Genomic DNA, 57,671 nt, shown 5'->3' on the forward strand with positions numbered 1-57,671 from the left:
CTCCAGAGATGAAAGTGGGGGAGGAGAGTTTGAGAAAGATGAAGAAGAATCTCCTATCTCTGTAATTGCTGAATACATTAAGAGAGAAAAAAATAGTCAAGGTAATCCAATTTGTCAGCAATTTATAAAAGGATTTGGAATTAGTTCAGATAGAACTGTAGTTAAAGAATGTAATTATTTGTCTTCTTGAGGCTCTTGAGAAAAACAAAGTAAAACAGATAAACAACTTTCTGTTTTATTGTTGGTAAATCAAGAAAAAATCAAAACTTCTTTAAGAAAGTTTGGTTTGTTTATAGATTCTTTGCCTTCTAGTAAGGCAATTACTTGAAATACAAATGATAACTTGACTTGCTTCAAACAAAATGATGAAGCAATAAGTAATCATGAAAAATTTTTGATTGCCTGTCATTGGCAATAAATAAATAATGGCTCCAGCATTAAAGCTGTTAGCTTTAATGTTTGGAACTACTAGTACAGCTGCCGCAGGCAGCTATGGACTAGTTAGCTATTTCAAAAATCCTCAAAAAATTTCTATAGATCGTGAAAAACAAAAACCTACAGGAAATGATCTTTTGCAAATTAATCCTGAAGGATCTAACAACAATTCAACTGATTTATTGAAAAAACAAGAAAATTCAGATTTACCTGAGCAGCATGAAAGAACAACTCAAGAATCTGGAAATTTAGGAGAAAAAACTAAAGAGTCAGGGGATCAAGAAGGATTAAAAATATCTTCCCCTGACTCAAAACATAAAGAACAAGTACCAGTAGGAGTAGAAGAAAGAGGAAAGTCAGAAATTACTTCTATTCCTATACAAGTTAGATCTTTAGTGACTTCAAATACTGGATCTAGAGATCAGAGATGAGAACACTACATCTCAAGAAGTGAATTGCAAGAAAAGTTGGAACCCTTTTTTGGAGATGATGAAGATTCTCATTCAGATCTTTTTGTAGCTGAATTTATTAAGTGACAAAAAGAAAAAGGGGGGTTAGCATTATGCCAAAAATTGATTAGAGATGCATTAGGTAATGTGAAGAAAATAGAAGCTGAAAAATGTTCCAATTTATCAATTTGAAATTGATGAGAAAGTAATGTCAATGGTCAACAAAATAAAAACCTTTCAGCATTATTATTTGCTGATCAAGAAAAAATTACAACATCTTTGAAAAGTTTTGGGATATATGACCAAGAACTCCTAGTAAATAAGAGAACATCATGAAATTTAGAAAGTTTGACATGCATGAAAGAAGATGACATTTCATTAAGCGAAAATGACAGATTTTTAATTTCTTGTCACAGTTATTAAAAAAGTGAAAAATTAGGAATTAAATTTGACTCCCTTAATTAAAGGCTCAATAATGACAGCTTCTTTGGTAGGAGTTACTTCTGGCGGATTAGGAGCAAGCTATTTAATAAATAACAATTTTTTTTCTTTGAGTCAAAAAGAAAAACCAGAAGAATTTCCGAGCGCTGAAGTTATTTATCAACTATATGATGGAGATGCAGATGTTAATTGTGCTTTCTGAACTTTTAAAGATGTCAAAAAGCAAGAGAACAAAGAAAAAATAGATCCTAAATGTAAAGAATTAATTGATCAATTTTGAAAAGAAAAAGATGGAAGAAAGCCATCTTTTTGAATGAAATCTCACAAAGATAAAGCTTCTGAAACTTTAGAAGTTTACTTTTCAAATTTGAAAAGTAAGTTTGATTCCTTAGGTAAAGAAAGTGAAGAGGAATGAGGAGATGAACATAGAACTTGTATCAAAAAAACTGAAAATGAAGAAATTATTGTTTTTTGTCACAATAAGAACTCAAGCAATTAGTTAAAAAATTGAATACAGCATTAAAGTTGTTAACTTTAATGTTTGGCACTACTAGTACAGCTGCCGCAGGCAGCTATGGACTAGTTAGTGTTTTCAAAAAACCAGATAAAACTAGTTCAATAGTCACTCATTCTTCTTTAAGTAAAGGGATAGCAAATGTTTCTGATTACAACAAAGGAACTTCCTCATCTTCTTTTTTGTCCGCCATTCCATCCACAACACAAGAATTAGAAACAAATAAATTTTCAAAAGACCCTATTGAAAGTAATTCTGACTCCCAAGAAATACAGAGGAAAGTGCACGAAAAATCTCTTTCAGTTAAGTCGAAAAGATCATTAGAAATTTCTGGAGAAGAATCTGTAGATAATGAGCAGTGAAAACACTATATATCTGTTGGAGAAGAAACAGAAAAAAACAGTTATTCAATGGAAGATGAAGGCTCTGAAGAAGTACCCCATATTGCAGAATTCATTAAGAGAGAAAAAAGACAAAGTTGAGATTCTCCAACTTGTCAAAAGCTAGATAGAAAGTCAGGAAATAAAGTTAACAAGTTTTGCCAAGATTTATCCATTTGAAGTATTTGACAAAGAAAAGATAAGGAGGTTAAAGATAAAAATCTTTCAATATTATTGTTTGCTGAGCGAGAGAAAATTACAACTTCTCTCAAAAAATTTGAAATATTTGATGAGAATTTATCAACAAGTAGAAGTACTACTTGAAATACTGATAGCTTAGCTTGTTTTAAACAATATGACAGTGCAGTAAGCAATAATGATGGATTCTTAATTGCATGTGAATTTTTCTCATAGTTCAGGTTTTTTTAGTAATCTATTAATTTGTCTTTTTTAAAGCTAGGAACTTACATCCTAGCTTTAATGGTGGGTACTACTAGTACAGCTGCAGCGGGAAGCTATGGATTAGTTAGTTACTTTAAACCAAAACCTAAAAATGAACAAATTTCCAGCAATAGTGACACATTAAAAACTTCTAAAAGTCCTTCTGCTGAAAATCCACATCTTCAAGATCCTTCGAACGATTTAAGAGAATCTGGAAGTTCTAGTGTGAGCGAAAATAGAGAAAATGATTTGACTTTAACTTCTAATGAAAGAACTTTAGAAAGAGATAAAGTTGGAACTCAACAAATTACAACTGTCTCCGGAGCTCAAGATAATAAAAGAATGAATGTTGAGGTTACAACAACAAATGATGTTTCAATTTCAGAAAATAAAAAATTAAGAGTTCTTGAAGAGAAAGTTCCTCCGAAAGAGGAAGAAGAATTAGAAGAATCTTCGGAGAATTTACAAGACTGAAAATTCTATATTTCTAGAGATGAGGAAAAAGATAATTTAGGTTTTTCGCAAGATGAAGAAGATTCTGCAGATATTTTTTTAGCTGAATTTATAAAAGTGGAGGAAATTCCTAAAGATACAGAATGTCAAAGATTAATTAGAGGAGATGGAAATTCTTTAGGAAGACTTCAAAAGATTGACTGTAGTTCATCTTTTTCACTTTGAAATTTGTGAAAAAGTAAATATGAAAGTAATAAAAATTCCTTAGTGTTATTGAGTGCCGATAAGTGAAAAATTAAGACAATTTTGAAAAAGTTTGAATTATTTGATCAATCTTTATCAGCCTCTAAATCTAGCTGAAATAAAGATTCTTGGGAATGTCGAAAATTAAAAGACAATTCTGAAGATGATGACAAATTTTTAATTAAATGCGATAAGTAAAAATTGTTTAAATGTTTAGTTCAATAGGAGCTAAATTAGTAATTTTGGTTGGCTCCACAATAACTCTTGCAGGTACAGGTTTAGGAGTTGTATCTTTGACATCCAAAAAATCAAAATTTATGGATCCAAAATTTATTGGAGAAAAAGTTTTGATTTTTAAGGATGGAAAAAGAGTTTGTCAATTTATAAAAGAAGACAACAGAAATGATCCTTTTGAGGAATGTTCTACAAATTGATCATTAAAAAATAAAGAATCTAAAAATAGTTTTCAAATAAGAATTAGAGAGGAAGAAGTGAAAAGATTATCTGCAGAAACTGAACAACCTGAAGAATGGATTGTTGTTTTCGCCAATGATGCGAAGCCAAGGGATGCGAAAATATTAACTAAAGAAGAAAATAAAAAGAAATGTGAAACTAAAAAAGAAGAAAATGAAGGTTATAAGTGAATTGAAATTCAATGCGAGATTGAAGAAATATCTCCTCAAATAACAGGAAAATAAATTAATAGAACATGTCTGCATTAGTTAAAGCAGCAGTTATTTTCACTTCTTTTGTCGGAACTACAGCTGGAGGCCTAGGAGTGAATTATTTAATTAACACAAATTTAGATTTTTTAAGAGCCACCAAGAAAAGCTGATTTTGAAATTATTTATTTCTCAATGAGTGATAAAAAAGTTAATTGTGATTTCTTAGATATTGAGAAAAAAGAAGTTAAGAAAAATTTAGAACAAGAATGTAAAAAATTTATCGATACTTTCTGGAAAGATGAGAGTGGGAAAAAACCTGCATTATGAATTAGAGCCGATAAGGGAAAAATCAAAGAAGCCTTGAAAAATTATTCTTGAAATTTTGAAAATAATTTAGAAACTGATGAACCCAAAAATTGAGAAGATTCTAAAAATAACCTAACTTGTAATAAAAAATTAGAAAACCAAAAAGTAATTGTGATGTGCCATCACAAAACTTAAATTCATAAAAATTTAATTTACCCCCTCTCTAAATTAAGCTATTAATTAACTAGATAAATAAGAAATAATTAGTAACTAATTTGTCTTATTTATTCAAAACATTATTTCTGTCCTTATCTCTGGGCGGGACAGCCGCAGGAGGAAGTTATGGTATAGGTTACTTAATTAATGGAAAGGGAGGTGGAAAAAGTAGAACATTAGTTAGAAGAAGTGCAGAAAATAGAGGAACTGATTCTCATTCCTCTCCTTCAGAAAAAGGAGAATCAGGACCTCAAACAACTAGAAATGATAATCATGAAGCAAGTTCTCGGGCAAGTAGTGTTTCTACGGGAACAGAAGATTCTGGAGCAACAAATAGTGGAACTCATTCAGCTCAAACCCAATCAAATCTTGGGGGGGGCAATAATTTGCGAAGCGAAGAAAGTATTTCTACTTCTATTTCCTTGAATAGAGAGAAGCAAGTGGATGCTGAATTAATTTACAATCAATATTTTTCTGGAGATGGTGAATGTTATCAACTGACTTTTAAAAATGGAAATAAAGAGAATAAGAAAGTTAGCTCCAGTTCTTGCAAAGACTTAAAAAGTATTTTTTGAAATACAAAAGATAATCAAAATCCAGTATTTTGATTAAGAACTACTCAAAATAAAATTCAAGAAATTTTGAAAGAATATCAATCTCTTTTTGGAGAAGAAAATATTGAAAAATTGATTTCCGGAAATAATCAAAATTTCAAAAATAGATCTTTGAAGTGTGAGAAAGAAATTCAAAGTGATCAAGATGTAGTTGTGAGTTGTCATGGTATAGTTGGTTCAAATAATTTAGATGGAGGAGATGATGACGAAGATGAAGAAGATTAATATTTTCTTCTAAAAATAATCAAATAGATTTATGGTAAGAAAGTTTTTCATTCCAATAGTTCTTGCTGGGGCAGGAACTTCTGTAGGGGCGGGATATGGTCTATCTAGATATTGAAATAGTGAGCAACAACAATTAGAGGAAAATTATGGAAAAAATGCGAAAGTATTTGCACAATTTATCAGAAAAACTAATGACAATGTTGAAAGTTTTGATTTATTTTGTGAAAAATGAGTAAGTAGTGATGAAGGAGATAGAAGAGCTATTATTCCTGAATTTGAATGTCAAAAATCTTTTCAACAATTACCTTTGAGAGGAGAAAAAGTTCGTGTGGAGAAATGATTAGAAGTTGAAAAGAATAGATTTAAAGATATTCTTCAACAATATTTTTCTCCTCTTTCTGAGGAAAATGAATCTTTAGTTAATGAAAATTTTGAAGGAGAGTGAAATCATGGCTCTTTAATTTGTGAAAATAGTAAGTCTAATGAAGGACAAAAAGTAATTGTTTCTTGTTATGATGCTCAAGAATTTATAAGAGAAAAACAAATTAATTGAGAGTCTTAGTCTTTCTTTGAGAGGAAAATTTAGTTAATTAATGAATCCGGCAATAGCTGTTCTATCGATAGTTGCTGGGATTGGGGGAGCTGCTGCCGCAGGAAGTTATGGATTTATGAGTTATTATGACAATTACATTAAACAACCTAGAAAGACACATGAAGAGAGATTTGGGGAATGATATAAAAGTTTTTTGCAAAAAAATTCTTCTTCATCTGCAAATATTGAATTCATTATTAAAGGCAATAATGGAAAAGAACATTATTGCAAAAAAGTAGAAAATGGTCAAGAAAGAAATATGACAAAAGAAGAGTGTGATGGAATAGTTAAACAAAAAAGTTGAAATGAAAATAATAATGTTCAGCCACAAGTGTGGCTGAGAACAGATATAGATAATATGGAGGAGGCATTCCAAAGATATTTCCCTGGAGGAAGTAGTTTAGGAGCAGATTATCCCTCAAAACAAGAAATTAATTTTTATGGTTTAACTTGCTTTAAAGACTCATTGCCTTCAGATAGAAAAATTGAAATGAGTTGTTCTCATAAAGGAACTAGATATATTTGAGGACAATATTGACAAAGAAGAAACTAGTTGTCTGTGATTACAGTATTAAAGAAATTTGTTGCTCCAATAGCTTTGGTCGGGACAAGTTCATCATTAGGTGCTGGCGGATATGGAATTTCGAATTACTTGAATGATGTATCTAGACAAAGTAGGCAGGATGAGATATATGGAGAGAATTCGAAAGTATTTTCTAGATACATCAAGAAAACTGAAGAGAGTGAAAATAGCTTTAATTTATTGTGCGAAAAATTAATAACTAGTGAGATTGGGGATAGAAAAGAAGATTTTCCTATCCCAGAATGTCATAAGAAATTTCAAGATCTTGTTTCGAAAAATAAAAAGTTAGAAATCTGAATGGAATCAGATAAAGAAAGATTTTCAGAATCTTTTAGTCAATATTTTGACAATCTTTCGGAAGAATCAGAATTATTATTTATGAATAATGAAAATTATTTAGGAAATTGAAAATATCAAAACTTGGACTGTAATAATGAGCAAATTTCTGAAAAAATAATTGTTAGTTGTTCAAACAATTCTTATTAGCTTTTAATTAGAAAAAAGCCCTAGATGGTAGGGCTTTCTAAGATAATGTTTCCTGTTTTGGGTTTCTTTGCAACTATAGTTGGTGGAGGCTATGTTGCCAATTATTTAGGTTTTTTACCTAAACAAAATTATTTGGATTTCAGTCACTGAAAAGAATCAAATACATTTGCAAACTATATTGAAAAAGTAAATGGAGAAAGCAGTAATTTTTCTTGCACCAAATGATTTACGCAAGAAGAAAAAAGTAAAAGTGAAAAAATAAGTGAAAATGATTGTCAAAAATTAATTAAAAGTCTTTCTCCCTTTAAGGAAAATTCTCAATTAGAAAGACTTTTAATAGTTAATAAAGGTAAATTGAAAGAAGTTTTTTCTGAATATTTCTTAACTATTCCTGAGATGGTTGATTTATTGCTAAACGGAAATTATGAAGGTAATTGAATGTACAGAGATTTAACTTGCAAAAAAGAAGAAAAATTTGAAAAATCAATAATTAGTTGTTTTAAAAAACAGCAAAACAATACTTAATAAGAAGGAATTAATTCCTTCTTATTTTTAGGGGAATTCTGAGAAATGAATTTCTAAAAATATTCAGAAATCCTTTAAAGTTAATGAAAGCTCAGTAGTAGAAAAATGTTGAAAGGTTGCAACATTATTTGGTCTTTAATTGTTGCAGCAGGAGGTTTAACTGCTGCCGGAAGTTATTATTTTAGGAAAGGAAATTCTGGGAGTGAAACTTCTTTAGAGTCAGCAGATGAAGAAACATTGGATCCTCTCCCCTCTTCATCTGCTGATTACATAATTAGGGGAAGTAATCTGGAAAGAAATTTTTGTGGAAAATTAATAAACGGTCAGGAAGAAGATATGTCTAGGGAAGAATGTAAAAGAATAGTTAAGGGAAATTGAGAGAAAGAAGAACAACCTGAAATGTGATTGAGAGTTAAAGAAAAGCATTCAAAAGAAGCTATGGAACATTTTTTCCCAGATAATGAAAAAGCTAGGAAAGCTTCTTTTGGAGAAAGATGAGATGCTTTAGGTTTAACTTGCGAAAAGAAAAGTTCTTCTGAAGAAAGAATAGAAATAAGTTGTTATATTCCTGATTCTTTTAAGTCTCTCATCAGAAAAACGGATAGATAGTAACATATGGTTTCTGTATTAAAAAAAGTTGCAATCCCATTTGCTGTAACTGCGGCCAGTTCATCTTTGGGAGTTGGAGGTTATGGAATAACAACTTATTTAAATGAAGCAGCTGAACAAAAACAATTAGATGAAAAATATGGAGAAAATTCCAAAATATTTGCTAGCTATATAAAGAAAACAGAAGAAACAGATAGTAATTACAAATTACTATGTCAAAAATGAATAACAAATATTAATAGCGAGAAGATGGATGTAATTCCTGAAATAGAATGCAACAATAAGTTTCAGGAACTACTAAAAGAAAATAGACAGTTAGAAGAATGATTGGAAACTGATTACAACAAATTTGATGGTGTTTTTGGTCAATATTTTGATCCTCTTCCGGAAGATATAGAGCAAACTATGAATAAAGATTATGAGGGAAATTGAAAAAGAAATAATTTGACTTGCAATAATAAGAAAAATTCCGGAAAAGTAATTGTTGCTTGTTTTAAGGAAGATCCTAGAATAGCAACTACAACTTAATTATTTTTTCTCTCCCCCCCCGAGGGGGGGGGAGATTTCAATAATTTAAAGTTGGTCTATAAAATATATGTAATTTTGCTTATGTGAAACTTAAAAAATTTTGAAATAAATGAAACATTAGTTAGCTTGGGGGGGGCAAAAGGAACAGAATGTAAAAAATATAGTCGGAGGAAATCCTCCGACTAATAAATAAGTATTAGAAAATGATAGGTCTAGTTAGTCCTTTAAAGGCATTAGCCACAACAATTTCTTTGAGCGGAGTTGTTGCTGGAGGTTATGGAGTTAGTTATTTGTTGAAAGATGAGGGAGCGAAATTAATTCCGGAAGAAAAAAGAAAGGTAGGTCCAACTGAGACAAGAAGAACTATTAAGGAAGAAGAATTTAGGGGAGGTAAAGGAAGTAAGGATTATTCTCCTAGCGTTGCATTGCCAATAATTCAACAAAAGAAGTTTGCAGCGGAAGAAATTTATAAACAAGATGATGGAAAAACAATTTGTAAAAATCTGATTCTTTCTGGGAATAGTGTGAGTTTTGAAATAGTAGAGCAAGATTTTTGTGATCAGAAAGTTAAAGAATTGTGAAATAGTGACTCGCAAAGACAACCAAAACTATGAATAAGAGCTGATGAAAAGGGTGTAATTGAAAAAGATTTGAAACAACACAGCATTACATTAACAGATAGTTCTGCAATGAATAAGGGATGAAAATGTCAAGATATTCGGCAAGATAATGGAGAGAAATGAATTGTTAGTTGCGAAAAAGAAGTTAGGGAACAATCAGATGAAGAGGAAATCCTTTAATTTAAAACACTAAACATTTAATTTTTGTTACCTTTAACAAAAGTTTTGGTAACAATGATTTCTGCTGGTGGAGTTGTTGGAGGTGGATATGGAATTAGTTATTTTTTCGGAAATGAGGTAATTAATGTAGTGGAGAAAATAAAACCTTATTTAGAAACGAGAAGACTAAAGACTTTAGATACTTTATCGAGAGGAGATGTTAAAAATACCATTACTCCAATTATTCAACCTCAAGCAAAAAGAGAAAAAGAATTTTCTGCTGAAGAAATTTATAAGAATGGAGATGGAAGTTCAGTTTGTAAGAACTTAACTCTACAAGGAAATAGTGAAATTTTGGATCAATTAGAGGTAGAACAATGTAATCAAAGAATTAGAGAGTTGTGAAATGATTCTCAAAAACAACCAAAACTATGAATAAGGGCTAAAGAAGAAGATGCAGTAAACAAAGCTTTAAAACATTACAACATCAAATTAGAAAACACTTCTGTCATGAATCAGGGCTGAACTTGTCAAAAATTTAGAGATGAATCTGAACAAACAATAATTATTAATTGCGAACAAGGGGCAAGAAGAGAGGAGTCAGAAGATGTTAATTAGAAACATTAATTTTTAAGAATTCCAATTGCTTTCCGCAACTAAATTAGTATTATTGGCAATTCCTTTAGGAGGAATTGCTTCCGCAGGAGGTTTGGGATTAGGCTACATTATTCAAGATGAAAAATTAAATCCTTTTAAAAAAGAAATAAAGGAGAAAAAAGATGTTTCTCCCTCTCCACTTAAGGATAAAGAAAAGGATTTGAAATTTTCTATAGAAGTAATTTATAACGGAGGAATGTATGGGGATAGCCCTATTTGTAAGGGTTGAGAAGGAGATGCTTCAGGAAGAAAAGAACCAAAAATATTGGAAGGTAATGATTGCCAAAAATTAATCAAATCAACTTGAGAAGAAAGTTCTGGAAAACTTCTAGAACAATTGATAAGAGCAGATCAAAAAAATGTAGCATCATACTTTAAAAGATTTTTTTCTCTGCCAGACAATAAGAGAGATTTACTAGATAAAAATAAGAAAGAAAAATGATCTCATAGTGGATGAGAATGCACTAATAAAGAGGATAAAAATAATACAGAAAAAGTAATTATTGAATGTAACAACACTAAACAAATAGTTGTTAGTTTTGGACCAAATTCTTCCGATTTGACTAGTTAAAAGGTTTATGGAAATTTCAAAATATCATTTATCAAAATAAAAGATTTACAAATATTTATTAATTAATGAGTCTTTTAGGAGCTACCAAAATATCAGCTATAGCTTTTTCAATAGTTGGTCTCACTTCTGGAGGAGTTTTTGGATTAAGTTATTTTTTGCAAAGCGAAGATTTAAACCCTCTTAAATGAAAAAGTTCATGATTGAAAAATAGTGTGATAGGTCCAATAAAACAAGCTTCAGAATTTAGTTCTGAGTCTATAGGAATTGGAAAAAGTAGAACAAATGGAGGTTATTTTTGTAGAGGATGAATAAAAGAAACTGGAGGAGTAGTAATGCTAAAAGATAAAGATTGTGAAGAAAAAGTAAAAAGTCTATGGAAGGGAAATGTTGAAAATCAACCCCAAATGTGATTTAGATCTGATAGAGAAACATCTGCTAAGTTTTTTGAAGATAAAGGATTTATTGAAATCGGTAGAGAAAGAAGAGATAATCCAATAATTAGAGAAAAAGAGGGGAGCTGGAATTCAGCTAATGGTTGAGAATGTAAACATTGAGAAAATAAAGAGAATGAAGGAAAAATAGTTGTTATTTGTGATTAATATATGGGACTTTTAGGTGCAGTAAAAATAGTTTCAATAGCACTTTCAATAGTTGGATCTACTGTCGGAGGTGGAGCAGGATTTAGTCATTTTTTAAGAAATAAAAATGCTATTGAAACTAGAAAGAAAAGAAGTTTAGAGAGACAAGAAAGAGAAAAGCAAAGATCTTTATTTAAAGAAAGGAAAGAAAAAGCTTCTCAAGAAATACCAATGAGTGAAGTTCTTGCTCTAAATAAAGGATTTAGAGCCGAATCTATTTTCAAGGGAATGGATGGACAAAGTTATGTTTGCAGAAGATGAAATAAAAATATTGAACAAGAACCTGAAAAGTGAGATGGAGATGAATGTCAAGCAAAAATTAAAGAAATTTCGGGAGAAAATTCAGAGAATAAATTTGAAAAATGATTTCGATCAGATTTAGAAACAGCTATTTCATTTTTTGCTAAAAACTTTAGACTCTTTCAAAATAAATATCAAGAATTAAGAAATAAGAAAGAAGGTAGATGGGAAATTAAAGATATGTTCTGCAATTACAAAGAAGATGAAAAAGATTCCAGAAAAGTAATAGTTATTTGTGAAAATAAGAAAACTTAATGAGTTTTCTAGGTGCATCCAAAATAGTTGCATTAGCTCTTTCAATAATAGGCTCTACTGTTAGTGGAGGAGCAGGTTTTAGTTACGTTCTAAAAAATAAAAACAATAGTGAAATAAGAAAAAAGAGAAATTTAGAGAGACAGGAAAGAGAAAGATTAAGAGCTTTGATGGAAGAAGAAAGAGCTAAAGCGAAAAAAGAAGTTACATTGAATGAAATTGCTGATCTAAATTCCGGATTAAAGGCAGAAGCATTTTTAAAGGGAATGACTGATGGAACTTATCGTTGTTGACAATGAACAAAAAGTATTCATGAAAATCCAGAAGTTTTAGGAGAACAACAATGTCAACAAAAAATTCAAGAAGCTTTGGGAGAAGATTCTGAAAATAAGCCTGAAAAGTGATTTAGATCAAATTTAGAAACAGCTATTGCATTTTTTGAAAAACATTTCAAACCAGTGATAAATAAATATCATGTCTCTAGAGAAAAGAAAGAGGGAGGTTGAGAAACTAAAGATTTGAAATGTAAATATACAGAAGATACTCAAGATAAAAGAAAAGTTGTTGTTAGATGTGATAAGAAAAATTCTTGATTTTTGAGTTAAAAATAAGAATTTTTTGATTAATAAATAATGAAAAATAAGAAAACACAATAATGAGTTTTCTTGTTGGGGCAACTAAAATAGCTGTGTTGGCTCTTTCAATAATGGGAACTACCGCCACTGTCGGTATTGGTTTAAGTTATACCTTAAAAAGTAAGATTTCCGAAAAAGCTAGGGAAAAGAGAATTGCAGAAAGAAATGAAAGGGTAGAATCCGAGAAAAAAGCTAAATTATTGCAACAACAGAGAAGAATAGAAGCTCCATTAGTTAACAAAACATTTAAGTCTGAAACAATTTTCAAAAAAATAGAAGGAAATGGAAGTCAGTGTTGAGAATGAAAAGATGGAATTAAGGGAGTTCATACAGCTTTAGAAGAAGAAGCATGTAAGAAAAAAGTTCAAGAAATTTGAGGAGAAAATTCTGTAACACAACCAGAAAAATGATTTAAGTCAGATCCAGAATCAGCTATTAGCTTTTTTGTAGAGAATTTATCTCTAACTTGGGATAAATATTCCTTATTGAGAAGTGAAGAAAAAGATAATTGAGAAACTGGTACATTTTTATGTAGTCATAAAAAAGATAAAGATGATAAAGAGTTAATAGTCATTAGCTGTAATAAAAAATCTAGTTCTTATTACAGAAGGAGATAAGTTTATGAGGTTTTGGACTTCTCGAGAAGTCCAAAATTTTTTAAAAAATTAATAAATTATTTTTCTTAATTTGTTAAAAAGTTATTTAAATTAAAGAGCTAAAAAATAGTCATGAGTTTTTTTGGTGCAACCAAAATAGCTTTATTAGCTATTTCAATAATAGGATCTACTGCCGGAGTAGGTGGTAGTTTAAGTTACAAACTGAAAAACAAGTTATCTGAGCAGGCCAGAATTAAAAGAAGTCAAGATAAAAAACAAAGAGTTGAGGCTGAAAAGCAAGCCCAAACATTACGCCAAAAGAGAAAAGAAGAGGATCCAATTGAGCATAAAGTATTTAAGGCAGAAGCAATTTCTAAAGGAGTTAAGAATGGAAATTATCTTTGCTGAGAGTGAGAAAAAGGAATTCATGAAGATAAAACCACTCTAGATAATGGAAAATGTAAAGAAAAAGTTCAAAAAATTTGAGGAGAAAATTCAGACAAACAACCAGAAAAATGATTTAGATCTAATCCAGATTCAGCAATTGTGTTTCTCAACAATTCCTTATCTTTGTCCCAAAATAAGTTTTCTATTCTGAAAAGTAAAGATAATAATTTGTGAGAAACTGGTGGATTTTGATGTAAACACAAGGAAGATAAAGAAAATGAAGGCATGATAATTGTAGGGTGTGATAAAGAAAGTTGAAAACTTTCACAATGAGAATAAGATAATATGCTTTTAGGCTCTAAGAGCCTAATATTATCTTCATTTCTAGGTTTGGGTGTTGCTTCCGTCGGAGGCCTTGGAATTAATTATTTATTGGAGAATAGGAATCCAAGTTCCCCTAAAAAATTAAAAAATTCTATTTTTGGAAATAAGATAGTAAGTTCATCTTCCGAAGAAATTTCTTCAGATATAAAAGAAATTAAAGATCCCGTTATAGTTTCTGAGGCTCATGGAACTGAAAAGTCCGAAAATCTAACTCTTAAAGGAGATATTCACGACCCTGAAAAAAGTGATAACAAAGAAGATACTTCTTCTACTGTAGAGCAATTAAAAAGTTCAATGGAAGAATTTGACGCAACAGTTATTCAGAAAAAACAAAATACAGATGATTCTGTAAGTTGTTATTTTTGAAAATTTAATGAAAATAATGAAATTATTAACAACTTTGATTTTTCTGGAAAATCTTGTCAAAAATTAGCTAATGAAATTTTTGGAGAACAATTAAAAGAAAAAGTTCCGAGAATATGAATTAAATCAAAACAAGATAAAGTTGAAGAAATATTAAGTAAATATGTTGAAGGTATATTTAGTGAGAGAACAATTGAAAAAGAACAAAAGTGAAAACATAATGGCTGAAGTTGTGAGAATCAAATATTTTCAGGAGAAAATTTAGAAAAAATAATTGTTAGTTGTGAGTTTACTCAACAAACATAACTAGTAAAAAATAATGGGACTATTTAGTGCAGCAAAGATAGCTGCACTAGCTATCTCAATAATTGGTTCTACTTCAGTTGGAGGTATGGGATTAAGTTACACATTAAAAAACAGAAATCTGAGCCACTATAGAGAAAAAAGGAAATTAGAAAAGGAAAAACGAAGACAACTTGAAGAAGAAGCTAAAAAGAGAATCAATCTTTCTAGACAAGAAGTGCAGCACAAAACAATGATGAAAGAATTAGGTTTTAAAGCTGAAGCTATTTTCAAAGGAATGTCTGAAAATAGCTATTTTTGTTGAGAATGAACAAGAAGTATTTATGAGCAATATAAGTCTTTAGATAGTGATAATTGTCAGAAAAAAGTAAAGAAAAGGTGGGGAGAAGATGTTTCAAAATATCCAGAGAAGTGATTTAGATCTGATCCGGAATCAGCTATTAGATTCTTTTCTGAATATTTATTCTTAACTGGAGATAAGCATCACTTACTTAAGAGTGATTCAGAAAAGAAATGAACAACGAAAGAATGAGAATGTAGTCACAAAAAGGATGGTGAATATGTTGGAGTAATTGTTGCAAGTTGTTATAAAGAAAAAAGCATTCATTAAATTAGTAAAAAATAGTTATGAGTTTTTTAGGAGCATTTAAGATAGCTGCAATAGCTCTTTCAATTATGGGATCTACCGCGGGGGGGCTATGGATTCAGTTATTTTGCAAAAAATAAAAGATTAGAGCTACTTAAACAAAAAAGACTAGAAAAACAAGAACAGAAAAAACAAGAAGCTTTAGAAAGACAAAAACAAAAATCTTTTAGAGATAAGGCTAAGGAAGAAGTTCCAGCCAAAAAATTTGAATTCAGAGCTGAAGCTATTTCTAAGAGCATCAATAATGGAGGATCCTATACTTGTTGGGAATGGGATTATAAGAATTATGGAGATCCTAAAGCTCTAGAAACAAATTCATGTCAAGAAAAAGCTAAAAAAATTTTGGGAGATAATTTTGAAAGTAGTCCAGATAAATGATTCAGATCAGACTGAGATTCCGCAATAACTTTGCTTTCCAAAAATTTAGCTTTACCGAGAGAAGAACATAATTCTCTTTGAAGAAATAAAGAAGGTCAATGAGAAACTACAAATTTGAAATGCAATTACAAAGAAGAAAATGGTGAAGAAAGAATAGTTGTTAATTGCCAAAACAAAGCTAAACAAGTAAATTACTACTCATACTAGAAACTAAGTTTCCGGAGTTTCCTCCGGAAATTAATTTCTTTTAATACAGCTTTAGTTTTGTTCTTAAAATATATGTAATTTTGTCTATGAGAAAGGTGTTTTAGGCATTTATGTTGATTAGTTTTCCAAAATTATTGTTTACAACAATTTCTTTAAGTGGAGTTGTTGCTGGGGGTTATGGAATAAGTTACATTTATGGAAGTAATGGGAGAATAGTCGATAAAACCAGAACTATCTACGATAGTTCTGATCATACTAAGGTGGCCAGTTATTATTCAACAGGAGATTCTTCTGCAACTCCTTCCGAAAAAAGAAGAGTTGAGAAGAAATTCTATGCTGAAGGAATTTATAGGCAAAAAGATGGTACTTTGAGCTGTAAAAATTTAGTTCTTTCTGGAAATAGTGTTAATTTTGAAGAAGTAGGGGAAACTGAATGTAAACAAAAATCAGAACAATTAAAAATACAAGATTCCGAAGATCAATTATCAAAAGTATGAATAAAAGCTAAAGATGATGAAGCTGTAAGGAAAGCTTTAAATAGCTATAGTATTTCTTTTGACATTAAGGCTGGAGAAAGTCAAAAAGAAGATAGAGAATGAATTTGCAATAGAAATGAAGAAAATCAAGAAGTTTCTGAAAAAACTATAGTTATTAGTTGCAATAAAAAACCTCAAATTGAGGTTTCAGAAGATATTTCAAACTAAATGTTTTTGTTATTAATAAATAAAATATTTGTAATTTTTCCTTCATAGATTTTTAATATGAAATTTTTTAAATTTCTGTTTTTGTGCGGGGGGGGCATTGAAAATTTTTTAAATTACAAAAAGGTTGTAGAGTTTTTAAAAGTCGGAGTAAATCTCCGACTTAAGAAAAGTTAAGTAGTGAGTTTATTTTTTAATGCTTTAAAAATTTCTGCAGTAGGTCTTTCTATAGGTGGAGCCACTGCGGGGGGGGCTTAGGGTTAAGTTATGTATTTCAAAATGAAATCCTGAATTCTTTTAAAAGTAAGTGAATAAAAAATTATGAAAAACCAAAAAAATTATTAAATGAGGAAGTTGAGTTCCCTCCCAATAAAAACCTATTAGAAGATTCTCCAATTAAGAAATTGGAATTACTTGCAGAGTACATAAATAAAGGAAGAACAAATGATGGATATTCTTGTGAAGAATGAAATAATGGACAAAATGGAAGATCTGTGATTCTAGAAAAATCTAAATGCAGAGAAAAAATTAGAAAAATTTGGAAAGAAAATTTTGATAGTCAACCCCAAATTTGATTTAGGGCCGATGGACAAACAGCAGCTTTATTTTTTGAGAGAAAGTTATCTTTACCTAAAAATAAGCATTATTTATTAAAGACTAAAAATCAAGGTAATTGGGAGGCTAATGGTTGATCTTGTGAACATAAAGAAGATTCAGAAGATCCTAAAAAGATAGTTGTAAGTTGTGAATAATTTTTTAAATAATCTAACTAAATAATGAGTTTTATTGGAACGGCCAAAGCCGCAACAATAGTTCTTACATTAGGGATTGGGGCTGCCGGAGGCGGACTCGGTTTAGGTTATGCTGCCCAAAATAATAGTTTTGGTGTTTTTAGAGAAAGACATGAAAAAGAGCCAGTTGTTGTTCCTGCAGATCCAATAAATAATGCTGAAAAGGATAGTTCAAACCCAAATCAAAAAGATTTAAAAAGTAAAGCTTCCGAACCAAAAATAAGTTTTGATGCAGAAGTTATTTATGGGAAGTCACATGGAAATATATGTAAAGGGTGAGCAGGAAAAGTTGTTGGAGATCCAAAAATAATGGATGACGCAGAATGTCAGAAAAAAATACAAAGTAATTGACCTGAAGAAAATTCTTCTCAACAACCAGGAATTTGATTAAAAGCTAGCGAAGAGAATGCTGTTTTATTTTTTGTTAAATATTGAGGACTTTCAAAAGAAAAACAACAACTTCTAAAGAAAGATAATCAGGAAAAATGAACATCTTTGAGTTGAGAGTGTACCAATAAAAAAGATTTAGAAGATGGAGAAAAAATAATTGTGAGTTGCAACAGTACAGTAACTCAAAGTAACTTGAGAAAGTAGTATGCATTTAACTCTTAAAGCTTTTACTTTACCTTTAACTGTAGGTTTTGCTGGCTTAGCAGCTGGCGGAGGATTTAGTTTAGGTTATTTGAACAATAATTCTGAATTGAAAAATTCAGAAAATATACCAAAAGAAGAATCTTTTGGTGAAAAGGTTGCAGAAATTATTTATAGAACAAAATCTTCTGAAAAAGAAATAAGTTGTTTCAACTTATTCACTAAAGAAGAACAACAAGAATTAATCAAGAAAGATGTTTCTTCAGAGATTAATTGCAATGAAAGATTCAAAGGTATTTGGGGAGAAATTTACAATGATCGACCAAAAGTTTGAATGAAAGTGAAAGAAAAACAAATGGACAAAGTTTTAGATATGTTTATTGCCGGAGCTAACGGCAATAAACAAGCTTGAGGAGAAGTTAAAAATAGACAAAATTGGGAGCGTTATGACTGAATGTGCCACAAAAAAGAATCTTCTGAAACAAATTCAGAAGAAATTGCTTTAGATTGTGAAGAAACTCACACAATAATGAGATTTGATAATTCATATTCCGAAAAATAATGAGTATTTTCGGAATAACTAAATTAGCAACAATAACTATTGTTGTAGGGGCTAGTGCCGCTGGAGGAGGTTATGGCTTAGGGCATTTTTTAAACAATAAAAATAATGAAAGTAATTTAGTTCAAGATTCTTTTCTGGGGAAACAAATTGGAGAAATAATTAAAAAAGAAAAAACTGAAAATGGAAAAATAAGTTGTTTCAACTTATTTATTGATGAAGAGGAGCAAGAAAAAGAATTAGATAAAAAATTTATCACCAAAGAAATTAATTGCAACGGAGAAGAAAAAGTTGTTTGGAGTAATCCAAAAGGGAATAATCCTAAAGTTTGGATGAAAGTTAAAGAAGAACATTTAGATAATGTTTTGGATATTTACATTACCGGAAGAAATGAAAATAACAAAAAAACTTGACAAGAAGTTAGAGAACTTTCTTATTGAGAAAGATATTCTTGAATGTGCCACAAAAAAGATTCTTCTCAGTTGCGTTCTGGTCTTGAAGGAATAATTTTGGATTGCGAAGAAACCCCCACAATATTTTCACTAGAAAATTTGACTTCTAGTTAGTTATGAGTCTTGTAGCTGCAACTAAAGTTGCATCAATAACTCTTGCGTTGGGAGCTAGCGCTGCCGGAGGCGGACTCGGTTTAGGTTATGTTTTTCAAAATAATGATTTAGGGATTTTTAAGAAAGAAAAATCTGTCGGAAAAGGGGAGGCTTCTACGAAAGATTCAAAAATAAAAGAAAATTCTGATGCTTCTTCTCTAGCATTAGAAAAAACTAAAAAACCAGAAGTTGATTTAAGTTTGGCAACAGAAGTAATTTATAAGGGAGAAACATTTATGGGAGGCCCTGCTTGTCAAATATGACCTAAAGAAGTTGTAGGAAATTCTGAGCCAATAAATTCTGAGGAGTGCGACGCTAAAGTTGAAAAACTTTGACCAAAAGGTGGTTTAGAACAACAACCTGAAATTTGATTAAGGGCCAGCGAGACTAATGCTTTCAAATTTTTTAAAAGAATACTTGGAATTTCGGAAAGAAATAAAGATTTTTTAAAGAGAAGGGGAGACAATAAATGAACTTACAGCAATAGAAATTGCGTGAATAAACAAGATACAGAATTTCCAGAAAAAATAGTTGTAAATTGTAACCCCACAACACCTTTAAATCCTTTAACTAGATAACGTGCCGTTAAATTTGAAAGGTTGATATCTACCTTTCGCAGTAGGATTTACAGGAGTTGCTGCGGGAGGAGGTTTTAGTTTGGCAAGACTTTTGTCTAGTAAATATGAAGGGAAATCTTATAGAAAAAATTCAATGAATTCTCTTGTTGTAGTTCCAGCAACAAAAAATAATGTAGATAATATAAATTTGGCTCCGAAAAGTTCCGAAGATGCAACTTCAGAAAAGTCAAAACAATTATCTTCTTTCTTCCGCAAAAAAGATGATTCAGGAGAAAAGTTAAAAGATTTTTCTGAAGTAGTTCCTAGTTTTGAAGATTTAATTAAACAAATAAGAGAAAGAAAGGGGCCAATATTTTCATTAGGTCCTGAAAAAGTAATTGCTGAATTTGTTTATAGAGATTTAAAAAATGGAATCCCTCTAACTTGTGAACAGTGATTTTCTTCAAGTTGACATGATAGAGAGGTTTTGGGAGATAATGATTGCAATAATTTATTAATTAAAGAGGTTTTGGGAGATAATGGAGGTTCGGGAAATCAATCAATAAAGTGATTTAGGGCTGGTCAGGATGATTTTGAAGATATCTTCAATTATTCATTTCCAAAGAATTTAAGAAAAGGTAATTTTGAAATTGAAAATCAAAATTGAAAGCTAGGTGAAGAATGAGATTGCGTAACTAATTGAGACAAATCTGGAAGAGTAGTTATAAGTTGTCATAAAAATCAAGAAAAAATAGAATTTGGTGAAAAGCAATAGTATATTGTTCTTTGGTTTAAAAAGTATTGTTCTCCCAGTGTTACTGGGAGTTAGTGGAATTGCTGTAGTGGGAGGTTATGGGGCAGCAAATTATTTCAATGTTTTTGGAATTAAAAAAGAAAGAGAAATAGCGCCTATTGAATACATATTGAAAGAAAAAGATCAAAGTAAAGATTCAACTTGCTTTGAATGATGAGGTAATGGAAATGAAAGAAATATGGATAAAAATGTTTGTCAACAAATTATTCAAGAAAAATGAAATAATCAAAAAGATCAACAACCAGATTTCTGGTTGAGATCAGAAAATAAAGATATTGTTGGGGCTCTGTCCAACTTAATTAATGAGGAGGGGAAAGGAAATGAGTCAATAAGTGTAGAATTATTTTTGCCAATTCAAAATACTGAATTAACCTCTAAATCAATGAATTGTTTTAAAAAGCCAATAAAAGATGGAAAGATTGAGGTTAGTTGCACTTTCACTGAAAATGCAAAAAGACATTAATATAGATAATTAATTTAGTATGGTGTTAGGAATTAAGAGTTTGATATTCCCATTAGTTTTGGGAATGAGTGGTGTAGTTGCTGCCGGAGGTTATGGAATATCAAATTATTTAAGTAGTGGTTCCGAACTTGGGGGGGGGCAGTAAGCATGATGAAAAGTTACGAGAAAATAACAATTTAGGAATTGGAGGAAGGGGAGTCCCTCCCCTTAAGTCAACTAAAAACAATTTACCAGTTTCTGTTGAATATATCCTGAAGGGAACAGAAAGAAATAATCCTTCCTGTCTGCAATGAATTAATGGAGAGGAATCAATTATGGATCCTCAAATTTGTGACAGCATAATTCATGAAAAGTGAAGTAGTAATTACTATAAACAACCAGATATGTGAGTAAGAGCTGATGAAAAAGATGTAGTGAAAGCTCTCTCTAGTCACTTCAATTATGAAGGGTGATATGGAGTTCTAATAGAAGAAGAAAGATTCTCTCAAGAATCTTGAAATGCTTTCTCTTTGTCATGTACTAGAAAGAATGTGGAAAATGGTAAAGTTGAAGTTACCTGCTTTCACAGTGACAAAGTAATAAGAAAATAATATGCCTATAGTTTTTAAAAGTTTTGTAATCCCAGCATTGCTGGGAGTTACTGGGGTTGTCGCTGTAGGAAGTTATGGATTATCAAGTCATTTAGGTAAAAAAGTTGAATCAAAAAGAGATTTAGGTATTGTTTATTCACGAGAAGGAATGAGAGAGGAAATTCCTTCTATAGAAGAAAAACAACAAGAATTAATTTCTGTTGAGTACATATTGAAGGGAAAGAGTTGGGAGGATCCCAATTCTTGTTTAAAGAAGATTAATGGAAAAGAAGAGTTTATGAGTAAGTCATATTGTGACAAAATAATTGATCAAAAATGAAGAGGTAACTATAAAGAACAACCTGATATGTGATTAAGAATTAAAGAAGGGGAGGTGGTAGAAACTTTACTAAGTTTCTTCAATGGAGACAACACAAAAGAAGATGCTTTCTTAATAGATAAAGAAAGATTTGAAAAAGAATCTTGGGATGCTTTTTCGTTATCCTGCAAGAAATCTTCTGCAGAAAATGGTAAGGTTGAAGTTTCTTGTTACCACAAAGAAAACGTAACAAGAAGATAGTATGCCATTAGCCTTAAAAGGTCTTCTGTTTCCTGTAGCATTAGTTTTTACCGGCACAGCTGCCGGAGGAGGACTTTATTTAACTAATTCTTTCAAAAAATGTCTCCTCAGAAGAAATTAAGCCATATGAGGAGAGAAGGGAAACAAATAATGATGGGGGTTTAGGTAGTCAGGAAGATTCTCATAAACGGAAAGTAGAACATAATGATAGCGATTCTTCCTCCCCAGAATCTTCCACTTTAAGTTCCCTGACAGATTCCAGGGGAGGGGAAGAATCACAACAATCTACAGATCAAGTATCTGCTTCACCTTCAGTCACCGAAAATACTCCGCCATCTTCAGAGACATTAGTTTCTCCCAGAGAAAATTCAAAAACATTTGTTGAATATATTTACAGAGATGAAAAGAATAATAAAAAACTTACATGTGAGAATTGATTATCTCCCGACGGGAGAAATGTAGAAATATTGACAGAAGAGGAATGTAAAAAGCTATTAATTAAAGAAATTTGAGAAGGGCAACAAGATAAAGAGGAACAAGATGTATTGTGATTCAAAACAGATAAAAATAATTTTTGAAATGTTTTTGAAGAAGTTTTTATTCCTTTTTCTTCAGTAAAAGAAATTAAAAAAGAGAATGAAATAGAGTGAACGTTTAGAGATAATTGAGAATGCTCAATGAAAAAGGAAGATGAAAAAAATTTAACTTCTGCAGGATGCTTTAGAAATGAATTTAGAAATTTTTTAAGAAATTCTGAAGTTAGTTCTTCTACCAACTCTCCTAAGAGTTAATAAGTAAATAAATATGCCTTTTGGCTTAAAAAGTATGTTAATTCCTGCAGTCTTTGGATTTACTGGGATTGCTGCAGGTGGAGGATTTAGCTTAGCTAGTTTCTTAAATAAAGAAACTATTTCAAAAGAAAGACAAATAAGTTCTACAACTGAAAGAGTTAAAAATCCTAGTGTTGGAGAGATTTCTTCTCCAAAAAATCCATTAGAAAATAAAGAATTAAGTTCTAATTCTGACGAAACATCTTCGAAAGAAAATAATCCCCAAAAATCTCAATTAAATTCAGAAAATTCTGGATTTGATGGCAAAGTATTTATTGAGTGAAGAAAAGGAAATGATGAAAATCCTAAAAAAGTAATTTCTAAACCCATTAAAGGTAATGATTCTGAAGTAGTTGCTAAATATGTATATAAAGATCCGACAACAACTTTTTGTGATAAGTGAGTTGTTGTCGGGGAACAAGCAGAAAGGACTCTTGTCGATTCAGGTTGTCAAGAATTTTTAAAAGAAGCATTAGAAGTTTCTTCAGGTCATGATGAAGAACAAATAATTTGACTCAAAACAAGTCAAGACAACTATGAAGTAATTTTGGAGGATGCTTTTCCTACTGAATGAATAGTAGGAGACTCAAAAATTAAAAGTCCCGAAATAGGAGAACAAGAAGAATGAACATTTAGAGGATTGTGAACTTGTAGGGCTGAACTAAAAGAAAACAAAGAAGTAAATGTAATTTGCTATAAAAATTCTCCTGAAATTCAAGAAGAAACAGAAGATGTTGGGGTTATTGAATCATTCGATCATGAAGATGAATTTAATAGAATGGCAGAACAAATAAAAAACAGAACTTAGAAAACATTTAGAGGCAAAAAGCCTCTAAGTTTCTAAAAAAATTTTTTAATACAATTTAGGCAATTTTCTAAATAATTAATATGCCAATTACTTTAAAAAGTTTTGTAATTCCCGCAATTCTTGGATTCACTGGTATTGCTTCTGTCGGAGGTATTGGTTTGAATTATGTTCTGAAAGAAGAAGAAAATAATCACGATAAAAGTAGTAGAGAAATAGGTAATAATCTTGTAAAAAGTGACAAACCCTTCACTAATGAAGAAAATCGAGATCAAGGGGATTCAAATATTCTTCTAGAAACTACAGAACAATCTATAGATTTCAGTCCAACTATTGTTCAGAAATTAATTTCTGATCAACAAAAAGAAGAAATAATGAATGCCGCCTTAAAAGAAGGTAGTGAACCATTTGCTAGATATGTTTATAGAGATTTAGAGGATTCAAAACCTCTGACATGTGAAACTATATTTTCAGAAAATATTGAAGAAAAAGAATCTAAACAAGATGAATCATGTAAAAAGTTTTTGTTAGATGTAGTTTTTGGAGATCAAAAAGAACATGAAAATGAATCATTAATGTGATTAAGAGTTAGTCAAGATAACTTTGAAAAATTTTTAAAAAATATTTTCATCAGTGGAGAAGAAAAACAATACATTAGTAAATGAAGAGGAATGACATATAGAAAATAAATGATCTTGTTGGAAGAATTTAGAAGAAAATTCCAATTTTGTAATTTTCAAATGCCTTAAAGATGAAAAAATAATTTAAAAATATGACATTACCAGTTAAAGCCCTTTTAATACCTTTAACTCTGGGAGCAGGAGGATTAGTTGCCGGTGGAGGAGTTGGATTAGTTAATTTATTCTCAAGTCGAGAGAGTTTTGATTCCGGAGAAAATAAGGATTTTTCTTCTGTCACTAAAATCGATTCCACGTCTAATCAATCATCTCCTTTAGTACAGAAAGAACATAATCATCTTTCAGAAATTCCTAAAGATTTAGGAAAGCAAAGAGAAGATGCATTGACAGAAGCCCTAAAAGAAAGTAATGAGCCTTTCGCTCATTATGTTCATAAGGAATTAGGGAAAGAAAAAGATATTTTGACTTGCATTAGATTATTTTCAGAAGAAATAACAGATAAAGAAGAATTTAAAGAAGAAGAATGTCAAAACTTCTTAGTTAAAGAAGTTTTTGAAGGAACAAATCATACGGGAGAATCCGTAATGTGATTAAGAACAAATCAAGAAAATTTTGAAAGTATTTTTGAAAAATTTTTTGATTCTCAATATATAAAAGGAGATCCTAAAGTTAAGGGAGAAGAACAAGAATGAAAATTTAAAGATGTTTGAGGTTGCTGAACAGTTCCTAAAAATGATTTAGTTATTATTAGATGTTTAAAAAATAATTAAAAAGGTATGTCTTTAGGATTTAAAGGTATAGTAATTCCTCTAACACTTGGCGTTGGAGGAATAATTGCCGGAGGAGGAATAGGATTATCAATTTCAAATCATTTAGTAAATAAGGGAGCGTCTTCAGAATTTTTCATTAGAGATGATGGGGAGTCAAGAGTAGTTGCTGAATATGTTTTCAGGGATAAGAAAAGTAATATATCACTTATTTGTGATAAATGAGTTCTTTCAAATGGGAAAATTGAAAGAACATTAGAAAAAGATAAATGTCAAAACTTCATGAAAGAATCTTTGAATGGATCAGAAGATAAAAATCAACCAATAATTTGATTGAAAGTTGAAGAAGAATTATCTAGAAAGATTTTTGATGAAGTATTTCCAAAAAATAAAAGAGATGAAGATCCTTTAGTTGGAAATATTCTTCAAAAAGAAAAGCTTTGAGGTTTCGATAACAAATGACTTTGTTGAACTAATTCAGATAGTTCTGAAAAAATTACTTCAACCTGTCACAAAGATGAAGAATCAAAAGATTCTGAAAAATATAGAGAAGTAAGGAATTATTTTGATAATGAAGTAGACTTTCTTGATTTTTTAGAAGATTACAGAAGAGGTAAATATCCTCCCTCTTCAGAAAATAGCAAATAAAAATTAAAAAGTGTTTTTAAAAAATAGTCTGTACATGTTAATCCCCTTATTTGTGGGAGCATTTTCCTTGACTGCTCTTTTATTGCAAGATAATTCTTTAACTAATGTTTTCGAATCTACTATTTCTCTAGTTCGCGGGGGGGGCACTCAACAAATTTTTTAAAGTCTTTCGGAATTGGAAAAGAAGATTTAAGTTTTTCTGAATCTTCAATTTCCTCCAATAAAAGTGAGAGTCAACCTTTAAATAATCTCTCTTTAAAAGAAAATTCGATTAATGTAGAAGATAGTTCAGTTCCCCTTTTTGGGAACGAACTTAATTTAGGGGGAGAATCAAAAGAAGTAATTAGCGAAATTTATTCAGAATCTAAAAAGAATGTAAGAGCGAAAGAAATAGAAGTTAAATCTGCTCAAAAATTAGAAGAATCTCAGAAGACATTAACTCCTTTTAGCGAAAACTTCAATTCAGCCTTGAGTGTATTTAAAAAATGACAAAAAGAAAAAGAGAAAATTTCCAAAGAACCTCAAGCAAGATCCACAAATTCTAGAGGAAGAAGGGATGTTGAGCCACAAATTTCAGAAAAATTAAACCTTGAGCAAAGAAAAGCCTTATTCAATTTTTATAAGGAATTTTGTGTAATAAAAAGTAAACAATCTGAATATTCTGAAGATTTACAAAAGACAGAAAAAGGTGAAGATATTGTGGGCGGGAAAGAAAGAGTTTTTATTTCTAAAGATGAGGTTGTTTGAGCTCTAAATCAAATTGGATGAAATGCAAATGAGAAAGTTACTTTTGGAAAATGACTTAAATTAGAAAATCTTCAGAATGGAGAAAAAGATCCTTTTTCTATATTGTTAGAAGCCGAATATTTAAAAAAAATTAGAGAAAAATTAAAAACTTGAGGAGAAAAAATAGAAGTTTTTAAAAAGAGTCAAAGAAGTTCACAATTATCTAGTTGAGGTGGTAGAAATTATCAAAGATATTTTGAACCTAACTTAAGTATTCTTACAGGAGTTGGTGATAGTCTAGAAGAAGAAATGACTTTAGAAATAGCTAAAAGATTAATTGAGCAAATGCCTCTTTCTGAAATTTCTAAATTTACTTAATAAAAAACAAATAGGGCCACTGAGCCCTATTCATTGAATAGAAAATTTAAAAAGGAAAAAGACAAAAATAAGTAATAAATTTTTTGATTACAAAAAGAGTTGTTCCCTATACCTTAATTCCATTTCTTTTTGGAGTTCCTCCAGTGTCTTTCCTTTTCTTAAAGAAAGAAAATCCCTTTAATTTATCTTCTATATCCTCCCTATTGGGAGGATATTCTTCTACTCCCTTATCTTCTTTAAATTCTTATGGAACTGGAAAAAATGAATTAGGAATTTCAAATTCTTCAATTTCTTCTGTTACTAACACAAACCATTTAATTAATGGTTTGAGAGTAGCTGATGGAGTAACAATATCTGTGGAAGAAGGTCAATCACTTTCTTTAGATGGAAAAGAATTTTTGATGTTTTCATCAGAACCTAAAAACACTATTAATAGTGTTTATGGAGAAGTAGAAAGAAATGTAAAAACTAAAAATATAGAGGAAAAATCTTCTTCTTCCTTAAAAGAAGCTCAAGGAAAATTAACTGAATTTAATGAAAATTTTGAGGCAGCAGTTACTGCCACAAAAATTTGAGAGGAATTAAAAATAAAAAATCAAGCTCTTCCTGAATCTAAAAGAGAAAAATTTAATGGAAAAACAAAAGGTTCTATAAAACTTCAAGTACCTTTAAGTTTTGAACAAAGAAAAGCCTTGTTTCATTTTTATAAAGAGTTTTGCGGAATTAAAGATAAGCAACAAGAATACTCTTCTGAATTAAGGAGAACTGAAAGATCTAGAAGATTTTCTAGAAGTACCAAAAGAGGAACTTGTTCTGAAGGAAATGTTGTTGAATCTCTAGAAAAAATTGGATGAAATAAAGAAGGAAGAGTTACTTTTGGAAGTTGACTTTATTTGAGAAATGATCAGACAGAGAAAGATCCTTTCTCTTTATTGCTAGAAGAAGAATATTTAAAGAAAACTAGAAAAGAAGTAGCAGATTGGGTAGTAAAGATAAGTAAATTTAAGAAAGGTATTTCTGAAAGCGAACTTTCTTATTGATCTAGAAGGAATAGAAATTACAGAAAATATGCTGAGCAAGCACAAAACCTTTTGGCAGGAGAACAAGAAGGAATAGAAAATGAAATGTCTATGGAAATAGCTAAAGGATTAATTGATCAGATGCCTCAAGATGAGATACTAAAAATAATTGGAAAACCAACTTCTTTACCTATTATTCAATAGTTAATTTATTTTTAGGCTCTTTAATTTATCCATATAATAAAAGGGGAAAAAATTTCAATAAATGTTACTTAAACAAGTACTTTATGTTTTAATTCCTGTTTTAGGGGCTTCAGCCCCTGTAACAGTATTTTTACTAAAGGATAGTAATTTAGCAAATAATTTATCTTCTGTTTTTTCTGCGGGGGGGGCATAACTAAACAATTTTCTTTTGAAAATATTGGTAAAAAAGAATTAACAAGCAATAATTTTGGTTATTCAACCACAACAACAGGACTTAATGTGAATGAATTCAAAAATATCTCTGAAAGTTTAGAAATTAATTCTGAAGGTGTGCAAAAGCACACCTTATTACTAGATAATGGACTTAATTCAGAAGCAGATGGAAGAGTGATTCATCAAATTATGAAAGAAGTTAGAAAAGACTTTAATGCCAGAACTATTCAAGGAAACTCCCAAGGAAATCTAAAGGAAGCTAAGGAAAAAGTTAATATTCATAACCAAAATTACGAAAAAGTTAAGAAAACAATTGAAGAATGGAAAAAGAAACAACCTTCTTTTAAAGAAAGTGTTGGAAAATTCAAGGAAAAATGGTGAGAAGGAGTAAATAATCAAGAAATCAAAACTTTTTCCAAGGAGGAAAGAGAAGCTTTATTTCTTTTTTATGAAAAATACACAGAATTAAGAGAAAAGAAGATGGGCTACTCAAAACAATTGAAGGAAGTTGAAGAAGGGAAGGATCCTAATAGCCTGAATGCCGGAACTTTAAGTTCCGAGAGAAATGTTTTAGAAGCTCTTAAAAAAATTAATTGAAAAGAAGAAAATATTATCGAAAAAATTAAAGAGTTTCTTTCAAAAGAGAAGAAGGAAGATAATCCTCTTGAAGCTCTTCTAAAAGAAAAAGATTATTTAACAGAAACACAATTGAGATCTGAAGAGTGAGAAAAAAGATTACGAGAATTTGATCAAAGACATGATCTTCTGAGACAATTATGAGGAAAAAGATCTTTAAGTAGAGAAAGAATAGATCATTCAGTAAGTATTCTTAGAAAAACTATGACAGCTGTAGAAAGTGAAGTTGTGTTAATGATAGCGGAAAGATTAATAAATGAAATGACAACAGGAGATATTAAAGTTGAAGAAATTACTGAATTAAGTAAATAAATATAAAGAATAGATAAGGGCCATTGGCCCTTATTTCATTCCTTAAAAAAGAGGTCTCAAATGATTTATATAATGAAAGGGGAAATTAGGGTATTTAAGGTATGTTATGGAGACACGGGATCTATGTTTTAGTCCCTGTATTAGGGGCTTCAGCCCCTATAACTGCATTACTTTTACAAGATAGTAATTTAGTAAATACTTTAGTTACTTCCCTTTCCTCTGCGGGGGGGGCATAACTAAAAATCTAGAGTTTGGAGGTACATCCCAAAAAGGACTAGTAGATAATTTAGAAAATGTTTCCTCCCTAAAAGTGGGAGGAATGGAAAACATCAACAAACAAAATGAAAATTTAGAAATACTTTCTATCGAAAGTCAAGATTCCATATTATTTTTTGAAAAAGAAATAGATTCTTTTTCTAATAGTGTTACTGTTCAACAACTTTATAAAGAAGTAAAGAAAGATTCTGAGACTAGAAAGATTGAAGGTGAATCTAAGAGAAATTTAGAAGAGGCAAAAGAAAAAGTAAGTAATCATTCTTCAAACTTTCAAAAAGTTAAAGAGGATATTAAAAAGTGAGAAGAAAAAAATAAATCCCAAGTTTTAGAAAGTAGTAGTCCTGAAACATCAAGATCTAAAAGGCAAACACAACAAGTTCAAGAGGAAGTAAATATACTTCCTCAAGATGAAAGACAAGCTTTATTCTGCTTTTACAAGAAATTTTCTGAATTGAGAGATAAAAAGAAAGGACTTTCTAAACAATTACAAAATGTTGAGGAAGGAAGAAATTCTGAAGAGCTTGAATCTCAAGCTCTTAGTTCAAAAAGCGGAATATTAGAAGCTTTAGAAAAAATTGGGTGAAAAGAGCAAAATATGGATAAATTAGGTAAATACCTTAGAGGTGAAATAAAAGATGATGGAGATCCTATTGCAATACTTTTAGGTAATTTTGAACTTTTGCAAACATTAAGAGATAAATCTAATGAGTGAAAGAAAAAGACAGAAGATTTTATAAGGGGACAAAGAAGCAGAAGAAGAGTTGGGTGAAGCGATCCAAGACATGATGAACTTCTTAATTCTTCTCTAGATATTTTTAAGAAACAAGCAGGATCAGTTGAGGGTGAAGTTGTAATGAAAATAGCTTCTAGACTTATGGGTGAAATGTCAACTGAAGATTTAGAGGGAATTTTGTCAGAAAAACAAGAATAATTTTTCTGAAATTAGGAATAGGAAAATATGTTGTAATTCCACTATTTTTAGTCGGAACTCCTTCTCTTTCTTTATTGGCTTTTCAGAGAGAAAGTCCTTTTAATTTTTCTTCTTTCATATCTTCTTTCGGACTAGGAAAATCTAATTATTTCTCTAATTCATTCGGAAATAAAAAAGAAGAACTAGGAATTTCTAGTTCATCAATTTCTTCATTAGAAAATAACAAGCAATTAGTAAATAATCTTGAAATTTCTAATAATTCAATATCTGTAGAAGAGAGTTTCTCCCAATTGGGAGAAAATGAATTATTAGTTAATTCAGATCCTGAAAAAGTTATTCAAAGTGTTTTTAGTGAAGTAAATAGAAATTCTAGAACTAAGCAAATAGAAGAAAAATCTTCTTCTACTTTGAAAGAAGTTCAAAGTAAGTTAACTGAATTTAATAAGACTTTTGAGGAAGCAGTTTTGTCAGTAAAAGATTGAGAAGAGGCAAAAGTAAAAAATGATAATTTACCTATTTCTCACAGAGATTCAACTGTGAGAAAAAAAGATCAAAAACAGATTACTGTTGAACAAAGAAAAGCTCTTTTTAATTTCTATAAAGAGTTTTGCGGGATAAAAGATAAACAATTTGAATATTCTGGAGAATTAAGTCAAGCTGCAGGTAATTTGAATTTTTCAGAATCTAGTAATAAAAAATTTTGCTCTATAGAAGTAGTTAATTCTCTAGAGCAAATTGGTTGAAATAGAGAGGGAATAATTACTTTTGGTGATTGACTTTATTTAAAAGAAAAGGGAAATGATCCCTTTTCTATATTGTTAGAGTCAGAAAAACTTAAAAAATTTAGAGATGAAGTTGTTCGATGAACAGAAAGTTTGGAAAGATTTAAAAAAAGTCAATTGTCAAGAAATAGGAGTGGTTGAGGTGACTGAATGAAAGGAAGAACAGATCCTTCTTTAGGAATATTTGAAAAAGAAATAGATGATCTTCTATTTGAAATGTCTATGGAAATATCAAATAGATTATTAGAACAGATGTCAATAATTGAGTTAATGAAATCTGGAAATTGACCTCCCGTTATTAAATAGTTAGTAAATTACCTTCCTTTTTGGAAGGGTAATTTGTTGATTCATATAATAAAAGGGGAAAAATTTTCGTTATATGTTGTTGAGACAAGGACTTTATGTTTTAGTTCCTATTTTGGGGGCTTCAGCCCCTGTAACAGCTTTTTTATTAAAAGACAGTAGTTTAGTGAGTAAGGTGATTGCTCCTCTCGCTGGGGGGGGGGCAGTCACTCAACATTAACTTTTAGTGGTCCTGAAAAGAGAGAATTAGTTAATAGTTTTGGCTATTCATCTCCGACAACAGGAATTAATGTAGTTGAATTTAGAAATAATTCTGATAGTTTAGAAATTAGTTCTAGTGGTGTGCATGAGCACACCATATTACTAGAAGATGCTTTGAATTCAGACAAAGATGGAAAAGTTATTCACCAAATAATGAAAGAAGTTAAGAAAGACTTTGATGCTAGAACAATTCAAGGTAATTCTCAGGGAAATTTACAAGATGCAAAAGGACAAGTTTTTGTTCATCATATAGATTTTGCAAAAGTTAAGAAAACCATTGAAGATTGGAAAAAGAAAAGAGGAAACTATCAAGAAGTAAGACAAGATTTGGAGGAAAAATTATTGAGAAATGCTGAAGTATTGCAAGAAGATTTGAAAACCCTTACTCAGGGAGAAAGAGAAGCTCTATATCTTTTCTATCAAAAATACACAGAATTAAGGGAAAAGAAAACAGGCTATTCTGAACAATTAAAGAAAGTTGAGGATGGAAAAGATCTTGAAGATCTTAGAGTTAAAGAGCTCAGCAAAGAAAGAAAAGTTCTGAATGCTTTAGAAAAAATTGGATGAAGGAAAGAAAGTATGATTGAAGAACTTAAGAAATATCTTGTAGAAAGTGAAAAAGAAAATGGAGAGAATCTTCTCTCCATTCTTTTAGGAGATGAGGAATTCTTAAAGAAAATAAATTACAAATCTAAAGAATGAGAGGAAAGAATAAAAGAATTTGAAGAAAGACACAGACGTTTAAGAACCTTCTTGTGATCTAATCTTTTAAGACAAGGCATCATAGATCATTCAGTAAGTCTTCTTAGAAGAAATGCAATCATCTTAGAAAATGAAGTTGTATTGATGATTGCAGATAGATTAATAACTGAAATGTCTTCTTCTGAAGAAGTTAGGGAGGAAGAATCACTTCAAAAGAAAAAATAGAAATAATATTTTTTCATGCGCATAACATTCAACAAATATGCTTTGATTCCTTTATTTTTTGGAGCCTCATCTTTTCCATTTTTCCTATCCAAGGAAGGATCAACTTTTAATTTTTTCTCCTTAAACCCTTTTGCTGGGGGGGGCACTTAAGCCCCTCTTTAAATACTTATAGCTCCAAAAAAGAAAATCTTGGAATATCTAATTCTTTAATTTCTTCTGATTTACCTAAAAATCAATTAACTAATAGCCTTGAAATACCAAAAGATTCAATAAATGTAGAAGATAATCTCTCTCCTTTAGTGGAGGGAGATTTGTTACAAGACTTAGAAACCAAATCTACTATAGAAAGTTTTTATTCGGAAGTTCAAAAAAATGAAAAAACTAAGTCAATAGAAAAGAAATCCTCAAATGATTTAGTAGAAGCTCAGGGAAAATTAACTAACTATAAGGAAAATTTCAAATCAGCTCTTCAAGAAATGTCTAAGTGAAAAAAAGATTCTGAAGTTCCTAAACAAACAACTAGAGAAAAAAGAGCATCAGAGCCTTTTCAAGAACAACTAAATGTTTCTCAAAGAAAAGCTTTACTTTATTTCTATAAGGAGTTTTGCGGAATTACAGATAAACAAACAAAATATTCTGAAGAATTAAAGGAAGCCGGAGGATATGGGAGAAATATTGATTCAGTTAAAAAAGATTTCTGTTCTGAAAAAATCGTTAGTTCTTTAGAAAAAATTGGATGAGAAAAAGAAGAAAGAATTTCTCTCGGACAATGAGTGAAAATTTCTGAGGGCCAAGAAGATCCCTTTTCTTTCTTATTAGAAGATTCTTATTTAAAAGAAATTAGAGAAAAAATTTCTTCTTGAGGCGAAAAATTAAATACATTTAGAGAAAGTTTAGAGAGACAAAGAACTAGAGGTTGATGAGGGAGAATTCAAGAAAGATGAGCTCCCGGCTCTATTGGAGTTTTTTCTGGAGAAAAAAAGAAATTTGAAGATGAGTTATCTTACAAGATAGCTCAAAAATTAATGGAGAAACTTCCAATTTCGCAAGAATATGAATTGACGACCTTATAGTAAATTTGGTTTTTTAATAGCTTTAACTATGAAAACCTCCTATAAGGAGGTGTTAATTTGATTTTTATAATGAAAGGGGAAAAATTTGGTTATGTTGTTGCGAAAAGGGCTTTATGCGTTAATTCCCGCATTAGGAGCAATAGCTCCTTTGTCAACTCTATTATCGCAAAATAGTAATTTAGTTAATTATTTAACTACCTCTTTCTCCTCTTCGGGGGGGGGCGCATATGATTCTTTAAGTTTCTCGAAAAGAACTAAAAGAAATTTAGGAAATAATATGAATTACTCTTCCCCCTCAAAACTAGATTCAAATAGTTTTGAAAGTCAATCAGAATCTTTAGGAATTTCAATTTCTCCAGAAGAGCAGCTTGTTAATTTTCTAGAAGAAAATGACATTAACTTGAACTTGAAAAAAGATTCAACTGTCACTACTTTGTTTAAAGAATTAGTTAAAAATTCTCAAACAAAAGAAATTGAAGAAGAAAGTTCATTAAGTTTGGAGACAGTTAAGAAAAGTTTGGGAGAACACTCCAATAATTTTGAATCAATTATTCAAAAAGTAGAAGAATGAAATAAGAAAAAACAACTTTCTTCTGAAAAACCAGAATCTTCTAGAGGAAAGAGACAAACAGAAGATCAAGAGATTTCTTTCTCTCCTGAAGAAAGAAAATCTTTATTTTGCTTCTATAAAAAATTTTCTGAATTGATAGAGAAGCAAAAAGGATTTACTAGTCAATTAAAAAATGTTGAGCAGGGATCAGAAAAAGAAGCTTCGCAAGAGCAAACTTTGAATTCAGAGAACAAAGTTTTAAAAGCTTTAGAAGAAATAGGTTGAAATGAAGGAGATATGACTGATTTTGGAGAATACTTGAGGGGAGAAAAACGAGGAAAAGATGGAAGTGATCCTCTTTTATTACTTTTAGAAGATTCATTTTTGCAAAAAATAAGAAATGATGCCGTTAAGTGAAAAGGTTTGACTGATAGTTTTATTAAGGGACAAGAGTGACAATATAGAAATGGTTGAACTTTCGGAAGGAGAAGAGATATTGGAAATTCTTTAAAAATTTTTCAAGAACAAACTGGTTCTATAGAGAAAGAAGCTTTATTTTTAATAGCTTCTAAATTGACAAATGATATGCTAAAAGCTTCAAAAGAACAATAGAGTTTTATGCAATTAAGATCAACAATTTATTTATTAGCTCCCATAATATTGGGAGCTTCCTCTTTATCATTTGTTTTTTCTACATCATCAGTAAATACTGATAATGTGTTTTCTTTATTTTCCTTTATTGATGAAATTCGCGGGGGGGGGCATAGAGCAACAACAAGTTTAGAGTTAGGAAATAGATCTAAAAAAGACTTAACAAATAATATGAATCATCAAGAATCTTCAAAAATTGATTTGAAAAGCTTAACAAGTCTTCAAAATGATGTAGAAAAAATTTCTGTAACTGAAGATCAAATTTCTAGTATTTTCGAGAAATATGAAATAAATGAAATTTTGAGTTCAGATCCGACTATAGAAAATATTTTTAGTGAAATAACTAAAAATAAAGAAACTAAGGAAATTGAGGAAGAGAGCTCTCAAACCCTTGACAAAGTTAAGCAAATCTTGGTAAATCATACTCAAGATTTTGAGAGAGCGCAAAAAATTATTGAACAGTGATCTAAAAAACAATCATCTTCTCAAGAAGCTTCTAAATCTTCAAAGTCAAGAAGAAGTGCGGAACAAGAAAGTTCCAAAACTCTTTCTGTACAGGAAAGAAAAGCTTTATTCTGCTTTTATAAAAAATTTTCAGAATTAAGAAAACAACAGAGAGGATATTCAAATAGATTAAAGAATGTAGAGGGAAAAGAAGTTTTTGAAGAAGCTCAATTTCAAGCACTTAGCTCAAAAATGGATATTGTAAGTGCTCTAGAAAAAATTGGGTGAAATGATAGTGATATGAGTAATTTTGGAAAATATCTAAGAAAAGAAATAAATATAGAGGGAGAAGATCCTTTATCTGTTCTATTAGATATTTCTTTTCTAGAAAAAACTAGAGGTGAAGCTATATCTTGAAAAGGAAAGATAGAACAATTTATAGAAGGTCAAAGACAATCATGTAGAGGCACTTGAGGGCCTTGAAGATGTAGAGATATTTCTTCATCTCTAAATATTCTTCAATCATCTGCAAGCTCCATTGAAGAAGATGCCATCATGAAGATAGCCAATAGATTAATGGAAGAAATGATTAAAAATTCTTAAAAAATAATTATGCAATTAAAAGTAATGTCTTATTTATTAGCTCCCATAGTATTGGGAGCTTCTTCATTACCCTTTTTAATTTCTTCTACAGGAAACTCTAATAATAATATTTCTTCCTTGTTTTCTAACTTATTTGTAAATCGCGGGGGGGGGCATAACACAAGAAATTTAGAGTTTGAGAAACGTTCCAAAAGGTATTTAACAAATAGTATGGGATATTCTAAATCTTCACAACTTGAATTGAAAAACTTATCAAGTAGTCATCAAAATGACAATATAGAAGTTTTGTTTTCTGGAGGAGAACAAAATCTCAATTTTTTTGATGAAAGTGAAATAAGTGGAATATCAAATTCGGATTCCACTATAGGAACAATGTTTAAAGAATTATCAAAAAATCAAAAAACTAAAAAGATTGAAACAGAAAGTTCTAGTAGCTTAGAAGAAGTAAAAAAGATTTTGGTAGAGCATTCCGAAAACTTCGAAAATATTAGAAAAAATATTGAAAAATGAGAAAAGAAAAATAAAGAAATTTCTTCTGAATCAACTTTGTCAAGAGGAAGAAGACAAGTTCCTGAAGAAGAAATTAGTCCTCCTTCTCCGAAGGAGAGAAAAGCTTTATTTTGCTTTTACAAAAAATTTTCTGAATTAAGTCAAAAACAAAAAGGATTTTCTAGTCAATTAAAGAATGTTGAAAAAGGAATAAACTCAGAAGATCCAAAATTTCAACCTCTCACTTCAGAAAATAATGTTTTGAAAGCTCTAGAAGAAATTGGTTGAAAAGAAGATGGAGATATGCCCCATTTTGGTGAATACCTTAGAGGGGAAAAGAAGGGAGCTCAATTAGATGATCCAATTTCTTGACTTTTGGATGGAGAATTTCTGAGCAAAATAAGAGGACAAGCTGTTCTTTGAAAAAATAAAACAGAAGATTTTTTAAGAGGACAAGAAGAGCAATGAAGAAAAGGATGAAGTTGGAGGAGACCAGATCCGGCAACCTTAGCCTCTTCCTTGAAAATTTTTCAAGGACAAACAGGAAATATAGAAAAAGAAGCTTTATTACTTATAGCTGCCAAATTAACAGGAGAAATGCTGAAAGCTTCAGGAGAAAAATAAAGATATGCAGTTAAAAACAACAGCTTATTTATTAGCTCCCATAGTATTGGGAGCTTCTTCTTTACCTTTTATTTTTTCTCCATCAGGAAATAACAATAGAATGTCTTATCCCTTCTCTTTCTTGAACCTTGGGGGGGGCATTCAGGAGTATTAAACTCTTTCAATAATTCGAGAAGTGATTTAGAAGTTTCTAGTTCTCTAATATCCTCCCCGAAAGAGGGAGGATTATTAGTAAATAATTTAGAAACTAAAGAAAATTCACCAACTACAGAAGATACTCCTTTATTTTTTATAGAATTTTATAGAAGAAGATTTGGGAAAAGAATTGATTCCCAAATCTATTGTTGAGGGAGTATTTAAAGAAGTTCAAAAGAATTTTCAAACTAAAGTAATTGAAAATGAATCTTCTAGTAACTTGAAACAAGTGAAGCAAGATTTAACTGAATTTAATTCAGACTTTTCTGAAGCAGTCAGATTCGTTTATAAGTGAAAAAAGAAAAAGGAAAGTGAAAATACAGAAACTTTATCAAGACCCTCTAGAAGTAAGAGAATAGTGGAAGAAGAAAAAACAGGACAATTATCTCTTGGGCAAAGAAAAGCTTTATTTAATTTCTATAAAGAGTTTTGCCAAATAAAGGGTAAGCAAGGTAAATATACTGATAAATTGCAAAAAACCCAAGAGGGCTTGCAATGAGATGAAGAAACAGAATCTATATCTAGAAGTGAATTTATTGAGGCTTTAGAGAAAATTGGCTGAAGTACAGGTGATAGAGTAACTTTTGGAAAATATCTCAATATAAAAGAAGGAGAAGAGGATCCTTTCTCTAAATTATTAGATTCTGAATTCTTAAAAAAAATCAGAAATAAAGTTTCAGATTTAGAGGATTTCATCAAAAAATTCAAGGATAGGATAAATAATCCAAGAACTGGAATTCTTGCATGAAATCCTAGATTAACAAAATATGCTGGAGGCTCTCTAGGTGTATTTGAAGGAGAATTAGAAAAAATGGAAGATGAAATGTCTAATAGAATAGCTCAGAAATTAATGAGTAATCTTCCAATTCCAGAAGAATTTAAATCTTCTATATAAATAAAAAATAGGGCCAAATGGCCCTATTTTTAGTAATTATTTTTTAACTAAAAAATCACTTTAAAAAAGGTATTCATTGGTTTATACAATGAATAGAGGCAAGAGAAATGTTGTTAAGAAAAAGTATATATATTTTAGTGCCCTTGTTAGGGGGAGCAATTCCCCTAACAACTGTTTTGATTCAAGATAGTAATTTAATTAATTCTTTAACTAATTCCTTCTCTTTTGCGGGGGGGGGCATTTCAAGCCCATTAGAACTCAAAAGTAGGGAAAAAAGAGAATTAATGAGTGATTCAAGTTTTTCGAAACCAACCACTTCAAATAATTTAGTAGATTTCAGAGGACAACAAAGTGACAATTTAGAAATAATTGTCACTCAAGAAACAGATATTTCTCTAACTGAAGAAGACTTGAACCTTAGTTCAAGTTCAGATTCTTCTTCAATTAACACAATGTTTAAGGAATTATTGAAAAATTCTCAAACTTCAGATATTCAAAAAGAAAGTTCGAATAGTTTAGAGACAGTAAAAAGTGTTTTGGGAAATCATACCTCTAATTTCGAAAAAGTTCAACAAAATGTAGAAAAATGAAAGGAAAAGAAAAAAGAAACTTCTAAAGAAGTTTCTACTCAAAAAGTAAAAAGACAAGTTTCAAAACAGGAAGAAACATTTTCCATATCCTCGGAAGAAAGAAAATCTTTATTTTGTTTCTACAAAAAATTTGAAGAACTAAATAAGAAGAGACAAGGATATTCCGAAAAGTTAAAAAATGTTGAACAAGGAAAAAGTTTAGAAGGAAATGAAGAACAAAGCTCTGAATTTACAAATGAAATGCTAGATGCCCTTAATGCCATTGGTTGAAATTCAGATGATATGAAAGATTTTGGACAATATTTATTAGGAGAAAAGAAAGATAATAAGGGAAAAGATCCTCTTTCTGTCCTTCTAGATGCGGAATATTTAAAGAAGATTAGAAAGGATGCGAAAAAATGAAATGGAGTGACTGGAGGTTTTTTAGTAGCTAGAGAGCAAGAAAGAAGAAGTAATTGAGGTTCACTTGGCTGAAGAGAAAAACACTGAGAATCAGCAATAAATCTTTTTAAGGGAGAATCTAAAGCTGTAGAAAAAGAAGCTTTAATGATGATAGCTGAAAATTTGGTAAGTAAGATGTTGCCAAAACCAGAGAAATAGGTTTTATGAAGTTAATTTTTAAACCCATTTTCTTGTTATCCATACTTTTTGGAGCCCCTTCACTATCTTTCTATTTGTTTCAGAAAGATAGTTCTTTGAATCCTTCTGTTTCGCTGTCTTTTTCCCTGCCTGGGGGGGGGCAGTCAACTCCCCTACCGATCTCTCTAGAACTTAAAGATCGCTCTAAAAGAGATTTAGTAAAAGAATCAAGTTACTCATCTCCAACAAATCTGAATAATTTAGGGAATTTAGAAAGTCAACAAAATGAAAACATAGAAATTACCATTTCTGAAAATTCAGATTTATCTTTGAATAAAGAAATAGATATAAATTCCAATACAACTATTGGAAATTTATTTGGAGAATTATTAAAAAATTCCCAAACTAAAGAGATTCAAAGTCAAAGCTCTAGAAGCTTAAAGGAAGTTCAGGAGAGTTTGGGAAAACATAATTCAAGCTTTGAGGAAGTCCAAAAAAGTATAGAAGAATGAAATAAAAAGAGAAAAGAAACTCTTAAAGATAATCAAAAAACAAAAAGGCAAGTAAAAAATGAGGAAGAGATGGTTCCTCCCTCAATAGATTTAGAAAAAAGAAAAGCTTTATTCTGCTTTTATAAAAAATTTGAGGAATTAAGTGGAAAGAAAGAGGGATACTCAAAAAAATTAAAAAGTGTTGAGGAAGGTAATAATTTAGAAGTAAAAATACAAGATTTCAGTGAAAATAGTGAAATCTTAGAATCTCTTAGAGAAATTGGGTGAGATAATGGAGATATGAATGATTTTGGAAAATATCTAAGGGGAGAGAAAAAAGGAAAAAATAATAAAGATCCTCTTGAAATTCTTTTAGATTCTGAATATTTACAAAAAATTAGAAATGAAGCAATTACTTGGAAAGATAAAACAAGTCAATTCATTAGAGGAAGATATTTAGAAAGTAGAACAGGATGATCAGGACTAAGAAATAATAGACATTTATCTTCTTCTCTAAATGTTTTTGGCGGAAAAGTTAAGTCAATAGAATCTGAAGCTCTTTCCTTAATAGCTTCAAAATTACTAGAAAAAATGTTGAGAAAAGTAGAAAAATAAATTTTGATTCGTTTGACTAATAAAGCTTTCTTTCTGTTGCCCCTACTTTTCGGAGCACCTTCATTATCTTTTTATTTATTAAAAAAAGATAGCTCTTTAAATCCTTCTTCTTTATTTTCTTTTTCCCTGCCTGGAGGGGGGCAATAATAGTTCCTCAACTTCTTCAGGATCAGGATTCCTTGAATCTAAGAAAAGTGAACTAGATATCTCTAACTCTTCGATATCTTCCTCCTCTGAGGGAGGAATGATATCAGTAAATAATTTGAGTGGAGTTGACAGCTCAATTTCTATAGAAGAAGATTTAGAACTTTTCTTTGAAGAGGAATTTGGACTTTCCACAACTAGTGACTTATCAGTCACAGAGGTTTATAAAGAAATGAAAAAGAATTTAAAAACTGTAGAGATTCAAACAGAATCATCTCAAAATCTACAAGAGTCACAAGAAAAATTAAATACTTCTACGATGAATTTCAATTCAGCTCTCGAATCATTTAAAAAATGACAAGAAAAGAAGAAAAAAGAAAGAGAAGGAACTTCTCAAGAACAGAGTAGAGGAAGATCTAGAGGTAAAAGATCAGTTGAAGATCCTCAAACTCAACTTAGCAAAGATCAAAGAGAAGCTTTGCTCAAGTTTTATAAAGAGTTTTGTCAATTAACAGGAAAAAAGACAGAATATTCTGAAAAACTTGATAGAGTTCAGAGAGAAGCAGAAGAATTAGGAGTTCTTAGTTCCAAAGAAAGTGAAATTATTAAAGCTTTAGAAAAAATTGGTTGAGGAACTAAAGAAAGAATTACTTTTGGAGAATATCTCCATTCTAAAGTGAGTAAAGATGGAGCAAAAGATCCTTTCGATGTTTTATTAGGTGAAGAGTATTCTAAAAAAGCTAAAAAACAAGTTATTGATTGAGAGAGAATAATAGAAAACTTTAAAAAGAATCTTTCTAGACAAGGAGGTTTAGGGTGATTGGATTGACTAAGAGGAAAACCAATGAGTAATTCGGGAGATATTTTCCAAAAGGAAAAAGAAAAAGTGGAGGATGATATGGTTATGGAAATATCTAGAAGATTATTAGAAATAATGTTTCCAGATAGAAAGGGAGAATTTTCTTTAAATAATTAATTCAAAATCTATAGTAAGTAGAGGTTTTTGATAAAATAAGAAAATTTTGAAAAATTTAGTTTTCTTTATTAAAGGTTTGTTTGCTGGGGGGGGGCATTTCATGTTTTCTCAAAGCTACAAAAAGTTGTAAAGAATTTATTTCCGGAGATTTCTCCGGAAATTAATTAAGTTATGGAGTTAGCACTGTTTTCGAAGTTATTAGTAACTTTCTCCACTTTGGGAGGAACAGTTGTTGGTGGTTATTTTGCTTCAAATAGTTCATTAATGGGAGAAAATATTAATTCTCAAATAATTAAAAAGCCTTCAGAAGATGGGCAAAGTGTTGGTGCGGAAAATGAATCTTCACATAAAACACAAGATCAAAATAATCGAACAGAAAATAAAGCTAGTGTTTCTGGCAATGAGACTTCAAATCCAGAAGCTCAACAAACTTCACAACATTCACTCACCGACACATCTACAGGTTTGGATAGTGAAGGTCAAGAACCAAGAGTGCCAAGCGTCTCAGATACACTTGTTCCAGCATCACAAACAAATACTCAAAATGACAATACAAATTGACTAGATAGAAATAGTAATTCTGATTCTTCTGATGATGGAACTGATTGATATAGAGATGATGGAGGAGAAGAAACATCTCCAGAAGAAGAATCTGAACACTTTGATGAATTCGATGAAGATGATTATCCTAGAGAAGAGGATGAAGAAGAAAGATCTTCTTCTCCTATAGTTGCTACATATATTTCTGGAGTTAATGTGGGAGAAGATTCTTCAATAGAAGGTCCTATTTGTGATCAATGATTTTTTGAAAGATCAGAAAATAAGAAAAGAACTACAGGAGAAGAATGTAAATCTTCTTATCAGGGAAGAAATTGAAGTAGAAAGTCTGGAACTTCAGATCCTTCAGTGTGATTAAGTGTTAATGAGAATTATGCAGGAAGAATCCTGAAACATTATGGATTATTTGAGAAAGGCAAAACAAAATATGAAAAAAACAATAGTAGATGAAAAACTGGTAGTTGATGATGTGATAGGGAAAGAGCTTCAGAAAACAGTAATGATTTATTAGTTATGTGTGATTATTATCCTGAAAGACAACAAACAGGAAGTTAGTTAGTTTTTAAGTAATGGCAACTCTTTCTTGAGTTAAATTTCTGTGTGTTGTTCCTCTTGTGGCCGGAGGAGGTTTAGTTGGTACTGGTTATTTTATGGGAGAAAAAGGTAGATCGACAATAGAAAATAAACAAAAAGAAAAAGTTACACCTCAAACAAAAACATTTGAGGAATTAAAAACTATGGATCAAGAAACATTTAATAAATATTTGCCAAAAAATAAAGTTTTCTCAGAAATTACAGGAAATTGTCAATATGTTGAAGATAAAGGATTAGGATCCTCTGAAGAAAACCAAGATGTTTTTGTTGTTTTGGGCTGCACAAATTCATTAGTTAAAAAGAATCAAAATAATAGCAACACAGTAGAAGCTCTTTATACATTTGATGGAAGTACCATTCAAGCCACTATTTAGTATTTTTTTCTAATATGTTGGGGTTCTCAACTTTAGGAAAAATAGCAACAGCTATTTTTACATTGAGCGGTGTAACTACTGGAGGTTATTTTGCTTTTATTGGTTCTTCCGGAAAGGAAGTTCTGAAGAAACTTTTAGAAAAAGGTGTATATCAAGTTGAAGAGGATAAAGGATATCAACAAAGAAAAGAAAGAGAAATGACTAAATCTATAAGTTCGGAAGATAGAACAAAAGTATTTTCTGAATATGTAACTAGAGATAAGAAATATGGAAGTCCACTTTCTTGTAAATATTTGATTAAGGTATCAGAACAAAAACAAGAAGAAAGAATATTACCTACTGGAGATTGCGAAAAACTTGTAAAAGAAATTTTGGGAGATCAACGAAAAGATCAATCACTAATGTGATTGAGAGCTAATGAAGAAAACTTTACAGAAGAATTTAAAAAGTTTTTCTATTCTTCTGGTTCTTTTGCGGAAGATAGTATTCGTTCACAAGATGAATTAAAAGGTGGTAGTTGAGAATATGGAAATTTCAAGTGCAGTACAACTTCAGCGGAAAATTCAAGTCCTTTAAAGAAAGTTTCTAGTTGTTTTGAAAAAACAGAAGAAGAATTAAGAAATTCTAGAGATCAACAGCCAGAAGAAGAGGATAAAGAGTTAATGAATTAAAAATTTTTGTTTTTAAAAAATAAATAATTAATGGAGATGAAAACCGGAGTTTCTCCGGTTTTTAAGTAATTAGATTTAAGTAAATGAAAGCCATTTCTTTAGTTAAATCCCTTTTAACTGTTTTTTCTGCCAGTGGTGTAGTCACTGGAAGTTATTTAGCAACTTCTTCAGGAAAAGAAGATAAACAACAACCAATAGAACAATCAGGTAGTCATGTTACTGGAGGCAACAATTATTTAGATAATGAGCGCGGAAGAACCGAGGAAGAAAAATCTTCTGAAAAGCCAAAACCTGTAGTAATAACACAAGAAACTAAATCGGGAGAAACAGTAACTTATGCCACTTATGTGGCAAGCAATTCAGATTATGGAATAGATGAAGGAGATATAGAGGAAGAAGATGAAGTACAAAATAGATCCGAAATAGTTTTTCAAATGATTAGAAAAACTGGAGAAGTTGCCGGAGGAAAAAGCAATTTAAAGTGCACTAAATTAGTTAAAGGATCAGAAACATCTAGTGAAATGGATGAACAAATATGTAAAAACTTAATTTCTAGTAGGTGAGATTCAGAAAACAAAAATGGAAAACTCGAAGTTTGATTGAGTGTAGAGAAACAAGAAATTAGTAAGACATTGAGAGATAATGAGCTCGATAGAAAACTATTTTTTGGAGATAAGAAAAAATGAGGTACTAGATTTCCTCTTTTCTTGAGTTGCGAATTAAAAGAAAATCCACAAGAACCAAGTAAGGTTATTGTGATTTGCGAGAAATAAAAAAGAAATAATTTCTTAGTAAAAAATGCCAGTCAATATTTTTGCTGGAACAAAAATAGTTCCTGTAGTTTTGGGGCTTTCAGGAATAGCTGCCGGTGGCAGCTTTAGTCTAACTAGTTATTTATCTAATAAGCCTGTTTCTTTTGAAGAGCAAAAACAAATTAATCAAAAAGATCCATCTATTAGTGATTTAGATACTTCTACATCAGAAAATTCTCCAAAAATTAGTCCACTTTCTAGCACTTTAATTGAAGTTAAAAATCCAGAGCCACCTAGCGAGGGACTGGAAATTCAAGGAATAGATTGAGAAAATAATCCAGAAAATCCTGAAAATCAAAAGATTTATCAGGAAGCTAAATCGAAATCAGAAATAATTGCTGAATACATTTATAGGGATTACAGAGAAGGTGATGAAGAGAAAAAAGAAGGGCTTCAACCATTTTGTGAGTATTGAAAAAATCCAAAACAAATTCATGGAACATTAGTTTCAAAAGAAGAATGTGAGAAATGAGTTAAAGAAGAAATAAAAATTCCTGAAGATAAACCTGTAATGTGATTTAGAGTTGATAATCAAAATTTTTCAGAAATTTTTGAAAAGTATTTTTATGAAAAACCTTCATCCTTTGGAAGCTGATCCGTCAGAAGGTAGAGAAGTTTCTTGAATTTTTGGGCAAAAATGATCATGCACAACTTCGCAACAAACTAACAGAATAATTGTTAGTTGTGCACAAACAGGAGAAATAATTGATAGTAAAATTTCTCGCCCTCACTTTTGAAATTGAAGTGTGGATGGACAATCTGTAAGACTATAAAATTTAGGTAATTTTGTCTAGTTGAGTTAAGTCTAGAAACTTAAATACTTCTTCCTTGGGGGGGGATATCGAAAATAAAAATGAAGTTGTAGTTAGTTTTAGTCCGGAGGTAACTCCGGATATTAACTAATGATCCTTAAAGGATTAGGAGGTTATGGCTGAACTTTAATTGCTGGAGTTGGCAGTGCTCTCGGAATTGGTGGATATGGAGTAACTAAATTTTTGGGAAATTCCATAGAAGAAAATATTTCATCATTTTCTTGAAAAACAATTGTTTCTAAGTTCAATCAAAAAATTAATTCAGCCTTTTATGTATCCAAAGAAAGAAGTGAGGGAAAAAATGAAACATGTAAAAAATGAGTTAATGGTTCTGTCCAAGATATGTATGAATCAGAATGTAAAAACTTGATAAAGAAAAATTGAACAGATAAGGGAGAGAAACAGCCAGAAATATGAATTGAAACAGATAAAGAAAGTATTGAAGAAGTATTATTAGAACATTTTTCAAGCAATAATTCTTCAATTACTAAAGAAACATTTTTAGGAAAAAATAACTGAAATATAGGAGAAATGTTGTGCAAAAAAGAAGAAAAAGAAAACAAACTTGAAGTCAGTTGTTCCTATAAAGAAGAACCTGAAAGTCCTTCAAATTAGTTAAATGGTTTTTTCTGGAATAAAAATAATTCCCTTAACTTTAGGACTTTCGGGAATAGTTGCTGGAGGAAGCTTCAGTTTAACTAGTTATTTGATGAATGGTAAGGATGTCTCTAAGAAAAATTTTTTTGAAAAATCAAGTAGCTCTAAAAGAGATTTATCTGGACAACATGATTTAAAAAATTCTCAAGATACACAAAATTTAGGGAAAGATGCGAAAACAGTTATTGATGGCGAAGAGACTAAAGATCAACATTCAACAGAAGATTTATCTTCCGGAATTAAATCTTCTTCATTAGAAGGAGAAAATGATTTTCAAGAAGATTCTACTCTTGAAGAATCGACAAATAAAGATTTAGAAAGCCATTTTCCAAGCGATGAAGGTTTAGAAAATTCACATTTAGATGATTCCAGTTGAGATATAGATCCAGAAAATCCCATAAATAAAAAATCTTTTGAAGATGCCAAAAGTAATTCAAAAATAATTGCTGAACACATTTATAGTATTTACAGATCTGGATATGAAGAAAGTAGAGAAAATTTAGAAACATTTTGTGAATATTGAGAAAATTCACAGCAATTAGAAGGTAAGTTAGTACCTAAAGATGAATGTCAAAAATGAGTGGAAACAGAAATAAAGTTTTCTGGTGATCATCCAATAATGTGATTAAGAGCTAATCAAAATAACTTTGAAGTTATTTTTGAAAAATATTTCCATCATCCTCCTTCTTCAATGTATAGTGATGCTTTAGAAGAAGATAAGGAAATATTTTGAACTTATGGGGATGGATGAAATTGTTCAACTACAAAAAAGTCTGAAAGTATTATTGCTAGTTGTGAAAAGAAAGAGAAAATTAATAATTTTCCCTCTTCTTTTCAATGAAATGATGAAATAGATTCTTTAGATTCCTCTGGTAGAGATTTTTCTTTAAGGTAGTTAGAGTTTCTAATTAATGATTCTTAAAGGATTAGGAGGTTATGGTTGGACTTTAATTGCCGGATTTGGTAGTGCTCTGGGACTTGGTGGTTACGGAGTTCTAAATTATTTAGGCAAGGAGCAAGAAGATGATAGCTCTCCATTCTTGTGAAGCATGACTGCTTCACAAGAAAATCAAAAAATAAAGTTTGCCCAATATATCACTAAGAAACATATAAGCGATACAAAAGAAAATTGTCAGAAGTGAGTAAACGGAAAGATAGAAAATATGAGTCAGTCAGAATGTAAAAAATTAATTCAAACTAATTGAAGTGGAAATATTTCACTTCAACCAGATATATGAATTCAAGCCGATAAAGAAAGTCTTGAAGAGGCATTGTGAGAATATTTTTCTAGTAATAGTAGAACAGTTGAGAGACAAGAACTTTCTAAAAGTTCATGAACAGTTAATGAATTGATTTGCAATAGAAAAGATTCTGAAAAATATTCAGAAGTTAATTGTTCGCATAAGGTAGAGCCCGAAGAAGATTCAAATTAGTTAGATGACTTTAGTTGGAACAAAAATAATACCCGTAGTTTTAGGACTTTCAGGTATAGCTGCCGGCGGCAGCTTTAGTCTAACTAGTTATTTAACAAATAAACCTAATTATGTGGATAGTAAAGAAAATTCTTTACCCTCAAAACAAAAAGAAATTGATGAGTCCGATAATACACAAGATTTATCTTCTTCACTTTCTGATTTAACAGATTCCGAGGATGAGAAATTAGGTATAGAGGGGGATAGAGTAGAAGGAAATTTAGAAACTGATATTTCAGATAGTCAATTAGGAGAAGAAATTGAAGATTCTTTCGGATGAGACAATAATTCAGAGAATACTGAAAATCAGGAAATTTATGAAAAAGCAAAAAGTAGTTCAGGAATAATAGCTGAATATATCTATAGAGATAATGAGTATGACGGAGATGAATTGAGAACTTTCTGTGATTATTGAACTAAAGTTGATCAAATTAGTGGAACACAAATGCCTGACAAAGATTGTCAGGAATTAGAAAATCAAGAAGAAAAAGAAAAGAATAAGCCAATAATGTGATTAAGAGCAAATAAGAATGACTTTCAAAATATTTTTCCCAAATATTTCTATCTTTCTTCTGGAGAAACTATTGATCCATTTGAAAATAAGGGAAAAGAAGATGCAAGATGAACTTACGGAAGTAATTGATCTTGCATAACTACAGAACATTTAGATAAGACAGTTGTTAGTTGTGAAAAAACTGAAGTATCTTCTGAAGCAGTGACTCCCGTCAGAAGATCTTTTTGAGATTTAAGTCCAGAAGAACAAACTTTTAGAAGTTCATAAAATTTAGGTAATTTTGTCTATTTGAAATAAATTAAGAAATCTGAATATTTTCTTTTCGGGGGGGATATCGAAAATAAAAATGAAGTTGTAGTTAGTTTTAGTCCGGAGGTAACTCCGGATATTAACTAATGATCCTTAAAGGATTAGGAGGTTATGGCTGAACTTTAATTGCTGGAGTTGGCAGTGCTTTAGGTCTTGGTGGATATGGAGTAACTAAATTTTTGGGGAATTCTGAAGAAGATGGTATTTCACCTTTTTCATGAAGAGAAACTAAAACTGTAAAAAATTCAGCAATAAAAAATGCCGAATACATTATTCAAAAAGATGTAAATAATTTAGAAGATACTTGCAGAAAGTGAACTAATGGAAATTTTGTAGTAATGGAACAATGAGAATGTAAAAAAATAGTTCAAGAAAAATGAGGGCAAGGGAAAAGTAAGCAACCAAAAGAATGGTTTAGGTCTGATAGTGAAAGCATCACTGAAGTTCTTTATGAATATTTTTCTGGTAATAATGACTCAATAACTAGAGACAAGTTTACTAGTGATAACTGAGAAATTGGGCAATTAACTTGTCAAAAATTAACAGTTGATAGTCAAGTAGAAGTTAGTTGTTCCCTCAAAGAAGAGGGAACACAAGAAGAACTACAAAATTAGATAACAATGCTTACTGGAATAAAAATTATTCCAGTAATCTTAGGAATTACAGGTGTAGTTGGTGGAGGTAGTTTTGGATTAACTACCTATTTGATGAATAATTATGGACAACAAATTAAAGAAAGAGTAGTTTCTGAAAGAAAAAATTCAGATAAACCCGATAATCCTAGCACACTCATTGCTGAAGGGGATCGTGGAAAAAATCCTGATGAAAATTTGAGAAGTCCTGAATTACATGAAAAAAATGATGAACTTCCTAGTCCAAAAGATATAAAAGAAGTTGTTGAACCCATTGTTTCTTCTCTTACAAATTCACAGAATGATGATCATTCTTTAATTCAAGTTGAAGATAATTTGGATTCTCATTTTTCAGAGGATTCAGACGGACCAAAAAGAAAAGAAGATTATCTGAAAGCAAAACAAGAAGGGAGAATAATGGCTCAATACATTTACAGAAATAATGATTATTCAGTAGATGAAGAAAATAGTTCTGATGTTGTTGAATTATCAACAACATGTGAATATTGAGTTGATTTACATAAAGAAAATAAAAAGACAATGCCTCAGAGTGATTGTGAAGTACTTATCAGCGAAAATTTAGAAACTCAAGATAAAAATCAACCAATAATGTGATTGAAATTTAAGGAACAAGGATTCTCTGTAATTCCTAAAGAACATTTCTATTCTTTAGGAAGTGATGATAATTATTCTTCAATAATTATGAAAGGGGAAAGTTGAGCTGAAGGTTCATTCGTATGTTCTTCGAAGCAATCAGGAACCTCAGAAATAGTTATTAGTTGTGAAAAGTCAGTTACAGAAAATCCAATAAGTGAGTAATTTTTCATTATTTAATTAATGATTTTTAAAGGATTGGGTGGTTTTGGATGATCTTTAATTATTGGAATTAGTAGTGCAGTTGGTGTTGGTGGTTATGGAGCTATTAGTTATTTGGGGCAAAAAACAGAAGAAAATATTAATTCTTTTGAATGGAAAACAACAGCAAAAGATTTCAATCCTGAAATTTCTTCTGCTCACTATATTTCGAAAGAAAACGATAGTAAGGGAAAAGAAGTTTGCAAGAAGTGAGTTGAAGGAAAAGTTAAAGATATGAGCGATTCAGAATGTAAAAGTTTGATTAAGGAAAAATGAGAAAGTAAAGGTCTGAAACGACCATCCATTTGAATCGAATCAGATCAAGGAAGTATTGAATCAGTTCTTTTAGAACATTTCTCAAGTAATGATTCTTCAAGAACTAAAGAAACATTCAAAAACAATGAATGAAAGATAGGAGATTTGTTATGTAAAAAAGAAAACAAAGGAGATAAAGTTGAAGTTAATTGTTCTGAAGAACAAGAAGAATTGCCTTCAAATTAATTAGATGGTTTTATCTGGAATGAAAATCATTCCAGTGATTCTGGGAATTACAGGAGTTGTTGGTGGAGGTAGTTTTGGATTAACAACCTATTTGATGAATAAATCTGGAGATGGAATTCAAAAAGAAAAAGCTATCGATTTGAAAATAGAAAATTTTAAAGATCATCAAAAAACTGAAAAAGATTCTTTACCAATTTCTTCACAAAATGATGAAGGACAATTAGTCGGAGACTCAATAGATAGCTTGGAAGTTAAAAGTGAAGAAGAAAAAGATGATTCTCAAGATTTATCAGAACTTTTAGTTGAAGATTCCAATATCAGAGAAAGCTATTTAAGCGCAAAAGAAAATAAAAAAATAATCGCAGAATATATTTACAGAAATAATGAAGATGACAATAATTTCTTATATCCTATTTGCGAATATTGAATTGAACCTAAAAATGAAACTGGAAAAAAATTAACTCCACAACAAGAGTGTTTGGAGTTAATTAGTAAATCTATAGAGGAAAGTAAAAGAGAAAAATCTTTAATGTGATTGCGAGTTGATGAACAACACTTTCAATCAATTTTTAAAGAATATTTTTATTCTTTTTCTGAAGATGTTGATTCTTCTAGAGGTCTATTTGAAAGAGAGCAATGATCTTATGGATCAGATTGAATTTGCATTACAACCACAAAAGCTAATTCCGAAGGAATAGTTGTTGGTTGTGAAAAGAAAAGTTCAGAAATTAGTCAAAATAATGATTTAAGTTAGTATCTGGAATGAAAATCATTCCAGTGATTCTGGGAATAGCAGGAGTAATTGGTGGAGGTAGTTTTTATTTAATGAACAATCCTGAAACATTTAAAGGTTTTTTCTCCAGAAAAACAATTAAAGAGGAAGAATCATATTCTCGGGCAAAGAAAAATGGAAAAGTTATTGCTCAATTTATCTATAAAGATGATTATTTTGGAAGCTCTTCTGAAGTAACAGGAACTTTGAAAGCAAAATGTGAATATTGAACTGAACTAAATAAGGAAAGTAGAAAAGTAATGTCTGAGAGTGAATGTCAAGAACTTATTGAAGAATTACCAGAAATAAAAAATGGAAACAAACCTATAAGATTTTTGAAGTTCGATGAAAGAGGAAATTTTGCAATTCCTAAAGAATATTTTTATTTTCTGAGAGAAGATGAGGATTATTTATTAAGTATGTTGAGGGGAGAACAAATTAGTGAAGGCCCTTGAACATGTTCTTCTAAACAAAAAATAGATTCCAAAGAACTAATTATTAAATGTGAAAAAAATCAGAATTAATGAATTTAAAAATTTAGTCAAAAATGTTGGTTAACTTGTTTTCTGGAATAAAAATTATTCCAGTAATTCTAGGAATTACAGGAGTAGTTGGTGGAGGTAGTTTTGGATTAACTACCTATTTAATAAATAAGGAACAAGAAAGAAAAAGTGAAGAAGTTGATACCCGAGTTCCTGTAGATAAACCAATAATTTCTGGATCTTCAGGAAATGACTCTTCATTTCAAAATCCTTCTATAGGAAAAATTACTAACGAACATTCTCCTGCTTCTGCGACTCAAATAACATCAGCTGCATTACCTGATGATCCAGATAAATTAGACACATTATCTTCAAACATCGAAGATCATTTAGGAGTAGAAGTGATGGATAATGAAGGGGATGATGAAGTCGGAAGTGCAGAAACTTTAGGGGGAATCGAAGATCTTGACTCTCAGCAAAAAGAATTAGATAAACAAATGAAAGAAGATTATTCTAAAGCTAAAGAAGGTAAGCAAATAGTTGCAACTTACTTTCTTAGAGAAAAAGAATATATCGAAAATGAGAAAGAAGGAAATTTTCAAGTAACTTGTGAATATTGAACTAGTTTTCAACAAGAAGCAGGGAAAAACATGACTGAAGAAGATTGTCAACAATTTATTAGTGAAAATTTAGAAATTTCGAAAGAAAATAAACCACTAAAGTGAATGAAAGTTTCAGAACAAGGAATTATGACAATACCTAAACAATATTTTTCTTCTATATCTGTAGATAGTTCAGATTCTTCTTGAGTGAGAGAAGAAGAAAAATGAACTCTCGGAGCAGAATGATTATGTTCAACTACAACTAAGAGAGAAACAAATGAAATAGTTATTAGTTGTGAAGAACCTAGCGTAGAAGAAAAGAATAGATATTTCCCTCAATTTAGTTGAAGAGAGGATATTGAACAAAATAATTTACATCAAAGTTAAGAGACAAAAAATTAAATAAAATTTTTGTAATTTGTCGAGTTTTTTCTCCGCAAAACTCAAGAATTTTTAAGGTTTAAGGGATGATGTTTTTTAGAAAAAATGAAAAATCCAAATCTTATAAATTAATTAGGGTTGTTAAAAATTTTTCAAACATCATTTTTAAAAAATGGTGTTAATTAGGAATTAATGTTAGGAGGTCTAAATTTTTATGGTTGATCTTTAATAGTCGGAACTGCAGGAGCAGTTTCAGCTGGTAGTTACGGGGCCATAAGCTATTTCGAAAAAGAAAGAAAACTAAATGGATTTTTAGATAGTTGGAATGTAAAAATAACTAATGACAAAATAATTTCAGGTGAGTACATCAAGAGGGAATATCAAGTTGATGGAGGAAAGAAGGGAGATTGCAGAAAGTGAGAAAATAAAACCCTTACTGTTGTTGGACTAGAAGAATGTAATAGAAGAATTCAAGAAAAATGAGGACAACCACAAAGTAAACAACCCGAAATTTGATTTAATGCAGATTCATCCAATATTGAAGAAGTTGTAAAGTCTCACTTTCAAGAAGATAAAAGTCATTCACCTAATTTAACTGGAGTGTCTTTTTCTAGTCAAACATTTGAAGTTGGGGGCTTGAAATGTGAAAGAAAAAATTCTTCAGATTCCTCAAATATTGAAATAAGCTGTTTCAACAAAAATGAAAAATCTGATGAAGATCAACAAATTAATTAAAAAAGAAATAAAAACTTAAAAAATTTCTCAATTCCCTTTTGGGAATGAGTTAATTAAATAAAATTTTTGTAATTTGTCAAATTTTTTCTAAATTTTTTAAAAAACCACTTGCTGGGGGGGGCAGTTGACTGTAAAAATTATTTTTTAGATAAGTTTTAGTCCGGAGTTTTCTCCGGATTTAAAAATCTAAGACAGAAAAATGTTAAATGGCTTTTTCACCAAAAAACTAATAACTTCAGTTATTGGGATTGCAGGGTTGGCTGGAGGCGGAGGAATTGGTTTAACTAGTTTATTGATGGGAGGAAAAAATTTCCTCCCAGAACAAGTAGATACTAGAAATCCTTCATCAGTTATTCCAAATAAAGTAAATGAAAGATTGACCATGGAAGAAGTTGATTATGAAGGAGCAAAAACTAAGAACATACTAGTAGCTGAATATATTTTTGTAGATAAAAATAGTTCTACAGAAGATAAAAAACAAATTTGTGAATATTGAGTTTCAGCTCCAAGTAGTTGAGCCGTAAAGAAAGAAATTCCTGAAGAAAAATGCAAAAAGTTAGTTGAGGAATTTATTCGAAAAGAAGATGATCGAAACAAATCCTATAAGTGAATTTCAGTTAAACAACAATATTTACAAAATGTTTTTTCAAGTTATTTTTCTTTTTATAAGAAAAATAACAATGATTTACAGTCTTATTTATTGCAAGATCAATGAAGTTTTGATGATGGATGATCTTGTAAATTAACGACTGAAGAACAATTAGAAAAAATTAATTGTTCTAGATTGGAAAGTAGAAAATAATAAAAATTTATTAAGAAGATTAATTAATAAATAATGTTTGGTGGTTTAACTGGTTATGGTTGGACTGGTTATGGTTGGACTGCAGTTCTTGGAACTATTGGTGCAATTTCGGCCGGAAGTTATGGAGTTATAAGTTATTTTGGAGGAGAAAGAGTAATAAATGAATTTTTAAAAGGGTGAAAAGTAGAGTCAGAGACTAATGAAAAAATAACTTCCGGAGAATATATCAGAAGAGAATATCAAGTATCTGGAGACAGAAAAGGAGATTGTAAAAAGTGAATAAATAAAAAACTTCATAATGTGGAATTATCAGAATGTAATCAGAAAATTCAGAATAAGTGAGGTCAATATCCAGAAAAACAACCTGAAGTTTGATTTAGTGCTGACAAAAACAGTATAGAAGAAGTTTTGAAAGAACATTTTTCAGAAGATAGAGATCATTCTTTTGATTTGAAAAATGTGTCTTTAAATTCTGACACATTTTTAATAGGTCATTTGAAATGTAGTAGACAAAATTCCGAAAATATTGAAGTTAGTTGTTTCAATAAGGATGATGGAGCTGAAAATTCAACAAATTAGTTAAAAAATCGTAAATTTCTTAAAAATTGGTACTTGCAAATTTCAAATTAAATTTCTTTTAAGATATATGGGATTTGAAATTACAAGTATTTATAGAAAAAGTGATGAAATATAGCGAAAAAATAAGAAAAATCTCAAAATTTGTCTATAAAAGTACAAATTTAAAGAATTAATAATTTAAGAAAATCTAATGATTTTTAAGGGATTAAGTAATTTAGGATGATCCTTAATTACTGGAGCTAGCAGTTTAGTAGCTGTCGGTGGAGGTTACGGAATTATTAGTTATTTAGGGGGGGAGGGAAAAATAAATGGATTTTTACATAATTGAAAGCCAAAAGTAACAACTAACGAGAATATAACTTCTGGAGAATATATTAGGAAGGAGTATCAAACAAATGTGAAAGGAATTTGTAAAAAATGAGTTAACAAAAACTTAGTCGATGTTGATCAAACAGCATGCAATCAAAAAATACAGGAAAAGTGAAAAGGAGAAAGTGAAAAACAGCCTGAAGTTTGATTCAGTGCAGATAAAGATAGTATTGATGAAGTAGTTTTTGCACATTTCTCAGAAGATGAAGAAAGATCTTCTTCTTTAGATAAAAGTCAGTTTTCTGGACAATCTTGAAAAATATCTAGTTTAAGTTGCGAAAAGAAAAATTTAGAAGATCAAAAAACCGTTGAGGTTAGTTGTGTTATTTCAGGAACTCCCGAAACCCAAACAAATTAATTAAGTACTTCCCCCCCCAAAAAAAATTAGAGTTCCTCTAAGTAAATTGCAGAGTTTAAGAGTTTTTGAGCATAAAAATCTTCTTTTTGAGGCGGTAATTCAGTAAAATTCTTGTAATTTGTCAAATTTTTTTAGAAAAATAATGAGTTTTGAAAATATAAAAAATTCCTTCTTGGGGGGGAGCATTTGTCCAAAATTATCCAAATAAAAACAATTTTGTAGTTAAGTTTTAAGCCGGAGTTTTCTCCGGCTTTTAAGAAACTAAATCTAAAAAATGTTAGGAGGTTTTTTCTTAACTAAAAAATTGATTCCTTCAGTGCTAGGAATTACAGGAATTTTTGGTGGAGGAGGTTATGGAATATCAAAACTTTTGTCAAGTTCTGGATTTATTGAAAGATATGAAATTCTTTCGGGACCTTCAGTGACATTAGAGGATGGAAGAAGACTTGAAAGAAGTCCAGAAATAGAACTGGAAGAAAAAGTAGTAGCTGAATTTGTTTATAGAAATGAACAGGGAGGAGAAATTATTTGCGAACAATGAATTTCTTCTGGACATGAAGGTAGGGCCAATAAAAGCAAAGTAGAAAAAGAAAAATGTCAGAGTTCTATTTCAACAGCTTTGGGAGAAGTTAACCTAGAAAGACCTATTAAATGATTGTGATCTGAAGAACAATATTTAGCAAATATTTTGAAAAATAATTTTGTTTCTTCTTCAGGAGAAGAAAGTTCAGATATCAAGCAAGCTTTACCTGAAAAAGAAAATCAATGAACTTTCGGGAATGAATGATTGTGTACTAATTTATTTGACTCACAAAGAAAAGATGTAATTAGTTGCGAGAAAATAGGTAAAGACTCATTAAGAGAAAGAGGTTTTAAAGTTAGTGACTAATGCCTATTAAAACAATAGGAGGTTATGGTTGAACTTTAGTGGCAGGAGCTTTTAGCGCTGTAGCCGCTGGAGGTTATGGAGCAGTTAGTTTGCTAGGAAAAGATAAGGTTTTAGACTATGCTTCTTTTGACTTTGATAATACCAGCAAAAAAGTAAATCCAAACATAACTTATGGAGAATATATTACTAAAGATCATGTATCGAAAGGAGAGATAAAAGGAATTTGTAAAGAGTGAAAACAAGGGAGAATTACAAGATTAGAGAAAGAATCTTGTGAGAAAAAAATTCAAGAAAAATGAAGTGGTTCAGTTGAAAATCAACCAGAAGTTTGATTTAGTTCCAATTTATCTAGTATTGTTGAAGTTTTAAAAGAACACTTTAATGAAAAAGATCAATTCCAAGAAAGTATGTTTTCTGTAGATACAGAGTGAGAAATAGGGGATTTGGCATGTAAACCAAAACAATCTTTTGGGGAAGAGGCTATTGAAGTAAGTTGTCACTTCAAAAAAGATAAAGAGGTTTTTATCTCTAATTAAGAGCAGTTAAAAGTTTTGTTATCAGCTAGAAGGCTGATAACTTCAAGCTTTGGAATAGCGGGAGTTTTTGGTGGGGGAGGGATTGGTTTAGCTAGTCTTTTGACTGGTTCTTCCAATTCCTTTCCAATTAAACCTTTAGTGACTAAAGATGGAAAAATTTTGGAAAGAAATACAAATGTTGATTTGGATTTCAGAGTTGTTGCTGAATATGTTCATAAAGATGAACAAAATAAAGAAATTTGTGAAATGTGAAAAGCAAATGACATTTCTAGAAAACATATCGTAGAAGCAATTTCCGAAGAATCTTGTAAAGAAAAAATAAAAGAAATTTTTGGAAGTTCAGATTCCAAAAATCCTATTAAATGGTTTAAGTCCGAAGATTCTTATATTTCTAATCTTTTGAAGAAAATGTTTTCTAGAAGTTCTTTAGGTGAAGATCCTGAAGAACAATATTCAATAAATGTCAAAGATAATCAATGAACCTTTAATGATGAGTGATTGTGCAAAAATTCTAAGGATTCTGAAAAAGAAACAGTTAGTTGTGAAAAAGTAGGAAAAGAGAAGGTTGAAGAATTTAAGAAAAGAGTAAGTAGTCTTTAAAAATGCTCATTAGAACATTAGGCGGTTATGGATGATCTTTGATATTTGGTGGATTAGGAATATTAACTGCTGGTGGAGGTTATGGAGCTTTAAGTTATTTTGGAAAAGAAATAAAAGCTCAAGAAGAGGTAAAAACAATTTATGACTGATTTAAGGATGAAGTAAAAAATAATCCCAAAATATCTTTCGCTCAATATAT

86 protein-coding genes (2 of these 86 running past the window's edge) are annotated in these 57,671 nt (G+C 30.4%); 85 read left to right on the plus strand and 1 reads right to left on the minus strand.

Going from position 1 to position 57,671, the window contains the following annotated elements:
• From MSU_RS04335 to MSU_RS00900, 60 genes are all read left to right on the plus strand, one after another.
• Nucleotides 1-418 carry the 3' portion of a hypothetical protein gene (locus MSU_RS04335; protein ID WP_013609637.1) on the plus strand. The gene continues 263 nt to the left of window position 1, outside the view, so 418 of the gene's 681 nt are visible here — the last part of the coding sequence; the start codon falls outside the window, past its left edge; it ends in the stop codon at nt 416-418.
• Nucleotides 419-425: 7 nt separating this feature from the next.
• A complete protein-coding gene (locus MSU_RS04340; RefSeq protein ID WP_013609638.1) occupies nt 426-1,307 on the plus strand; it encodes a hypothetical protein in 882 nt (293 codons plus the stop codon).
• Nucleotides 1,308-1,359: 52 nt separating this feature from the next.
• Nucleotides 1,360-1,824, plus strand: a complete 465-nt coding sequence (locus tag MSU_RS00650; RefSeq protein ID WP_237696899.1) for a hypothetical protein — start codon at nt 1,360-1,362, stop codon at nt 1,822-1,824.
• 8 nt (nt 1,825-1,832) lie between these two features.
• A complete protein-coding gene (locus tag MSU_RS00655; protein ID WP_158304033.1) occupies nt 1,833-2,633 on the plus strand; it encodes a hypothetical protein in 801 nt (266 codons plus the stop codon).
• 27 nt (nt 2,634-2,660) lie between these two features.
• Nucleotides 2,661-3,554: a hypothetical protein gene (locus tag MSU_RS00660; protein ID WP_013608831.1), complete on the plus strand. Its 894-nt coding sequence runs from the start codon at nt 2,661-2,663 to the stop codon at nt 3,552-3,554.
• An 11-nt stretch (nt 3,555-3,565) separates the two neighbouring features.
• On the plus strand, nt 3,566-4,054 hold the full coding sequence (locus MSU_RS00665; RefSeq protein WP_013609642.1) for a hypothetical protein: 489 nt from the start codon (nt 3,566-3,568) through the stop codon (nt 4,052-4,054).
• Between the two features lie 11 nt (nt 4,055-4,065).
• The gene (locus MSU_RS04620) at nt 4,066-4,224 is read left to right on the plus strand and encodes a hypothetical protein (protein WP_013608834.1); all 159 of its coding nucleotides are present in this window, start codon (nt 4,066-4,068) and stop codon (nt 4,222-4,224) included.
• Nucleotides 4,214-4,522: a hypothetical protein gene (locus MSU_RS00670; RefSeq protein ID WP_013608835.1), complete on the plus strand. Its 309-nt coding sequence runs from the start codon at nt 4,214-4,216 to the stop codon at nt 4,520-4,522. Before MSU_RS04620 ends, MSU_RS00670 begins: the two co-directional genes overlap by 11 nt.
• Before the next feature lie 80 nt (nt 4,523-4,602).
• A complete protein-coding gene (locus MSU_RS00675) occupies nt 4,603-5,382 on the plus strand; it encodes a hypothetical protein (RefSeq protein ID WP_013608836.1) in 780 nt (259 codons plus the stop codon).
• 31 nt (nt 5,383-5,413) lie between these two features.
• Nucleotides 5,414-5,944 carry a ribonuclease H family protein gene (locus tag MSU_RS00680; RefSeq protein WP_013609643.1) on the plus strand — a complete coding sequence of 177 codons (531 nt, stop codon included), beginning with the start codon at nt 5,414-5,416 and terminating at the stop codon, nt 5,942-5,944.
• 31 nt (nt 5,945-5,975) lie between these two features.
• Nucleotides 5,976-6,527: a hypothetical protein gene (locus MSU_RS00685; protein ID WP_013609644.1), complete on the plus strand. Its 552-nt coding sequence runs from the start codon at nt 5,976-5,978 to the stop codon at nt 6,525-6,527.
• A 6-nt stretch (nt 6,528-6,533) separates the two neighbouring features.
• Nucleotides 6,534-7,043: a hypothetical protein gene (locus tag MSU_RS00690; RefSeq protein WP_013608839.1), complete on the plus strand. Its 510-nt coding sequence runs from the start codon at nt 6,534-6,536 to the stop codon at nt 7,041-7,043.
• Between the two features lie 24 nt (nt 7,044-7,067).
• Nucleotides 7,068-7,568, plus strand: coding sequence for a hypothetical protein (locus tag MSU_RS04345; protein WP_013609646.1), 501 nt, complete (start codon nt 7,068-7,070; stop codon nt 7,566-7,568).
• Nucleotides 7,569-7,673: 105 nt separating this feature from the next.
• Complete coding sequence (locus tag MSU_RS00700; protein ID WP_013609647.1) at nt 7,674-8,177, plus strand: hypothetical protein; 504 nt, start codon at nt 7,674-7,676, stop codon at nt 8,175-8,177.
• Nucleotides 8,178-8,183: 6 nt separating this feature from the next.
• Entirely contained in the window at nt 8,184-8,705 is a 522-nt protein-coding gene (locus MSU_RS00705; protein ID WP_013609648.1) for a hypothetical protein, read from the plus strand.
• Nucleotides 8,706-8,908: 203 nt separating this feature from the next.
• Nucleotides 8,909-9,505, plus strand: coding sequence for a hypothetical protein (locus MSU_RS00710; protein WP_013608844.1), 597 nt, complete (start codon nt 8,909-8,911; stop codon nt 9,503-9,505).
• Nucleotides 9,506-9,529: 24 nt separating this feature from the next.
• Complete coding sequence (locus MSU_RS00715; protein ID WP_013608845.1) at nt 9,530-10,102, plus strand: hypothetical protein; 573 nt, start codon at nt 9,530-9,532, stop codon at nt 10,100-10,102.
• Nucleotides 10,103-10,154: 52 nt separating this feature from the next.
• Nucleotides 10,155-10,712, plus strand: a complete 558-nt coding sequence (locus MSU_RS00720; protein WP_013608846.1) for a hypothetical protein — start codon at nt 10,155-10,157, stop codon at nt 10,710-10,712.
• A gap of 65 nt (nt 10,713-10,777) precedes the next feature.
• The gene (locus MSU_RS00725) at nt 10,778-11,311 is read left to right on the plus strand and encodes a hypothetical protein (RefSeq protein WP_013608847.1); all 534 of its coding nucleotides are present in this window, start codon (nt 10,778-10,780) and stop codon (nt 11,309-11,311) included.
• A 3-nt stretch (nt 11,312-11,314) separates the two neighbouring features.
• Nucleotides 11,315-11,905: a hypothetical protein gene (locus MSU_RS00730; RefSeq protein WP_013609650.1), complete on the plus strand. Its 591-nt coding sequence runs from the start codon at nt 11,315-11,317 to the stop codon at nt 11,903-11,905.
• Nucleotides 11,905-12,507: a hypothetical protein gene (locus MSU_RS00735; protein ID WP_013609651.1), complete on the plus strand. Its 603-nt coding sequence runs from the start codon at nt 11,905-11,907 to the stop codon at nt 12,505-12,507. Before MSU_RS00730 ends, MSU_RS00735 begins: the two co-directional genes overlap by 1 nt.
• Nucleotides 12,508-12,557: 50 nt before the next feature.
• The gene (locus MSU_RS00740; RefSeq protein WP_013609652.1) at nt 12,558-13,154 is read left to right on the plus strand and encodes a hypothetical protein; all 597 of its coding nucleotides are present in this window, start codon (nt 12,558-12,560) and stop codon (nt 13,152-13,154) included.
• A 111-nt stretch (nt 13,155-13,265) separates the two neighbouring features.
• On the plus strand, nt 13,266-13,859 hold the full coding sequence (locus tag MSU_RS00745) for a hypothetical protein (RefSeq protein WP_013609653.1): 594 nt from the start codon (nt 13,266-13,268) through the stop codon (nt 13,857-13,859).
• Between the two features lie 6 nt (nt 13,860-13,865).
• Nucleotides 13,866-14,573: a hypothetical protein gene (locus MSU_RS00750; protein WP_013609654.1), complete on the plus strand. Its 708-nt coding sequence runs from the start codon at nt 13,866-13,868 to the stop codon at nt 14,571-14,573.
• A 13-nt stretch (nt 14,574-14,586) separates the two neighbouring features.
• On the plus strand, nt 14,587-15,180 hold the full coding sequence (locus tag MSU_RS00755; protein WP_013609655.1) for a hypothetical protein: 594 nt from the start codon (nt 14,587-14,589) through the stop codon (nt 15,178-15,180).
• Nucleotides 15,181-15,558: 378 nt separating this feature from the next.
• Nucleotides 15,559-15,801 (plus strand): hypothetical protein, encoded by a 243-nt coding sequence (locus MSU_RS00760; protein WP_013608857.1) that lies wholly within the window; start codon nt 15,559-15,561, stop codon nt 15,799-15,801.
• 110 nt (nt 15,802-15,911) lie between these two features.
• Nucleotides 15,912-16,505 (plus strand): hypothetical protein, encoded by a 594-nt coding sequence (locus tag MSU_RS00765; RefSeq protein ID WP_013609657.1) that lies wholly within the window; start codon nt 15,912-15,914, stop codon nt 16,503-16,505.
• A 401-nt stretch (nt 16,506-16,906) separates the two neighbouring features.
• Nucleotides 16,907-17,254, plus strand: a complete 348-nt coding sequence (locus tag MSU_RS00770) for a hypothetical protein (protein ID WP_013609658.1) — start codon at nt 16,907-16,909, stop codon at nt 17,252-17,254.
• A gap of 24 nt (nt 17,255-17,278) precedes the next feature.
• Nucleotides 17,279-17,887: a hypothetical protein gene (locus MSU_RS00775; RefSeq protein ID WP_013609659.1), complete on the plus strand. Its 609-nt coding sequence runs from the start codon at nt 17,279-17,281 to the stop codon at nt 17,885-17,887.
• A 1-nt stretch (nt 17,888) separates the two neighbouring features.
• Nucleotides 17,889-18,446, plus strand: coding sequence for a hypothetical protein (locus MSU_RS00780; protein WP_013609660.1), 558 nt, complete (start codon nt 17,889-17,891; stop codon nt 18,444-18,446).
• Entirely contained in the window at nt 18,446-19,009 is a 564-nt protein-coding gene (locus MSU_RS00785) for a hypothetical protein (RefSeq protein WP_013609661.1), read from the plus strand. Before MSU_RS00780 ends, MSU_RS00785 begins: the two co-directional genes overlap by 1 nt.
• Before the next feature lie 2 nt (nt 19,010-19,011).
• The gene (locus MSU_RS00790; RefSeq protein WP_013609662.1) at nt 19,012-19,626 is read left to right on the plus strand and encodes a hypothetical protein; all 615 of its coding nucleotides are present in this window, start codon (nt 19,012-19,014) and stop codon (nt 19,624-19,626) included.
• Between the two features lies 1 nt (nt 19,627).
• The gene (locus MSU_RS00795; protein ID WP_013609663.1) at nt 19,628-20,380 is read left to right on the plus strand and encodes a hypothetical protein; all 753 of its coding nucleotides are present in this window, start codon (nt 19,628-19,630) and stop codon (nt 20,378-20,380) included.
• A 4-nt stretch (nt 20,381-20,384) separates the two neighbouring features.
• Entirely contained in the window at nt 20,385-20,882 is a 498-nt protein-coding gene (locus MSU_RS00800; protein ID WP_148221828.1) for a hypothetical protein, read from the plus strand.
• 19 nt (nt 20,883-20,901) lie between these two features.
• Nucleotides 20,902-21,027, plus strand: a complete 126-nt coding sequence (locus MSU_RS04890) for a hypothetical protein (RefSeq protein WP_272941033.1) — start codon at nt 20,902-20,904, stop codon at nt 21,025-21,027.
• Nucleotides 20,999-21,472: a hypothetical protein gene (locus MSU_RS00805; RefSeq protein WP_013609665.1), complete on the plus strand. Its 474-nt coding sequence runs from the start codon at nt 20,999-21,001 to the stop codon at nt 21,470-21,472. The genes MSU_RS04890 and MSU_RS00805 overlap by 29 nt, the downstream gene beginning before the upstream one ends.
• A 1-nt stretch (nt 21,473) precedes the next feature.
• Nucleotides 21,474-22,031, plus strand: coding sequence for a hypothetical protein (locus MSU_RS00810; protein ID WP_013609666.1), 558 nt, complete (start codon nt 21,474-21,476; stop codon nt 22,029-22,031).
• 467 nt (nt 22,032-22,498) lie between these two features.
• Nucleotides 22,499-22,822: a hypothetical protein gene (locus MSU_RS04520; RefSeq protein ID WP_148221829.1), complete on the plus strand. Its 324-nt coding sequence runs from the start codon at nt 22,499-22,501 to the stop codon at nt 22,820-22,822.
• A gap of 13 nt (nt 22,823-22,835) precedes the next feature.
• Nucleotides 22,836-23,669 carry a hypothetical protein gene (locus MSU_RS00820; protein WP_013609668.1) on the plus strand — a complete coding sequence of 278 codons (834 nt, stop codon included), beginning with the start codon at nt 22,836-22,838 and terminating at the stop codon, nt 23,667-23,669.
• 80 nt (nt 23,670-23,749) lie between these two features.
• A complete protein-coding gene (locus MSU_RS00825; RefSeq protein WP_013609669.1) occupies nt 23,750-24,355 on the plus strand; it encodes a PH domain-containing protein in 606 nt (201 codons plus the stop codon).
• Between the two features lie 83 nt (nt 24,356-24,438).
• The gene (locus MSU_RS00830) at nt 24,439-25,074 is read left to right on the plus strand and encodes a hypothetical protein (RefSeq protein WP_013609670.1); all 636 of its coding nucleotides are present in this window, start codon (nt 24,439-24,441) and stop codon (nt 25,072-25,074) included.
• A 6-nt stretch (nt 25,075-25,080) separates the two neighbouring features.
• Nucleotides 25,081-25,719, plus strand: a complete 639-nt coding sequence (locus MSU_RS00835) for a hypothetical protein (protein WP_013609671.1) — start codon at nt 25,081-25,083, stop codon at nt 25,717-25,719.
• Nucleotides 25,720-26,187: 468 nt separating this feature from the next.
• The gene (locus tag MSU_RS04350; protein WP_052293977.1) at nt 26,188-26,823 is read left to right on the plus strand and encodes a hypothetical protein; all 636 of its coding nucleotides are present in this window, start codon (nt 26,188-26,190) and stop codon (nt 26,821-26,823) included.
• An 83-nt stretch (nt 26,824-26,906) separates the two neighbouring features.
• Nucleotides 26,907-28,046 carry a hypothetical protein gene (locus MSU_RS00845; protein WP_013609673.1) on the plus strand — a complete coding sequence of 380 codons (1,140 nt, stop codon included), beginning with the start codon at nt 26,907-26,909 and terminating at the stop codon, nt 28,044-28,046.
• 61 nt (nt 28,047-28,107) lie between these two features.
• Complete coding sequence (locus MSU_RS04895) at nt 28,108-28,239, plus strand: hypothetical protein (protein WP_272941034.1); 132 nt, start codon at nt 28,108-28,110, stop codon at nt 28,237-28,239.
• A gap of 137 nt (nt 28,240-28,376) precedes the next feature.
• Complete coding sequence (locus MSU_RS00850) at nt 28,377-29,207, plus strand: hypothetical protein (RefSeq protein WP_237696900.1); 831 nt, start codon at nt 28,377-28,379, stop codon at nt 29,205-29,207.
• Between the two features lie 101 nt (nt 29,208-29,308).
• Nucleotides 29,309-29,443 carry a hypothetical protein gene (locus MSU_RS04900; RefSeq protein WP_272941035.1) on the plus strand — a complete coding sequence of 45 codons (135 nt, stop codon included), beginning with the start codon at nt 29,309-29,311 and terminating at the stop codon, nt 29,441-29,443.
• Nucleotides 29,444-29,526: 83 nt separating this feature from the next.
• On the plus strand, nt 29,527-30,414 hold the full coding sequence (locus tag MSU_RS00855; protein WP_013609675.1) for a hypothetical protein: 888 nt from the start codon (nt 29,527-29,529) through the stop codon (nt 30,412-30,414).
• A gap of 74 nt (nt 30,415-30,488) precedes the next feature.
• Entirely contained in the window at nt 30,489-31,502 is a 1,014-nt protein-coding gene (locus tag MSU_RS00860; protein WP_013608880.1) for a hypothetical protein, read from the plus strand.
• Between the two features lie 73 nt (nt 31,503-31,575).
• Nucleotides 31,576-31,719 carry a hypothetical protein gene (locus MSU_RS04680; protein WP_013609676.1) on the plus strand — a complete coding sequence of 48 codons (144 nt, stop codon included), beginning with the start codon at nt 31,576-31,578 and terminating at the stop codon, nt 31,717-31,719.
• 122 nt (nt 31,720-31,841) lie between these two features.
• Nucleotides 31,842-32,687 carry a hypothetical protein gene (locus tag MSU_RS00865; protein WP_013609677.1) on the plus strand — a complete coding sequence of 282 codons (846 nt, stop codon included), beginning with the start codon at nt 31,842-31,844 and terminating at the stop codon, nt 32,685-32,687.
• 15 nt (nt 32,688-32,702) lie between these two features.
• Nucleotides 32,703-32,837 (plus strand): hypothetical protein, encoded by a 135-nt coding sequence (locus MSU_RS04905; protein ID WP_013608882.1) that lies wholly within the window; start codon nt 32,703-32,705, stop codon nt 32,835-32,837.
• A 149-nt stretch (nt 32,838-32,986) separates the two neighbouring features.
• Nucleotides 32,987-33,760, plus strand: coding sequence for a hypothetical protein (locus MSU_RS00870; protein ID WP_013608883.1), 774 nt, complete (start codon nt 32,987-32,989; stop codon nt 33,758-33,760).
• Nucleotides 33,761-33,851: 91 nt separating this feature from the next.
• On the plus strand, nt 33,852-34,922 hold the full coding sequence (locus MSU_RS00875) for a hypothetical protein (protein ID WP_013609679.1): 1,071 nt from the start codon (nt 33,852-33,854) through the stop codon (nt 34,920-34,922).
• Between the two features lie 6 nt (nt 34,923-34,928).
• Nucleotides 34,929-36,008, plus strand: a complete 1,080-nt coding sequence (locus tag MSU_RS00880) for a hypothetical protein (protein ID WP_013609680.1) — start codon at nt 34,929-34,931, stop codon at nt 36,006-36,008.
• A gap of 24 nt (nt 36,009-36,032) precedes the next feature.
• Complete coding sequence (locus MSU_RS00885) at nt 36,033-37,121, plus strand: hypothetical protein (protein WP_237696901.1); 1,089 nt, start codon at nt 36,033-36,035, stop codon at nt 37,119-37,121.
• A gap of 4 nt (nt 37,122-37,125) precedes the next feature.
• Nucleotides 37,126-37,275, plus strand: coding sequence for a hypothetical protein (locus tag MSU_RS04685; protein WP_193345417.1), 150 nt, complete (start codon nt 37,126-37,128; stop codon nt 37,273-37,275).
• A 159-nt stretch (nt 37,276-37,434) separates the two neighbouring features.
• Complete coding sequence (locus MSU_RS00890; protein ID WP_013608891.1) at nt 37,435-38,211, plus strand: hypothetical protein; 777 nt, start codon at nt 37,435-37,437, stop codon at nt 38,209-38,211.
• 137 nt (nt 38,212-38,348) lie between these two features.
• Nucleotides 38,349-39,401, plus strand: coding sequence for a hypothetical protein (locus tag MSU_RS00895; protein ID WP_237696902.1), 1,053 nt, complete (start codon nt 38,349-38,351; stop codon nt 39,399-39,401).
• A gap of 5 nt (nt 39,402-39,406) precedes the next feature.
• Nucleotides 39,407-40,486, plus strand: coding sequence for a hypothetical protein (locus MSU_RS00900; RefSeq protein WP_013609683.1), 1,080 nt, complete (start codon nt 39,407-39,409; stop codon nt 40,484-40,486).
• Nucleotides 40,487-40,597: 111 nt separating this feature from the next.
• Here MSU_RS00900 and MSU_RS04525 read toward each other — a convergent pair whose 3' ends face one another.
• Nucleotides 40,598-40,846: a hypothetical protein gene (locus tag MSU_RS04525; protein WP_148221832.1), complete on the minus strand. Its 249-nt coding sequence runs from the start codon at nt 40,844-40,846 to the stop codon at nt 40,598-40,600.
• Between the two features lie 16 nt (nt 40,847-40,862).
• On the opposite strand from MSU_RS04525, the gene MSU_RS00905 reads away from it, so the two are divergent.
• The 25 genes from MSU_RS00905 to MSU_RS01030 all read left to right on the plus strand — a co-directional run.
• Entirely contained in the window at nt 40,863-41,606 is a 744-nt protein-coding gene (locus MSU_RS00905; protein WP_043885194.1) for a hypothetical protein, read from the plus strand.
• A gap of 171 nt (nt 41,607-41,777) precedes the next feature.
• Nucleotides 41,778-42,719: a hypothetical protein gene (locus tag MSU_RS00910; protein ID WP_013609686.1), complete on the plus strand. Its 942-nt coding sequence runs from the start codon at nt 41,778-41,780 to the stop codon at nt 42,717-42,719.
• Nucleotides 42,720-42,733: 14 nt separating this feature from the next.
• On the plus strand, nt 42,734-43,132 hold the full coding sequence (locus tag MSU_RS00915) for a hypothetical protein (RefSeq protein ID WP_013609687.1): 399 nt from the start codon (nt 42,734-42,736) through the stop codon (nt 43,130-43,132).
• A 14-nt stretch (nt 43,133-43,146) separates the two neighbouring features.
• Complete coding sequence (locus MSU_RS00920; protein ID WP_013609688.1) at nt 43,147-43,803, plus strand: hypothetical protein; 657 nt, start codon at nt 43,147-43,149, stop codon at nt 43,801-43,803.
• Between the two features lie 83 nt (nt 43,804-43,886).
• On the plus strand, nt 43,887-44,576 hold the full coding sequence (locus MSU_RS00925; protein WP_013609689.1) for a hypothetical protein: 690 nt from the start codon (nt 43,887-43,889) through the stop codon (nt 44,574-44,576).
• 25 nt (nt 44,577-44,601) lie between these two features.
• On the plus strand, nt 44,602-45,225 hold the full coding sequence (locus tag MSU_RS00930; RefSeq protein WP_013609690.1) for a hypothetical protein: 624 nt from the start codon (nt 44,602-44,604) through the stop codon (nt 45,223-45,225).
• Nucleotides 45,200-45,388: a hypothetical protein gene (locus MSU_RS00935; RefSeq protein WP_043885139.1), complete on the plus strand. Its 189-nt coding sequence runs from the start codon at nt 45,200-45,202 to the stop codon at nt 45,386-45,388. Before MSU_RS00930 ends, MSU_RS00935 begins: the two co-directional genes overlap by 26 nt.
• A gap of 129 nt (nt 45,389-45,517) precedes the next feature.
• Nucleotides 45,518-46,042, plus strand: coding sequence for a hypothetical protein (locus MSU_RS00940; RefSeq protein WP_013608902.1), 525 nt, complete (start codon nt 45,518-45,520; stop codon nt 46,040-46,042).
• Between the two features lie 4 nt (nt 46,043-46,046).
• The gene (locus MSU_RS00945; RefSeq protein ID WP_013608903.1) at nt 46,047-46,979 is read left to right on the plus strand and encodes a hypothetical protein; all 933 of its coding nucleotides are present in this window, start codon (nt 46,047-46,049) and stop codon (nt 46,977-46,979) included.
• 16 nt (nt 46,980-46,995) lie between these two features.
• Nucleotides 46,996-47,517: a hypothetical protein gene (locus MSU_RS00950; RefSeq protein ID WP_013608904.1), complete on the plus strand. Its 522-nt coding sequence runs from the start codon at nt 46,996-46,998 to the stop codon at nt 47,515-47,517.
• Nucleotides 47,518-47,521: 4 nt separating this feature from the next.
• Nucleotides 47,522-48,337, plus strand: coding sequence for a hypothetical protein (locus MSU_RS00955; protein ID WP_013609691.1), 816 nt, complete (start codon nt 47,522-47,524; stop codon nt 48,335-48,337).
• A gap of 128 nt (nt 48,338-48,465) precedes the next feature.
• Nucleotides 48,466-48,993, plus strand: a complete 528-nt coding sequence (locus tag MSU_RS00960) for a hypothetical protein (RefSeq protein ID WP_013609692.1) — start codon at nt 48,466-48,468, stop codon at nt 48,991-48,993.
• 6 nt (nt 48,994-48,999) lie between these two features.
• Nucleotides 49,000-49,830 (plus strand): hypothetical protein, encoded by an 831-nt coding sequence (locus MSU_RS00965; RefSeq protein WP_013609693.1) that lies wholly within the window; start codon nt 49,000-49,002, stop codon nt 49,828-49,830.
• 18 nt (nt 49,831-49,848) lie between these two features.
• Nucleotides 49,849-50,367: a hypothetical protein gene (locus MSU_RS00970; protein ID WP_013609694.1), complete on the plus strand. Its 519-nt coding sequence runs from the start codon at nt 49,849-49,851 to the stop codon at nt 50,365-50,367.
• Nucleotides 50,368-50,371: 4 nt separating this feature from the next.
• On the plus strand, nt 50,372-51,121 hold the full coding sequence (locus MSU_RS00975) for a hypothetical protein (protein WP_013609695.1): 750 nt from the start codon (nt 50,372-50,374) through the stop codon (nt 51,119-51,121).
• Nucleotides 51,122-51,129: 8 nt separating this feature from the next.
• Nucleotides 51,130-51,663, plus strand: coding sequence for a hypothetical protein (locus tag MSU_RS00980; RefSeq protein ID WP_013609696.1), 534 nt, complete (start codon nt 51,130-51,132; stop codon nt 51,661-51,663).
• A 23-nt stretch (nt 51,664-51,686) separates the two neighbouring features.
• Nucleotides 51,687-52,610 carry a hypothetical protein gene (locus MSU_RS00985; RefSeq protein ID WP_013609697.1) on the plus strand — a complete coding sequence of 308 codons (924 nt, stop codon included), beginning with the start codon at nt 51,687-51,689 and terminating at the stop codon, nt 52,608-52,610.
• Nucleotides 52,611-52,796: 186 nt separating this feature from the next.
• Nucleotides 52,797-53,339: a hypothetical protein gene (locus MSU_RS00990; RefSeq protein WP_013609698.1), complete on the plus strand. Its 543-nt coding sequence runs from the start codon at nt 52,797-52,799 to the stop codon at nt 53,337-53,339.
• 199 nt (nt 53,340-53,538) lie between these two features.
• Complete coding sequence (locus MSU_RS00995) at nt 53,539-54,141, plus strand: hypothetical protein (protein WP_013609699.1); 603 nt, start codon at nt 53,539-53,541, stop codon at nt 54,139-54,141.
• Nucleotides 54,142-54,174: 33 nt separating this feature from the next.
• Nucleotides 54,175-54,720: a hypothetical protein gene (locus MSU_RS01000; RefSeq protein ID WP_013609700.1), complete on the plus strand. Its 546-nt coding sequence runs from the start codon at nt 54,175-54,177 to the stop codon at nt 54,718-54,720.
• A gap of 190 nt (nt 54,721-54,910) precedes the next feature.
• Nucleotides 54,911-55,447 carry a hypothetical protein gene (locus tag MSU_RS01005; protein ID WP_013609701.1) on the plus strand — a complete coding sequence of 179 codons (537 nt, stop codon included), beginning with the start codon at nt 54,911-54,913 and terminating at the stop codon, nt 55,445-55,447.
• Nucleotides 55,448-55,721: 274 nt separating this feature from the next.
• A complete protein-coding gene (locus tag MSU_RS01015) occupies nt 55,722-56,336 on the plus strand; it encodes a hypothetical protein (RefSeq protein WP_013609702.1) in 615 nt (204 codons plus the stop codon).
• Nucleotides 56,336-56,872, plus strand: a complete 537-nt coding sequence (locus tag MSU_RS01020) for a hypothetical protein (protein ID WP_013609703.1) — start codon at nt 56,336-56,338, stop codon at nt 56,870-56,872. The genes MSU_RS01015 and MSU_RS01020 overlap by 1 nt, the downstream gene beginning before the upstream one ends.
• Before the next feature lie 15 nt (nt 56,873-56,887).
• Nucleotides 56,888-57,472 (plus strand): hypothetical protein, encoded by a 585-nt coding sequence (locus MSU_RS01025; protein ID WP_013609704.1) that lies wholly within the window; start codon nt 56,888-56,890, stop codon nt 57,470-57,472.
• A 2-nt stretch (nt 57,473-57,474) separates the two neighbouring features.
• Nucleotides 57,475-57,671, plus strand: the 5' portion of a protein-coding gene (locus MSU_RS01030; RefSeq protein WP_013609705.1) for a hypothetical protein. 325 nt of this gene lie beyond the right edge of the window; 197 of the gene's 522 nt are visible here — the first part of the coding sequence; its start codon is at nt 57,475-57,477; its stop codon lies beyond the right edge, outside the window.

Source organism: Mycoplasma suis str. Illinois (assembly GCF_000179035.2).
GTDB lineage: Bacteria > Bacillota_I > Bacilli_A > Mycoplasmatales > Mycoplasmoidaceae > Eperythrozoon_A > Eperythrozoon_A suis.